The 57,671-nt window shown below is 36.3% G+C and carries 48 protein-coding genes and 3 tRNA genes (2 of these 51 running past the window's edge); 39 read left to right on the top strand and 12 right to left on the bottom strand.

The features are described from left to right. From HMPREF1320_RS07140 to HMPREF1320_RS07055, 18 genes are all read left to right on the top strand, one after another. A protein-coding gene (locus HMPREF1320_RS07140; protein WP_009418135.1) for a phosphoribosyltransferase family protein crosses the window boundary here: on the top strand, positions 1 to 273 show its 3' portion. Its footprint begins 222 nt before the window's first position; the window shows 273 of its 495 coding nt (coding positions 223-495); the start codon falls outside the window, past its left edge; the stop codon is at positions 271 to 273. 38 nt (positions 274 to 311) lie between these two features. Further along, positions 312 to 2,171, top strand: coding sequence for an SLC13 family permease (locus HMPREF1320_RS07135; protein WP_009418052.1), 1,860 nt, complete (start codon positions 312 to 314; stop codon positions 2,169 to 2,171). Positions 2,172 to 2,208: 37 nt separating this feature from the next. After that, entirely contained in the window at positions 2,209 to 2,475 is a 267-nt protein-coding gene (locus HMPREF1320_RS07130; protein WP_009417984.1) for a DUF6722 family protein, read from the top strand. 21 nt (positions 2,476 to 2,496) lie between these two features. Continuing rightward, positions 2,497 to 3,651: a cysteine desulfurase family protein gene (locus tag HMPREF1320_RS07125; protein WP_009417975.1), complete on the top strand. Its 1,155-nt coding sequence runs from the start codon at positions 2,497 to 2,499 to the stop codon at positions 3,649 to 3,651. A gap of 127 nt (positions 3,652 to 3,778) precedes the next feature. After that, entirely contained in the window at positions 3,779 to 5,599 is a 1,821-nt protein-coding gene (locus HMPREF1320_RS07120) for a DUF349 domain-containing protein (RefSeq protein WP_009417942.1), read from the top strand. A gap of 70 nt (positions 5,600 to 5,669) precedes the next feature. Then, positions 5,670 to 6,251, top strand: a complete 582-nt coding sequence (locus HMPREF1320_RS07115) for a non-canonical purine NTP diphosphatase (RefSeq protein ID WP_009418100.1) — start codon at positions 5,670 to 5,672, stop codon at positions 6,249 to 6,251. 5 nt (positions 6,252 to 6,256) lie between these two features. Next, positions 6,257 to 6,937, top strand: coding sequence for an ABC transporter ATP-binding protein (locus HMPREF1320_RS07110; protein ID WP_009410673.1), 681 nt, complete (start codon positions 6,257 to 6,259; stop codon positions 6,935 to 6,937). Further along, positions 6,938 to 7,798 carry a glycosyltransferase gene (locus tag HMPREF1320_RS07105; protein ID WP_009417971.1) on the top strand — a complete coding sequence of 287 codons (861 nt, stop codon included), beginning with the start codon at positions 6,938 to 6,940 and terminating at the stop codon, positions 7,796 to 7,798. A gap of 160 nt (positions 7,799 to 7,958) precedes the next feature. Beyond that, a complete protein-coding gene (locus HMPREF1320_RS11555) occupies positions 7,959 to 8,192 on the top strand; it encodes a hypothetical protein (protein WP_034554332.1) in 234 nt (77 codons plus the stop codon). Positions 8,193 to 8,495: 303 nt separating this feature from the next. Beyond that, the gene (locus HMPREF1320_RS07095) at positions 8,496 to 8,681 is read left to right on the top strand and encodes a hypothetical protein (RefSeq protein WP_009417906.1); all 186 of its coding nucleotides are present in this window, start codon (positions 8,496 to 8,498) and stop codon (positions 8,679 to 8,681) included. After that, entirely contained in the window at positions 8,681 to 9,703 is a 1,023-nt protein-coding gene (locus HMPREF1320_RS07090) for an NAD-dependent epimerase/dehydratase family protein (RefSeq protein ID WP_009418056.1), read from the top strand. The genes HMPREF1320_RS07095 and HMPREF1320_RS07090 overlap by 1 nt, the downstream gene beginning before the upstream one ends. Beyond that, entirely contained in the window at positions 9,700 to 10,380 is a 681-nt protein-coding gene (locus HMPREF1320_RS07085) for a TIGR02117 family protein (protein WP_009417924.1), read from the top strand. Before HMPREF1320_RS07090 ends, HMPREF1320_RS07085 begins: the two co-directional genes overlap by 4 nt. A 9-nt stretch (positions 10,381 to 10,389) precedes the next feature. After that, on the top strand, positions 10,390 to 12,651 hold the full coding sequence (locus tag HMPREF1320_RS07080) for an N-6 DNA methylase (protein ID WP_009418148.1): 2,262 nt from the start codon (positions 10,390 to 10,392) through the stop codon (positions 12,649 to 12,651). After that, positions 12,638 to 13,969 carry a restriction endonuclease subunit S gene (locus HMPREF1320_RS07075; RefSeq protein WP_009418084.1) on the top strand — a complete coding sequence of 444 codons (1,332 nt, stop codon included), beginning with the start codon at positions 12,638 to 12,640 and terminating at the stop codon, positions 13,967 to 13,969. Before HMPREF1320_RS07080 ends, HMPREF1320_RS07075 begins: the two co-directional genes overlap by 14 nt. Before the next feature lie 3 nt (positions 13,970 to 13,972). After that, positions 13,973 to 16,093, top strand: coding sequence for a DUF4357 domain-containing protein (locus HMPREF1320_RS07070; protein ID WP_009418066.1), 2,121 nt, complete (start codon positions 13,973 to 13,975; stop codon positions 16,091 to 16,093). Between the two features lie 2 nt (positions 16,094 to 16,095). After that, entirely contained in the window at positions 16,096 to 17,097 is a 1,002-nt protein-coding gene (gene lpxK, locus HMPREF1320_RS07065; protein WP_009417989.1) for a tetraacyldisaccharide 4'-kinase, read from the top strand. A 30-nt stretch (positions 17,098 to 17,127) separates the two neighbouring features. Next, positions 17,128 to 17,679 (top strand): thioredoxin family protein, encoded by a 552-nt coding sequence (locus tag HMPREF1320_RS07060; protein WP_002673044.1) that lies wholly within the window; start codon positions 17,128 to 17,130, stop codon positions 17,677 to 17,679. Between the two features lie 127 nt (positions 17,680 to 17,806). Next, positions 17,807 to 18,970 carry a sigma-54-dependent transcriptional regulator gene (locus tag HMPREF1320_RS07055; RefSeq protein ID WP_009418040.1) on the top strand — a complete coding sequence of 388 codons (1,164 nt, stop codon included), beginning with the start codon at positions 17,807 to 17,809 and terminating at the stop codon, positions 18,968 to 18,970. A gap of 162 nt (positions 18,971 to 19,132) precedes the next feature. On the opposite strand, the gene queA is transcribed toward HMPREF1320_RS07055, so the two are convergent. The 5 genes from queA to HMPREF1320_RS07030 all read right to left on the bottom strand — a co-directional run bounded on the left by queA (position 19,133) and on the right by HMPREF1320_RS07030 (position 22,999). Next, complete coding sequence (gene queA, locus HMPREF1320_RS07050; RefSeq protein WP_009410665.1) at positions 19,133 to 20,182, bottom strand: tRNA preQ1(34) S-adenosylmethionine ribosyltransferase-isomerase QueA; 1,050 nt, start codon at positions 20,180 to 20,182, stop codon at positions 19,133 to 19,135. Positions 20,183 to 20,387: 205 nt separating this feature from the next. Next, positions 20,388 to 20,460: transfer RNA gene (locus HMPREF1320_RS07045), tRNA-Pro, on the bottom strand. A 106-nt stretch (positions 20,461 to 20,566) separates the two neighbouring features. Next, positions 20,567 to 22,267, bottom strand: coding sequence for a bifunctional alpha/beta hydrolase/class I SAM-dependent methyltransferase (locus tag HMPREF1320_RS07040; RefSeq protein ID WP_009418075.1), 1,701 nt, complete (start codon positions 22,265 to 22,267; stop codon positions 20,567 to 20,569). Between the two features lie 203 nt (positions 22,268 to 22,470). Further along, positions 22,471 to 22,773: a type II toxin-antitoxin system RelE/ParE family toxin gene (locus HMPREF1320_RS07035; RefSeq protein WP_009418113.1), complete on the bottom strand. Its 303-nt coding sequence runs from the start codon at positions 22,771 to 22,773 to the stop codon at positions 22,471 to 22,473. Further along, a complete protein-coding gene (locus HMPREF1320_RS07030) occupies positions 22,751 to 22,999 on the bottom strand; it encodes a hypothetical protein (protein WP_009410662.1) in 249 nt (82 codons plus the stop codon). The genes HMPREF1320_RS07035 and HMPREF1320_RS07030 overlap by 23 nt, the downstream gene beginning before the upstream one ends. A 296-nt stretch (positions 23,000 to 23,295) precedes the next feature. Between HMPREF1320_RS07030 and HMPREF1320_RS07025 the strand changes: the two genes are divergently transcribed. From HMPREF1320_RS07025 to HMPREF1320_RS06960, 14 genes are all read left to right on the top strand, one after another. After that, entirely contained in the window at positions 23,296 to 24,645 is a 1,350-nt protein-coding gene (locus HMPREF1320_RS07025) for a site-specific integrase (protein ID WP_009417996.1), read from the top strand. Between the two features lie 29 nt (positions 24,646 to 24,674). Next, the gene (locus HMPREF1320_RS07020; protein ID WP_009417921.1) at positions 24,675 to 25,391 is read left to right on the top strand and encodes a hypothetical protein; all 717 of its coding nucleotides are present in this window, start codon (positions 24,675 to 24,677) and stop codon (positions 25,389 to 25,391) included. Between the two features lie 144 nt (positions 25,392 to 25,535). After that, entirely contained in the window at positions 25,536 to 25,817 is a 282-nt protein-coding gene (locus HMPREF1320_RS07015) for a helix-turn-helix domain-containing protein (protein WP_034554330.1), read from the top strand. A gap of 38 nt (positions 25,818 to 25,855) precedes the next feature. Continuing rightward, a complete protein-coding gene (locus HMPREF1320_RS07010; RefSeq protein WP_009417932.1) occupies positions 25,856 to 26,815 on the top strand; it encodes a hypothetical protein in 960 nt (319 codons plus the stop codon). Between the two features lie 73 nt (positions 26,816 to 26,888). Continuing rightward, a complete protein-coding gene (locus HMPREF1320_RS07005; protein WP_232207538.1) occupies positions 26,889 to 27,176 on the top strand; it encodes a hypothetical protein in 288 nt (95 codons plus the stop codon). Between the two features lie 11 nt (positions 27,177 to 27,187). Continuing rightward, complete coding sequence (locus HMPREF1320_RS07000) at positions 27,188 to 28,507, top strand: phage terminase large subunit (RefSeq protein WP_009418078.1); 1,320 nt, start codon at positions 27,188 to 27,190, stop codon at positions 28,505 to 28,507. A 403-nt stretch (positions 28,508 to 28,910) separates the two neighbouring features. Beyond that, the gene (locus tag HMPREF1320_RS06995) at positions 28,911 to 30,053 is read left to right on the top strand and encodes an IPT/TIG domain-containing protein (RefSeq protein WP_232207537.1); all 1,143 of its coding nucleotides are present in this window, start codon (positions 28,911 to 28,913) and stop codon (positions 30,051 to 30,053) included. A 20-nt stretch (positions 30,054 to 30,073) separates the two neighbouring features. Then, complete coding sequence (locus HMPREF1320_RS06990) at positions 30,074 to 31,057, top strand: hypothetical protein (RefSeq protein ID WP_009418020.1); 984 nt, start codon at positions 30,074 to 30,076, stop codon at positions 31,055 to 31,057. A 14-nt stretch (positions 31,058 to 31,071) separates the two neighbouring features. Continuing rightward, positions 31,072 to 31,827 (top strand): hypothetical protein, encoded by a 756-nt coding sequence (locus HMPREF1320_RS06985; protein ID WP_009418070.1) that lies wholly within the window; start codon positions 31,072 to 31,074, stop codon positions 31,825 to 31,827. 1 nt (position 31,828) lies between these two features. Next, a complete protein-coding gene (locus tag HMPREF1320_RS06980; protein WP_083835375.1) occupies positions 31,829 to 32,893 on the top strand; it encodes a DUF4236 domain-containing protein in 1,065 nt (354 codons plus the stop codon). A 153-nt stretch (positions 32,894 to 33,046) separates the two neighbouring features. Then, on the top strand, positions 33,047 to 34,303 hold the full coding sequence (locus tag HMPREF1320_RS06975; RefSeq protein ID WP_009417949.1) for a methyltransferase: 1,257 nt from the start codon (positions 33,047 to 33,049) through the stop codon (positions 34,301 to 34,303). Next, on the top strand, positions 34,296 to 35,294 hold the full coding sequence (locus HMPREF1320_RS06970) for a hypothetical protein (protein WP_009417904.1): 999 nt from the start codon (positions 34,296 to 34,298) through the stop codon (positions 35,292 to 35,294). Before HMPREF1320_RS06975 ends, HMPREF1320_RS06970 begins: the two co-directional genes overlap by 8 nt. Beyond that, positions 35,291 to 36,589, top strand: a complete 1,299-nt coding sequence (locus HMPREF1320_RS06965) for a hypothetical protein (RefSeq protein WP_009418090.1) — start codon at positions 35,291 to 35,293, stop codon at positions 36,587 to 36,589. The genes HMPREF1320_RS06970 and HMPREF1320_RS06965 overlap by 4 nt, the downstream gene beginning before the upstream one ends. A gap of 12 nt (positions 36,590 to 36,601) precedes the next feature. Continuing rightward, the gene (locus HMPREF1320_RS06960) at positions 36,602 to 37,693 is read left to right on the top strand and encodes a hypothetical protein (protein WP_232207536.1); all 1,092 of its coding nucleotides are present in this window, start codon (positions 36,602 to 36,604) and stop codon (positions 37,691 to 37,693) included. A 136-nt stretch (positions 37,694 to 37,829) separates the two neighbouring features. Here the strand turns inward: HMPREF1320_RS06960 and HMPREF1320_RS06955 are convergent, their stop codons facing one another. The 4 genes from HMPREF1320_RS06955 to argS form a co-directional block, all read right to left on the bottom strand. Then, entirely contained in the window at positions 37,830 to 38,078 is a 249-nt protein-coding gene (locus tag HMPREF1320_RS06955) for a hypothetical protein (protein ID WP_009417967.1), read from the bottom strand. A gap of 204 nt (positions 38,079 to 38,282) precedes the next feature. Then, a tRNA-Leu gene (locus HMPREF1320_RS06950) sits at positions 38,283 to 38,368 on the bottom strand. A 24-nt stretch (positions 38,369 to 38,392) separates the two neighbouring features. Beyond that, positions 38,393 to 38,465, bottom strand: a tRNA-Gly gene (locus tag HMPREF1320_RS06945). Positions 38,466 to 38,593: 128 nt separating this feature from the next. After that, positions 38,594 to 40,387 (bottom strand): arginine--tRNA ligase, encoded by a 1,794-nt coding sequence (gene argS / locus HMPREF1320_RS06940; RefSeq protein WP_034554328.1) that lies wholly within the window; start codon positions 40,385 to 40,387, stop codon positions 38,594 to 38,596. Between the two features lie 504 nt (positions 40,388 to 40,891). Between argS and gcvH the strand changes: the two genes are divergently transcribed. Genes gcvH through HMPREF1320_RS06925 form a run of 3 tightly spaced genes read left to right on the top strand, consistent with a single transcriptional unit; the run spans position 40,892 to position 42,386 of the window. Next, a complete protein-coding gene (gene gcvH, locus HMPREF1320_RS06935) occupies positions 40,892 to 41,272 on the top strand; it encodes a glycine cleavage system protein GcvH (RefSeq protein WP_009418006.1) in 381 nt (126 codons plus the stop codon). Then, positions 41,265 to 41,612 carry a VanZ family protein gene (locus tag HMPREF1320_RS06930; RefSeq protein WP_002673060.1) on the top strand — a complete coding sequence of 116 codons (348 nt, stop codon included), beginning with the start codon at positions 41,265 to 41,267 and terminating at the stop codon, positions 41,610 to 41,612. The genes gcvH and HMPREF1320_RS06930 overlap by 8 nt, the downstream gene beginning before the upstream one ends. 36 nt (positions 41,613 to 41,648) lie before the next feature. Further along, positions 41,649 to 42,386 carry an energy transducer TonB gene (locus HMPREF1320_RS06925; protein ID WP_009418111.1) on the top strand — a complete coding sequence of 246 codons (738 nt, stop codon included), beginning with the start codon at positions 41,649 to 41,651 and terminating at the stop codon, positions 42,384 to 42,386. 314 nt (positions 42,387 to 42,700) lie between these two features. Here HMPREF1320_RS06925 and HMPREF1320_RS06920 read toward each other — a convergent pair whose 3' ends face one another. The 3 genes from HMPREF1320_RS06920 to HMPREF1320_RS06910 form a co-directional block, all read right to left on the bottom strand. After that, positions 42,701 to 44,188, bottom strand: coding sequence for a GH3 auxin-responsive promoter family protein (locus HMPREF1320_RS06920; protein ID WP_009418048.1), 1,488 nt, complete (start codon positions 44,186 to 44,188; stop codon positions 42,701 to 42,703). Positions 44,189 to 44,364: 176 nt separating this feature from the next. Further along, a complete protein-coding gene (dnaB, locus tag HMPREF1320_RS06915; protein ID WP_009417990.1) occupies positions 44,365 to 45,963 on the bottom strand; it encodes a replicative DNA helicase in 1,599 nt (532 codons plus the stop codon). A gap of 184 nt (positions 45,964 to 46,147) precedes the next feature. Further along, positions 46,148 to 47,104 carry an acetyl-CoA carboxylase carboxyltransferase subunit alpha gene (locus HMPREF1320_RS06910; protein ID WP_002673067.1) on the bottom strand — a complete coding sequence of 319 codons (957 nt, stop codon included), beginning with the start codon at positions 47,102 to 47,104 and terminating at the stop codon, positions 46,148 to 46,150. 1,014 nt (positions 47,105 to 48,118) lie between these two features. On the opposite strand from HMPREF1320_RS06910, the gene aspA reads away from it, so the two are divergent. The 4 genes from aspA to HMPREF1320_RS06890 all read left to right on the top strand — a co-directional run. Then, positions 48,119 to 49,510: an aspartate ammonia-lyase gene (aspA, locus tag HMPREF1320_RS06905; RefSeq protein WP_009410654.1), complete on the top strand. Its 1,392-nt coding sequence runs from the start codon at positions 48,119 to 48,121 to the stop codon at positions 49,508 to 49,510. A gap of 100 nt (positions 49,511 to 49,610) precedes the next feature. Beyond that, positions 49,611 to 50,291, top strand: coding sequence for a DUF4328 domain-containing protein (locus tag HMPREF1320_RS06900; RefSeq protein WP_009418122.1), 681 nt, complete (start codon positions 49,611 to 49,613; stop codon positions 50,289 to 50,291). Then, on the top strand, positions 50,288 to 54,277 hold the full coding sequence (locus HMPREF1320_RS06895) for a glycoside hydrolase family 2 TIM barrel-domain containing protein (protein WP_009417950.1): 3,990 nt from the start codon (positions 50,288 to 50,290) through the stop codon (positions 54,275 to 54,277). The genes HMPREF1320_RS06900 and HMPREF1320_RS06895 overlap by 4 nt, the downstream gene beginning before the upstream one ends. Positions 54,278 to 54,847: 570 nt before the next feature. After that, positions 54,848 to 57,671 carry the 5' portion of a SusC/RagA family TonB-linked outer membrane protein gene (locus HMPREF1320_RS06890; RefSeq protein WP_009418033.1) on the top strand. It continues 239 nt past the right edge of the window, so the window shows 2,824 of its 3,063 coding nt (coding positions 1-2,824); the start codon lies at positions 54,848 to 54,850; its stop codon lies off the right edge, out of view.

The raw sequence follows: 57,671 nt of genomic DNA, 5'->3' as shown, positions 1-57,671 counted from the left end.
ACTGCTACTTCTATTCCTGCGGAACAATACACCAATAAAGCAGTGATAGTGGTAGACGATGTGCTCAATTCAGGACGTACGCTCATCTATGGGGTAAAACACTTCTTGGAAGTCCCTTTAAAGCGACTTACTACCGCTGTATTAGTTAATCGCAATCACAAGGACTATCCTGTAAAAGCCGATTTTAAAGGCATATCACTATCTACTTCACTGCAAGAACACGTTTCGGTAACATTCGACACAAGTAACTATAGTGTTGATTTATCAAATTAATAAGCTAATCTGTTCATTTGCTAATTAACTAATTTGTTATGTATACCACTCTTATCATTCTTTTTATATCGGCTTTGTTTTTTATGAGCGGGAAGGTACGCTCCGATTTGGTAGCTATGTGTGCCTTAGTGCTCTTGGTGCTCTTTGGCATATTAACCCCTGAGCAAGCTTTATCGGGCTTTTCGGACAAGGTAGTAGTGATGATGATAGGGCTCTTTGTGGTAGGAGGTGCTATCTTCCAAACGGGATTAGCAAAGATGATGAGCAGTAAAATCTTACGCTTGGCAGGCGATAGCGAGGTAAAACTCCTTATCTTGGTAATGCTCGTTACCGCTTTTATCGGGGCTTTTGTAAGCAATACAGGTACGGTAGCCTTGATGATGCCCATAGTGGTGAGTATGGCAATGAGTGGTAACATCAACAGTAGTCGCCTGCTGATGCCTATGGCTTTTGCCAGTAGTATGGGCGGTATGATGACGCTCATCGGTACGCCTCCTAACTTGGTAATCGATGGAGAGTTAGTGAAAAACGGCTACGATAAACTCACTTTCTTTTCCTTTACTCCAGTGGGATTGGTGTGTTTGGCAATAGGACTCTTAGTTTTAATTCCCACCAGTAAGTTTTTTCTTTCTAAAAAAGGTGATTCTAAGCAAGAAGGGAACCGAAATGGCAAATCACTTACCGATTTGGTACGTGAATATCAACTCTCTAACAACTTATATCGCGTATTAGTAGAAGAAAACACTTTATTTATAGGTAAAACGCTCAAAGAAATCAACCTTTCGCAACGTTATCACATTTCGGTATTAGAAATCAGGCGCAAACCTACTTCTAACAATCCTTTTTTCAAAACAGGCAACCAAGAGGTAGTAAATGCTGATACCGTAATTTATGAAGGAGATATTCTTTATTTGCGCGGTAGCTTTGAGTCGATTGAACAAATGAACGCCGAAAATCACTTAAACTTTCTCGATACACACCACCCCGAACAACGCTTGCCTAACGAGTTACACTTCCACGATATAGGCATAGCCGAAGTACTGATAATGCCCGCTTCGAAATTGGTAAACACCCGCATCAGTGATAGCAAACTGCGCGAACACTTTGGGCTCAATATCTTAGGTATTCAGCGCAAGGATAACTATATTTTGCAAAACTTGAAAGACGAAAAGATGCACGCTGGTGACATACTATTGGTGCAAGGAACTTGGGAGCACATTGCTAAAATGGACGCTGAACGCAGTCAGTTGGTAGTATTAGGACAACCTCTCGCCGAAGCATCTAAGGTAACCCTCACCCACAAAGCTCCTATCGCTGCGCTGATAATGGTAGGGATGGTAGTAGCAATGATGTTCGATTTTATCCCTATAGCACCCGTTACTGCTGTGCTTATCGCTTCTTTGTTGATGGTTATTTCAGGAGCTTTGCGTAATATCGAAGCTGCTTACAAGACGATTAACTGGGAGAGTATTGTACTTATTGCAGGTATGCTACCTATGGCATTAGCCTTGGAAAAGACAGGAGTATCAGCCTTAGTATCGAATGCATTAGTAGGGAGTTTAGGCGATAAGAGTCCATATATACTCTTGGCAGGCGTGTATTTTACCACTTCGCTTATGACGATGTTCATCAGCAATACCGCTACAGCCGTACTCTTGGCACCCATTGCTATTAAAACCGCTTTATCGTTAGGCTTACAACCCCACGCTTTTATGTTTGCAGTAGCCGTAGGTGCAAGTATGTGTTTTGCTTCTCCTTTCTCCACTCCGCCCAATGCATTAGTAATGTCGGCTGGGCGTTACACTTTTATGGATTACGTGAAAGTAGGCTTACCTCTACAAATCATTATGGGTATTATAATGGTATTCGTGTTGCCATTATTATTCCCATTTCAATAAAAAGTTGTATCTTTGCCGAAATTTTTAAAAGTAAAGAATGAAAAAAAGAATTTCAGATTTTTTGTTAGACGTTTCTAAATACGTATTTGCGGGCTTATTAATCGCTCCACTATTTAACTCAACTTTCGCGTGCAACGATGCTTATTGGTGCGCTTTTACTGTAGCTATTTTAGCTCTTATAGTAGGGCTTTTCCTCTCTAAACAGAAAAAAGGAGCGGTGAATAAAAACAACAATAACAACCGCAACAAAAACTATCGCAAGAACAATAATAGCAGAAATAATACAACTTCTAACAGAGCATAACTATTTCTTCCTCTCAAAACTATGAAAGTCTATTTCGATAATGCGGCTACTACCCCCGTCTATCCAGAGGTAATACAGAAGATGACGGAAGTACTGAGGGATACTTATGGCAACCCCTCTTCTACACACGCTTTTGGGCGTAAAGCCAAGTCGCTTATTGAATATAGTCGCAAGCAAATAGCTAAACAACTGAATGCTTCACCCTCTGAAATTATTTTTACTTCAGGGGGCACTGAAGCTAATAACCTTATCTTGCGCAGTTGTGTGCACGATTTAGGTGTACAAGTTGTCATTTCTTCCCCAATAGAGCATCACGCTGTATTGCATACCTTAGAGGCATTAGCCAAAGAATATCCTATAAAAATAGTTTACGTAAATCTTACTAACAAAGGGGTCGTAGACCTCTCTCATTTAGAGTACTTGCTCCAGCAATATACTGAAAAAAAAGTATTGGTGAGCCTAATGCACGTAAACAACGAAATAGGGAACATTTTACCTTTAAAAGAAGTAACTGTGCTCTGTAAACAATACAATGCTTATTTCCATTCAGATACCGTACAGTCTGTGGGGCATTACCCTATCGATTTAGAGGAAATCCCTGCCGACTTTATCACGGCTTCAGCTCATAAGTTTCACGGACCTAAAGGAATAGGATTTGCTTTTATTAGAAAAGGCATTGCGCTACACAGCAGTATCACAGGGGGCGAACAAGAAAAAGGCTTGCGTGCAGGTACCGAAGCTGTTCATAATATAGTAGGAATGGAAGTTGCTTTTAGTCTATCATACACTAATTTAGATAGAAACACTGAAAAGCTCAAAGACCTGAAGCGTTATTTTATCAAACAACTCAAACATCATTTCCCAGAGGCGATATTTAACGGAATGTCGGATACTTTAGACGAAAGCAGTTACACCATTGTGAACATAGGTTTTCCCTTATTGAAAAACCAAAATAGCACCCTGCTTTTTCAGTTAGACTTAAAAGGCATTGCTTGTTCCAAAGGGAGTGCTTGCCAGAGTGGAAGCGTGCAAACCTCTCACGTACTATCGGCTTTTTTACCTGAGGAAGCTCTACAATATCCCTCGCTCAGATGCTCTTTTTCCATCTTTAACACAGTAAAAGACGTCGATTTTCTTATCGAAAGCCTTAAAGAAATCTCCCATAATAATCACTGATAATAAACTACTTACATTTCTATTACACATTAAGCAGAAAAATATTTACAGAAAAATAGTAGGTAATTCAAAATATTGTTGTAATTTAGTAGCGTTTTTAAACAATAGTTGCATTTAAATCTTAGATATGTCAGAGGAAAAAAACACATTAGCCATAGAGGATAACCGCGAGGACAACCGTTTAGAAGATGCGTCATTAGTAAACTATGAGGCAATGTCTCTTAGTGAATTAACCAAAGAACTAAAAGAACTACTCCAAACTGAGAAAACCCAAGCTATCAAAAAGCAAGTGGACGCTATTCGTTATGAGTTCGACAAAAAATACGACGCTCTTGTAGAAGAGAAAAAAGAAGAGTTCATAGCCGACGGAGGAGAATTGTATAATTTTTCTTACGAAATTCCTGTTTATAGAGAATTCTACACCGCTTTCAACGATTATCGCGAAAAGCGTAATCAATACTATAAAGAGATTGAGAAAACCCATAAAGAAAACCTTGCTAAACGCCGAGAAATCATCGAAGAACTCAAAAGCCTTCTCAATGCCGAAGAACATTTGGGTACTACCTTCAAGCAGTTCCAACAATTGCAAGAGCGTTGGCGCAGAGCAGGAGCCGTCTCTAATGCCGATTATGAGGATTTGTGGAATACTTATCACCACCACGTAGAGAACTTCTATGACTTTATCCACCTCAGCAAAGACTTACGTGACATCGACTTTAAGCGCAATTTAGAAGAAAAACTAAAAATTATTGAGCGTGCCGAAGCACTTGCCCAAGACGACGTAGATGCTCTCATTGCCTCTCGTGAGCTACAAGTGTTACACCGTGTTTGGAAAGAGGAAATAGGTCCTGTAGATAAAGAACACCGCGAAAGCATATGGCAACGTTTTAGTGAACTTACTAAGAAAATACACGACAAACGCCAATATTACCTCAAAAACTTAGATAAGATATACGAAGAAAATGCAGTGAAGAAGCAAGGCATCATTGAGCGGATTAAGAAACTCGGTGAGAAAGAGCCTACTACTCACAGCGCTTGGAAACAGCTTTCTAAGCAAGTAGAAGATTTACGTCAGTCGTTCCTAAATGTAGGAAAAGTACCTTTACAACAAGCTGATGAGGTATGGAAATCTTTCAATATAGCTTTACGTGCTTTTAACAAGAAGAAGAACCAATTTTACAAAACACTTAAAAAAGAGCAACAAGAGAACCTCACTAAGAAATTAGCCTTATTAGAAATAGCAAAAGCTAACCAAAATAGCACTGATTGGGAAACCACTACTGAACTGATGAAGAACATTCAGAGAGAGTGGAAAGAAATAGGAAGCGTTCCTCTTAGAAATACCGAAAAGATTTGGAAGGAATTCAAGAGAGCTTGTGATACGTATTTCAGTAGATTTGCTGAGACTATTCAGCATTCTAAAAATAAAGAGTCTGATGCGCTTGAACAAAAGAAAGCCTTTTTGGATAAGCTGAAAGAATATCAATTAGGCACCGATAGAGATAAAGAGATAACAACCTTACAAAACTTTGTGAATGAATGGAATGCTATAGGAAATACTCATCATTCTAAGAGAACCATCGACATCAAATTCCATAAGATTATTGATGCACTGTACAAGAAACTCAATTTTGATAAGCAAGAAATTGAGCTTATTAAGTATAACAACAAGTTAGAACGACTTATCAACGATGATAACGAGAACTCCCTTAACAATGAGGTGATTTTTGTAAGACGTCGTATTGATGAACTCAAATCGGAGATTCTACAGTTAGAAAACAACTTAGCTTTCTTTGGTAATATCGACGAGAAGAACCCATTAGTACGCGATGTGATTAAGAACATCAACAACCAAAAAGAAGCTCTTAAAACGTGGGAAAATAAACTTCGTGAGCTAAAGCATTTGCAAAAAACACAATTAGCTGAAGCCTCTGAAGAAAAGGAATAATTTTATTGTTTTCATATTTAGAGAAGAGGTTATGCTTGCTAAGTAACCTCTTTTCGAGTTTTATATCTGTATGAAATTAGTATTTGCCACCCATAATCAGCATAAATTAAAGGAAATACAAGCCCTTTTACCTAAAAATATCGAACTGCTAAGTTTGAGCGACATAGGTTGCAATGACGATATAGCCGAGACTGCTACTACTATTGAGGGCAACGCTTTGCTGAAAGCTCAATACATCAAAGAGCATTATCATTGCAACGTTTTTGCTGATGATACAGGCTTAGAAGTACAGGCACTAAACAATGCTCCTGGGGTATATTCGGCACGGTATGCAGGTGAGCACAAAAGCGATGCAGACAATATGTATTTGCTACTAAAGAATATGGAAGGAATCTCACACAGAGAGGCTCAGTTTAAAACGGTTATTGCTTTATGTTTAGATAGCTCTATATATACTTTTGAAGGTATCGCAAAGGGACGTATAGGCACTACCCCTGTAGGCACTAACGGTTTTGGGTATGACCCTATATTTATTCCTGAGGGTTCTGACCAAACTTTTGCCGAGCTGACCCAAGAAGAAAAGAACCGTATCAGTCACCGTGGAAAAGCCTTTGGAAAGCTATTACATTTCTTAAACCAAAATATTCAGTAAGAAAAATGAGTTTATTAGAGATTAAAAATATCAAACGAGATTTTAGATTAGGGTCTGAAATACTGCACGTACTGAAAGGCATCAACCTATCTATAGAAAAGGGAGAATACCTTGCCCTTATGGGACCATCGGGCTCTGGTAAATCTACTTTGATGAACATCTTAGGGTGCTTAGATACGCCTACCTCAGGCGAGTATATTCTGAACGGTAAAGATGTAAGCAAGATGAGCGACTCGGAATTAGCCGACATTCGCAATAAAGAGATAGGCTTCGTATTTCAAACCTTCAACCTAATGCCACGTACTACGGCTTTAGACAATGTAGCTTTGCCTATGGTATACGCAGGCGTTAAGAAAGAAAAACGACACGAGCGCGCTAAAGAAGTACTGAAATTAGTGGGATTAGAAGACCGTATGCTTCACAAACCCAATGAACTATCAGGAGGGCAACGCCAAAGAGTAGCTATAGCGAGAGCTTTGGTAAACCACCCTTCAATTATCTTAGCCGATGAGCCTACTGGGAACCTTGATTCTAAAACTTCTTATGAAATAATGAACCTTTTTGACGAAATCTACCAAAAAGGGAATACCGTTATCTTGGTAACCCACGAAGAAGACATTGCTCGGTATGCCAAACGGATTGTCCGCTTAAAAGACGGACTTATAGAAACTGATAGTGCTAAGTAAATGAATATCGGAATTATTATCCCTGCTTATAACGAAGCTGAAAGCATTGGTGTTACCTTGCAATCTCTGCTAAATCAGACCTATCTTCCCTATCAAATTATAGTAGTAGACGACGGTTCTACCGATACCACTGCTGAGGTAGTGAACCAAATTGCTACCCAATATCCCGTAGTACAATTGGTGCAACGCAGTGAGAAGGGTGAACATCTACCAGGGGCTAAAATAGTGCAGACTTTTAACTATGGGCTTCCTTACCTAAAAGAAGACGTAGAGGTGATTTGCAAATTTGATGCCGACCTCATCTTCCCTAACAACTATCTCGAAACAATGTGCCAGCAATACAGTGAAAATCCACAGTTGGGAATGTTTGGGGGCTTTTGTTATATTGAGAGAAATGGCTCTTGGGTACTTGAGAATCTCACTAATAAAGACCACCTAAGAGGTGCTGTAAAATCTTATCGGAAGGCGTGTTTTGAAGCTATAGGTGGACTTAAAATAGCTATGGGCTGGGACACCGCCGATGAGCTATTGGCGCGCTACCAGAGTTGGACAGTACAAACTGACGATACTCTTCACGTAAAACACCTACGCCCGACAGGTGCTGGCTATAAAAGCAATGCCCGTTACCTGCAAGGAAGCGTTTTCTACCGTCTGCGATACGGTTTCTTCCTCACTTTACTCGCTGCCATAAAATTAGCCATAAGAAAACGCAATAGTAAACTCTTCTTAGATTATTGCAAAGGATTTTATAAAGCTAAACAAGAAAAACAACCTTACTTACTCACTCCTGAAGAAGGTAAATGGGTAAGACAATACCGGTGGAAAGGAATTTTCAGTAAAGTAGTGAAAAGCAAAAAATGAAAAAGCAATAATATCAAAAATGCCAATAATGCCAATAATACTAAATCGATGATGATGCGAGGTCGTAGTACGACAGGCAACCAAACAACGAACAAAATATCCTCTCCCCAGCCCTCTCCCAAGGAGAGGGAGTGTAGTAACGGAAAAGTGAGACGAACAAATGACGAACAATGAACGAACAATGAACGAACAAATGACGGTGCAAATTGCGCGGGCAGATAGAAAAAAGACGAAGAAAACCTCCCCCTTACACATACCCAGCTTTCGCTGGCTTCCTCCAAAGGGGGAACTACAGCGACGTAAAGACGAACAAAAGACGAACAAAAGACGAACAATGAACGAACAAAAGACGAACAAAAGACGAACAATGAACGAACAAATGACGAACAAATGACGGTGCGAGCCGCACGGGCAAATGAACAATGAACGAAGAAAAGACAAAAGATGAACGAACCTAAGTAGAAGGTAAGTTAAAGCTAAGATAGACATAAAAACAAAGTTTTTAATAGATTTCAACATTGCCGAAGTTTTGAAATTTTAGCAAAACCCATACCGCAAAAGTAATAGCATACAAAGGATACCTCTACCCCACTCCTAATTAAATGCTCTTCAGTTATTTTTATGCATCAAATGGCATATTTGGCAAATAATTATTATCTTTGCCCCGACTAAGAAACTAAAAAAACAAGGTTCAAGAATGATAAAACACAAGTATGGCAGAACGCAAACCAGTTTGCCCACTGAAATTATTGAACTACTGAGCGACCAAGTGAGTAAAGAATTGGTATGTTCTATTCTTGACCCCTTCGAGTTCTACGACGAAAAAGATTCGCCTATGGCTCTTAAACTTATTGATGAACACATTCTTTTAGACGAGAAATAATGATTTTAGTAACTGGTGGAACAGGGCAGATTGGCAGTCGTTTACTTTTTCACCTTACCCAAAACAAGGCGCATAAAGTAAGGGCTATCTATCGCAGTACCCATTCGTTAGAAAAAATAGAACAGCTTTTTACAAAAGAATCTCCTAATGGAGCGGAACAATTCCGCTCTATTGAATGGGTAGAAGCCGATGTAAGTAACATTCCTGCGCTCGAACAAGCGTTTGCGAATGTTTCTTTTGTTTTTCATTGTGCGGGCTTCATCTCTTTTCAGCCTAAGGATTTTGCTCAGCTCATCAAAGTGAATGTGGAAGGAACTGCTAATATCGTAAACTTGTGTATTGACTTTAAGGTAAAAAAACTCTGTTATGTGAGCTCTGTAGCTACGCTTTCGGCTTTGCCTCATACGCCTATTGATGAGGAAAACGACTGGAATAGTGAGGACTATAACACCGATTACGCTATCAGTAAGAACGGTGGCGAAATGGAGGTATGGCGTGGCTCGCAAGAAGGATTGCCAGTGGTTATTGTAAATCCTTCAGTGGTGTTGGGTGCTGATTTCTCTGAACAAGGCTCTGGCTTGTGGTTTAAAAAAGTAGCTGATGGACAGAAATATTACCCCACAGGGGGTACAGGCTTTGTGGCGGTAGACGATGTAGTGCGCGCAATGATACAGCTACAGTTCTCTGAGGTTACAGGAGAACGCTTTATACTGAATACTGCTAATCTTAGTTATCAAATGGTTTTTGAGAAAATTGCGAAAGGTTTGGGAGTAAAAGCTCCAACCAAAAAGATTTCGCATAAAACATTACGTCGTTTGGCACGTTTAGACGGTTTTTTGAGTTTCTTTGGTATTAAAAAGCGAGCTCTTACCCTCCAAACTGCCAATGCTCTTGGCTTGATAAGCACTTATAATGGTGATAAAATAAAAGAGTTTATCGATTTTCAGTACAGTGATATCGATGAAGTGATTCAAGAGATTTGTCATAAAATAAAAACTACAACTCTTGGAAGCTCTCTATGATAAAAAAACTTTTTAAATACCTCTTGAAAACTCTACTCTTTGTAGTAGGTTTTGTAGTGCTCTATGGGGCACTGTGTTTGCTGTTGCCATTAATTCCCATTTCTGCAGAAAAAACAACAGACCCCAAAACTATTACCATCTACCTTCTTTCTAACGGAATGCACACTGATTTGGTGCTACCTACTGAAAATGAATATATCAATTGGGCGACCAAAGTTTCCCCTGATGATACCAAAGGAAAAATGCGAGGTGATTGGTTAGCTTTTGGTTGGGGTGACAAAGGTTTTTACCTCAATACCCCTACTTGGGCTGATTTGAAGTTCTCTACAGCGGTGAAAGCTGCTTTTTGGATGAGCGATTCAGCTATGCACACCACCTATTTAGGCGGTAGTGAAGGCTACGAAAAAGTAGCGCAACTAAGTCTTACAGCTGCACAATACAAGCGCTTGATAGGCTATATCGACCAGCAGTTCGACAAAAATGCACAGGGTAAATACATCCCTATTCCCACCAATGCCGTTTACGGCAATACCGATGCTTTCTATGAAGCCAAAGATACTTACAACTTTCTCTACACCTGCAATACTTGGGCTGACTACGGGCTTCGTGCTGCCGGACAAAAATACGCCCTCTGGACAGCCTCCGATTCAGGAATATTTAGGCATTATAAACATTAATTTTTTAAAATGGAAGTTCAAATAAAAGATAATAAAATTTTTGCACCATTAAAGGATAAATGGTTGGTATTGAAACCTGAAGAAAAAGTACGACAAGAATACATTTGCCGTTTGGTTAATTCCTATGGTTTTGATCTAAAACAAATGGAGCAAGATAGTAAAGTTCAAGGAATATATTTGAACTATAGCATTCTTATTTGGAAAAACAAAAATAGTAAAATCAATAATGAGAGTCCTTTAATAGTTATACAATGTAAAGCAGATAGTGTTATCATAAAAAAAGAAGATTATTTTAAAGGGCTCGATTTTTCGAGAGAAATAGGAGCAAAATTTTTTGTTGCAACAAATTTTAAACAAACTAAGATTTATTCAAAAATATACAGAACTGACTCTGAGAATGTAGAAGAAATTTTAGATATTCCTAATAAAGAAGAGGCTCAAAATATTCAAGAGATAGAAAAATTATTAAATAAAAATAATACTTTTCAAAGAGAAAATTTTACTAAAACATTATATAAGTGTCATTCAATTATTCGGAATAATGATAAGCTCTCACCAGAGGCAGCTTTTGATGAAATTAGTAAAATCCTATTCATAAAAACTATTTATGAGAGGGATAATTCTAAAAATCAAATTTTTTCATTAGATATATATAAAAAAGAGAAAATAGATTTTGAGAAATATAGATTTAATGAAAGAAAAGATTTCTATCAATTTTTATTTGAACAGACTAAAAAAGGTTATATAGATGATGACCTTTTTGAACCTACTGAAATCATTAGAATACGAGAGAATAGCTTTGAAGCTATTGTAAAAGAATTGGAAATATACAATCTTTCCACTACTTCCGATGATGTAAAAGGGATCGCCTTTGAAGAGTTTTTAGGAAAAACATTCAGAGGAGAATTGGGACAATTTTTTACTCCGAGAACCATAGTTAATTTTATGGTGGAAGTCTTAGACCCTCAAGAAACAGAAACTATTTGTGACCCTTGTTGTGGTTCAGGTGGTTTCTTAATAAAAGCCTTCGAGTATGTCCGTGCAAAAATAGAAGCTAAAGTCCAACAAGAAAAAGAACTCATCAAACAAGAATATTACACTGAAACCTACGAAAAACTATCAGATGTCGAAAAAGAAAAAATAGACGACAAAGTAAATAAATTCTTCTCTCAGTTAAATGAAGAACTCAATATCAACAATGACAAAAGCCGAATTAGAACATTGAGTTATGATTGTATTTTTGGAACCGATGCCAACCCTAGAATGAGCCGTACCGCCAAAATGAATATGATAATGCACGGTGATGGTCACGGAGGTGTACACCACAATGATGGGTTACTAAACGTAAACGGCATTTTTGAAAACCGATTTGATGTGATTCTTACCAATCCTCCTTTTGGAGCACGTGTAGAGAAATCACTGAAAATTACTGAAGCTGATAAATATACTGATGAAGAACGTATCAAAAAATACCAAAAACGATATGGTGATGAGTATAATAAAGCATTAAAGCAAGTGAATAACAATATAGGGAAACCTCTCGTGAGCCTCTATAAAATGGGGGCAATGAGTACCCTTACTGAAGTGCTTTTTATAGAACGATGCTTGAACCTGCTCAAACCAGGAGGTAGAATGGGGATAGTACTTCCTGAAGGTGTGCTTAACAATAGTAATTTGCAAAAAGTACGAGATTATGTAGAAAGCAAGGCAAAAATATTGCTAATCGTATCTATTCCTCAAGATGTGTTTATAGCAAGCGGCGCTACGGTAAAACCTAGTTTATTGTTTTTTAAAAAATTTACAGAAGAAGAAGCGCTACAATATGCAAGTATTAAAAGCAAAGCAACTATCACAATAGAAGCTAAATATGCTGAGGAAGTAGCAAATATCCAACAGAAATTAGCTAAAAAAGGCAAAGAAGCATTACCTGCAGAAGAGAAAAAACAACTGAGAGCCGAATTGAAAAATATTGAAGCTAAAAAAGAACGAGAAATAAAAGCTATTGTTAAAGAAGAGTTTAACTATACTATTCCTATTGCCGAAGTAGAAAAAGCAGGTATTAGTACCACAGGGGCTCGTATATATAACGAATTAGAGCCCTTGGCTGAAGAATTTAAAAAATATACTTCTGAAAATCATCTGTGGGGAAAACTTACCGAAAGCGTTCAGTACGATGTAAAAGGTGAGTTTGTATATCGCATTCAAATAGCAGATAAAGAAGTTGGTGAACCCGAAATTTTCTATCAAAAAAGCAAGTATGAAAACTTATAAGAAATTAAAATTTGTAGAATTAAGGGAGTTAGGTTTTTGGGATACTAAGAGATATTTAAACATATCTGATAAAAAATTTAAAAACAATATTACTCTCTCAGATGTGTTAATTCCTTATAAAAAGAAAATATCTAAAAGAGAGATGATAGAAAAGAAATATGCTATTATCTCTAAGATTAATTTTGGAGGAGAACTTTTTTTAAGAGATTTAAATGACATAGAAAATTATAAAGGAGATATTTATTTAGTTCCTGATAATAGTATTATTTATTCGAAAATTAATGTAAAGCACGGTTGTATTTTTTATAATGATAAAGGGAATACTCCTTTTGGTGTTAGTTCTGAATATCCTATATTTACATTTGATAATACAATAGTTTCTGGTAAATTTTTGCAGAAATTATTAAGGACTCAAGAATTTAAGAAACTTTTAGATACTAAAGCTACAGGTATTTCAAAAGCAAGAGTAAAACAAGCAGACTTTTTAGCAACAAGAGTTCCTTTACCTCCTTTATCCGAGCAAGAAACCATTGTAAAAAACTATTACGATAAAATAACTCAAGCTACCACTTATGAGCAACAAGCTGAAACCTTAGAAAAAAACATTGAAACCTATCTGTTTGAGAGTTTAGGAATAGAACAAAAAACTGAACAAAAAACAAAAAAGAAAGGATTACAATTTGTGGAGTTTGGAAACTTAGAAAAATGGGGAATAGATTTTATCTTGAGCACTGAAAATATTAAACATTTATTCACAATGTATAAGATTTCTGATTTGTGTAAAATAAGTAGTGGCGGAACACCTTCAAGAGGAAGAAAAGAATATTTTGAAGGAAGTATTCCTTGGATAAAAACAGGAGAGTTAAACGATACTATCATATATGATACTGAGGAAAAAATAACAGAAGAAGCTATTAAAAATAGTAGTGCTAAATTATACAAGAAAGACAGTTTAGTAATAGCTATGTATGGAGCAACAATTGGTAAAACAGCTAAATTAGGTATAGAAGCTACAACAAATCAAGCCTGTGCTGTTTTGTTTGATATAAATACTAATTTAATAGAAATAGATTTTCTATGGGAATATTTGCAATCTCAAACAAAAAGATTGAAAAAAATGGCTTATGGTTCAGCTCAACCTAATTTGAATGCAAAAATCATATCAAATTATAATATTCCCATTCCTCCTAAAGAAACTCAACAAGCTATTATAACCCAAATAGACACTTATAAAAATGAAATAAAAATCTTACGAGAACGAGCAACACTCCTAAAACAACAAGCAGAACAAGAATTTGAACAAACTATATTCAGCTAAATTATGAGAATCAAAGAAATTAAAATAGCCAATAAAGCCTTTAAAAACCTTGATATTTCATTAGAAAACAACACGTCTGGGGTAATGGCTTTTATAGGAAATAATGGCAGTGGGAAAAGTAATTTGTTAGAAGCTATAAGTGCTATTTTTAAGCATTTGTACGACAAGAAAGAAAAGGATATCCCTTTTAATTTTTCATTAACCTATACAATAGGAAGTAGTGAGGATATAGTCAAAATTACCAAAAAGGGCTCTTCTGTTACCACAGAAATAAATAGCCAATCAAAATCTGACCCTTATAACTATCTTCCTAAACAAATTGTAGCTATCTATAGTGGTGAAGAAGATAGACTATGGAAGAAATATTATTTGCCTACCTATCAAGAATACATTGCAAAAATAGGAGTTGAAACCTATAATAATATGCCAAAAATGTTGTATATCAATAAGTTTTATTGGCATATCTCTCTGTTGTGTTTGTTGTTAAATCAGTTCAATAACTCAGAGGATACTTTTTGTAGTGAAATCTTAGGAGTAGAAAATACTAACTCTATTAAGTTTTCTTTTAATAAAGCGAACTATAAAAATTATAAAGATAGTATTGTTAAGCAATTTATCAGTAAAATAGATAAAAAACAAGAGTACACCTTAGAAGAGTTGAGAACGATTATTGAACAAGAAGAATATACTCTTATAGATGTTTACAAATTCTTCTATATTGCTTTTACGCCCGCTGACCAGAAAATGCTTCAAGACATTGTTATAAAATACAACAATGAAAACTTAGAAATAGAAGATTTTAGTGAGGGAGAAAAGAAAATGATACTCATCAAAGCAGCTTTAGAATTTGCTGCACAAGAGGACAGTCTGTTTATCCTTGATGAACCTGATGCTCATATACACCTTAGTAACAAAATACAAATTAGAAATGTATTAGAAGAATATCAACAATACAGACAAATAATCATTACCACACATTCGCCTACCTTAACCGATTGCTTAGACAATGAATCTATCTATATGCTTGATAGAGGAAAACTTATCTCTGTTGAAAAGCAAAAAGTTTTAGAAAGTATCTCTGGAGAATTTTGGAACAAACTTCAGCAAAATACATTTATTTCGTCCAAAAGTCCTATTATACTATTAGTAGAAGGTAAATTAGATAAAATACATATCAACAATGCCTATAAAGCACTGAAAGAAGAGTATCCAAATTTGAATTTTGATATCTTCTGTTTAAATAGTGAAACTAAGATACAACCTTTCTTGTCAGGATTGTACGAAAGTGATTTTGAAACGGATAAGCTCTATATAGGGGTTTATGATAATGATGAAGCAGGACATAAATCATATAAAAGTTTTGAAGAGATCACTCAGAAAAGCTATAAGAAGCTTAAAGAAAACAATAAGGCACACAACACTTATTTTTCTGTAGAATTGCCCAAACCTGAAGGAATTACTTGTGATTGCACAATCGAAACAATGTATAATTATACAAAATGGGAAGAAGCATACCAACAAGCTGTACAGAATACTTCAGGAAAAACTAAAGACAAGTCAATTGATAAATATTGTAAGGATGTATTACAAGAGGCAAAAAATATTTTAGCAGAAAACTCTAATAACTTTGTAAAAGAAGATTTTAAGAATTTCAGAAAGTTATTTGATTTAATCAGAGAGATAGAACAGTATGCAAAAACTTTAAAAGGTAATACAAGCGCTAATGAGAAAAATAAAAATACAGAATCTAATACTCCTAAGTCTGTTCTACAAGCAAATGTGTTACCTCAAAATACTATAGAGGTGGTTTTAAAAACACAGAATGTAGATGCATTAGCTTGGTATAATACTCAATCTGGCGAAATTATATTAAAGAAGGGAAGTAAATTAGCTTTGGAAGCCGTTGATAGCTATAAGAAGCAAGAAAAACAAAGGCTTAAAGAGTTAAAGAAAATTGCAGAAAAAACAGAAAATAATTACATTCTTAAGGAGGATAAAAAATGTAAGTCTGTATCAGGTGCTGCTTGTTTTACATTAGGTAGAACTGCTAATGGTTGGAAAGAATGGGTAATTAAAGAGAATAATAAAATCTTAGATGTTGTACGAAATACTAAAAAGGATTGATAATGAAACTAATATTTAAAATAGTTCTTCTTCCTTTTGCAGTGATCTATGGTCTTATCGTCCGTCTGCGCCATTGGTGCTACAATATTGGTGTTTTTAAAGTACATACCTTTGCAGTGCCTACAATTTGTGTGGGGAATGTCGCTGTGGGGGGAACAGGGAAGAGCCCAATGGTGGAATACCTAATTAGGCAGCTAAAAACAACCCAGCGCGTAGGGGTACTAAGCAGAGGATATAAACGCAAGTCTAAAGGTTTTGTACTAGCTGAAGGAAATAGTACGGTATACGATTTAGGCGATGAGCCTTTTCAGTTCTGGAAGAAGTTTAAAGATGATATTATATTGGCTGTATGTGGCAGCAGGGTGGAAGGAATAGAGCAGATGCTTGCCCTGCCAAAACCTCCTGAAGTAATCATTTTAGACGATGCTTTCCAACATCGTCCCGTAAAAGCAAAAATCAATATAATACTTACAGCTTATGGATACCTATTTACTAACGATTGGTTACTGCCAATGGGGCGTTTGCGCGATGTAGTAAGTCGAGTGCAACAAGCGGATATAGTAGTAGTAACCAAATGTCCTACTACCTTATCTCAAAGTGAACGCTCCCTTATAGAAAAGCAGTTGCAAAAAAAAGCACATTGCCCTATTGTTTTTGCTACTATAGCTTATGATGAACAAGTGTTCAAAGAAGATGAAACGATTTCTTTGTCAAACTTTATCAAAAAACCTTTTACTTTGGTAACAGGTATTGCCAATCCGCAACCTCTATTAGCGTATTTAAAAGAACAAGGAGCAGATTTTCAGCATTTAGCTTTTGCGGACCATCATCATTTTACCGAGAGAGAAATACAGCAATTGCAAGGCAAGCGAATCCTCACCACTGAGAAAGACTACGTGCGCCTGCAACCTCATTTGCAAGACTTGTACTACCTGCCTATCGCAATGCAATTCCTCACCCCCACTGATGAACATACATTTGGCACGGTTTTTGAAAATCTATAAACACGAAATAATTACAAACTTTTATTCAGTATGACAAGAAAACTCATCGCTATTGTAGCTTTTGTTTTGGTAGCTACTGCTACTCTTGAAGCTCAGGAAATTAAATGGATGACTTTTGACCAAGCTATTGCTGCTCAGAAGAAAAAACCTAAAAAAATATTTATTGACGTATACACTAATTGGTGTGGACCTTGCAAAATGTTAGCGAACAACACTTTTAAGAACAAAGACTTAGTAAAGTATGTGAACGATAATTACTACGCTGTAAAGTTCAATGGTGAAGGTAACGAAGTAGCGAACTACAAAGGACAAAAGTTTGAGAACAAAGGCTATGACCCCGCATTGGCTGAACGCCGTAACGCCACACACCCACTTACCGGCTATATGCAAGTACAGGCTTACCCAACGATGGTGTTCTTAGACGAAAATAACGATTTGATAACAGGTATCACCGGGTATATGTCGCCTACTCAATTAGAGCTCTACTTGAAAATGTTTAACAACAATGATTACAAAAAAATCACTACTCAACAAGAGTTTCAAGTATATCAATCGAAGTTCAAACCTACATTTAAAAACTAATAAATACACTTTTTCATAAACACACGTCAAAAACTCTTGGCAGAATGTCAAGAGTTTTTTATTTTTTTACTACCTTTGCGGAGTAATTAGCAGATTATCCAAATTGGCAAATGGAAAGATTGAATTTATGGCAAAAATACTCATCATAGAAGACGAATCGGCAATTCGCCGTGTGCTTACCAAAATATTGGTAGAAGAAAGCAAAGAGTACGAAGTAGAAGAAGCAGCTGATGGTGTAGAAGGCGTTGAGAAACTCAAAAAAGAGGACTACGACTTAGTGCTATGCGACATCAAAATGCCTAAGATGGACGGTATGGAAGTACTCGCTGAGGTCAAGAAACTCAAACCCGAAATCCCCTTTGTGATGATATCAGGTCACGGCGACCTCGAGACAGCAGTAAACGCAATGCGCTTAGGGGCTTATGACTATATCTCAAAACCACCTGATTTAAACCGCTTGCTCAACACCGTGCGCAATGCTCTCGACAAGAAGAAATTAGTGGTAGAGAATAAACACCTCAAAAAGAAGGTGAGCAAGAGCTATGAGATGATAGGAGAAAGTGTACCTTTGCAACAAATCCGTCAGATGATAGAAAAAGTAGCACCTACGGAAGCGCGTGTGCTCATCACGGGCTCTAATGGTACAGGTAAAGAGTTGGTAGCTCACGCTATTCATTACCAAAGCGAGCGCAGTGAAGCTCCGATGGTAGAGGTAAACTGTGCCGCTATTCCTTCTGAACTGATAGAAAGTGAACTCTTCGGACATATCAAAGGGGCGTTTACTTCGGCGGTAAAAGACCGTGCAGGTAAGTTTGAAGCCGCTAACAATGGTACTATTTTCTTGGATGAAATAGGCGATATGAGTCTCTCTGCCCAAGCCAAAGTGTTGCGTGCCTTGCAGGAGAACAAGATTACCCGCGTGGGAAGTGATAAGGACATCAATGTAGATGTACGTGTAATAGCGGCGACCAATAAAGATTTAAAAAAAGAAATAGCCGAAGGTCGTTTCCGTGAGGATTTGTACCACCGTTTAGCAGTAATTCTCATCAGAGTACCGTCACTTAACGAACGCAGAGACGATATCCCACTACTTATTGATTATTTTTCAGCAAAAATAGCCGAGGAACAAGGTATTAGTCCGAAGAAATTTAGCAAAAAAGCAATAGAGCTTCTTCAAAAACAAGATTGGACGGGTAATATTCGCGAACTGCGTAATGTAGTAGAGCGACTCATTATCTTAGGAGGCAAAGAAATCTCAGAAGATGATGTAAAAGCGTTTGCGGGAAAATAGTGCGAGCCACACTGGCACTTTAAATTAGGAAAATAAGTAAGCGTTACAAAATCTTACTGATTAACTATGAACAAAGTAAAATTCCTCTCTATAACTATTCAGAAATGAAAAATGACGGTAAGGAGTTCTCTCTACCGTCATTTTCTTTATATATAACTCTTCTTATAGAATAAGCATCGCATCACCGTAAGAATAGAATTTATATTTCTGCTCTACGGCTTCTTTATAAGCACGCATAATGAGGTCGTGCCCCGCAAAAGCCGAGACCATCATTAACAAGGTAGATTTAGGAGTGTGAAAGTTGGTAATCATTGCATTGGCTATACTAAAATCATATGGAGGAAAAATAAACTTATTTGTCCAACCGTCAAATGGATTTAGGAAACCATCAGATGAAACTGAGCTTTCCAACACGCGCATTACGGTAGTTCCTACCGCACATACACGTTTTTTATTCACCTTAGCTGCATTAATGATTTTTGTTTGACTTTCAGGAATATGTATCTCTTCACTATCCATTTTGTGCTTAGAAAGGTCTTCTACCTCTACAGGATTGAAAGTTCCTAACCCCACGTGTAAAGTTACCTCAGCGAAGGTAATACCTTTTATTTCCAAACGCTTCATCAAGTGCTTAGAAAAGTGCAAACCCGCAGTAGGTGCAGCAACGGCGCCTTCGTATTTAGCATAGATAGTTTGGTAGCGTTCTTCATCTTCAGGTTCTACCGGACGAGAGATGTATTTAGGCAGAGGTGTTTGCCCTAATTCTGTAAGATGTTGGCGAAACTCTTCATAAGTACCATCGTATAGAAAACGAAGGGTGCGACCACGAGAGGTAGTATTGTCTATTACCTCGGCTACCAATTCAGCATTTTTGCCAAAATAGAGTTTATTACCTATCCGTATCTTGCGAGCAGGGTCTACAAGTACGTCCCACAAACGTTGTTCAGCACTGAGTTCACGCAGCAAAAATACTTCTATCTTTGCCTTTGTTTTTTCTTTATTCCCATACAAGCGAGCAGGAAATACTTTAGTATTATTCAGTACAAACACATCTCCATCATCAAAATAGTCGATTACATCTTTAAATAGTCGGTGTTCGATTTCTCCTGTTTTACGATGTATTACCATTAAGCGTGCTTCGTCGCGGTTCTCACTGGGATACTCAGCTAATAGCTCTTTAGGAAGTTCAAAATTAAAGTTTGAAAGTTTCATATATTTTCTATATAATAATCATCAGTTTATAAATGGTATCGTAACTTTTATGCTGAATTTAAAACAATCCATATTGTTCTCCACCATAAATATCCGTAGATATACATTCAAGAAATAGACGCTAAAGAAGGGTAAAATAGAGATATAATAACAAAGGAAGATATACCTTATTCATTTCAAATAGCTATTGTATAAAAAGAAAAAGTCGGGATGACTGGACTCGAACCAGCGACCACACGCACCCCATACGTGTACGCTACCAACTGCGCCACATCCCGATTTTTAATTTCAGAGCGCAAAACTACTACCTTTTACAGAAACTACCAAATAAATAGATTAAAATATTTTACAACAAGGGCTATTTATTTGATATACTGAAAAGTCCTATTTTTCTATCTTCCCTAATGAAACTGTAAAGATTCCAAAATCATCTATCAGCATATCCTGCTTTTGCACTCCATTAAGAGAAAATATCCCGTCTAACTCTCGCTGACTACGGCGACGCATCACCCAATCTTTCTCTTGATGACTTTTTAGTACAAAGGCTATCGTTTTGAGTTGTGGGTGCCACGGCTGTCCTGTATAAATCAAAAAACCGTTTTCTGAAATTGACACAACTCCCTTTACCGCCTCATTAGCTAATTTATTATCACCAAAAAGTTCAAAAATACCAGATATGATAGTGATATTAGGATTATAGTCTAACCTTGTGTAGTTATCGGCTTTAAAACAATTGTAGTTAGTGAATCGTATATCTTGAAAGCCTCTTTCTCTGACGGTTTGCTCCCCTTTTTCTATATTAGCTGGTAAAAACTCATTGATGACAATTTCTACCTCTGGGTGCTTTTCTTTGATGTCAAACAAATAATTACCTACTCCTCCAGCAATATCAAGTATCTTTATTTTCTTCCCTTCGGCTTGCAAAGCTTGTATCGCTTTATCTACTTGCTCCAATAAGTGTGCTTTGCGTATACGTACTCCTCGCCACCCAATGGCATTGAGATAACTTTTGTCCATCAGTTTACCTATACCCCATTTCCCTTGAGGAATATTCTTGTAAACGTAATCCATTGAAGCTCCTGAATCAAATCCATATTCCAGTCCTATCGCCATTCCGCCACTGAGGTGTCCTAACTTACTCAGTGCCCATTTCTGAAATCGGTAATAGTACTTTTCTCTATTGGGTATGAGCTCGTATTGCATTATTTCGTACTCTTTTTGAGTAAAAGTATCGGGTTTCAAAGAAGGTGATACAAGAGGTGTTTCAAAAGCTCTACTGATAAACTGTTCAAGTAATTTATATACCTCTTCTCTGCCTTGCTCAAACAAAATGCCGTGGTGGAACCCTTCTAAGGTAACAAATTCTTTTATTTCAGAAGATAAGTTTACATAGAATTGCTTCTGCTGCTTGTTAATGACCACAAAGTCTTTTTCAGCTGAAAGCAGTAGTGTGGGAATAGTAATAGCAGCAGCATCTTCGACCAATCGCTTACCTGCATTAGCTAAATCTATAAGCAGTTTGCCGTTGATAGACCGCGTGATAAACCTATCGGTATCATAGGCGCGTTGCTGTTTAGGGTCACGAGTGAGCATTTTAGACTTAACATAGCTCTTTACAACAAGATTAGGTTTCACTTTTAGTGCTAATTCTATAGCTTGCTTGGCTAAGGGAACTATTAAATTGATTTTAAAAGCAGGTGCTAAAAGTGCCATTCCAGCAATACGTGGAGCAAAATCGTGTACCCAAGCCGATACAATCACCCCTCCTATGCTGTTGGCTACTACAAAAATATCCTCTTCTTGCACGTCGTATTCTTGTTGCAAAAACTTAGCAAAAGCATCTAAATCTCGTACTGAATCCATAAAATCAGGCGATACTGAAGCTTTAGTATGCCCGTGTCCTCTCATATCAAAAGCAAAAATATTATAGGACGCAAACAGCGGGTGCGTAGCAAATTCCTGTAAACGCTCACCGTACTCGTGACCGCGATGTATTACAATAAGTGTTTTTTGTTGAGGCTTGTAATTCCATTCGTAGAAGTATAACTCTGCCCCTTGATAGCCTTTGAAAAAACCTGTATTCATCATCTTGTTATTTTATTGTGCAGGCAAAGGTACGCTTTTTAATGATAAAAACAATAAAAGTGAAGGATAATTACTTCATTAAATTAATATTTAAGAAGTATGTAATAACAAAAAAATCACTACCTCTCTTCGTAAGTAGTGATTGAAGATTGCACTCATAACTAAGACTACCTAAACAAAAATTAGATAGTCTTTCTTATTTCTTATTCAGGGTATTTGCTAACATCTTGGTATGTATTAAACACCCCTTTAATGATAATTTCTTTTTCTATATCATCTACTACATAGAATACAATGTAAGGGTATTTCTTCATAGAAACACCTCTTAAATTATCTTTGTATATTCGCTGAAAAGGGAAGTGCTTTATAAAATCCAAGATTTTTACAAACTCATTGATAAAGTTCTCAGCTACTCTATCATTAGCAACTTCTTGGTAATAGTTGATTGCACTCTCAAGCTCAGACTCAGCTCGTGGTGTATTACTAATTCTGTAAAGTAAGCCCATATTTAGATGCAAGTCTATTAACCATTACATACGAATCTTCACATTGGTCAAAAGGAGTGTTATCAGCTTCCAACTCTTCCAAGTATTTCATTAATCTTGGCGTCATTTCAATAGGCTGAGGAATATCCTCTTCTTGAATGATAGAGACATTTAAAGACTTTATAAAATCTTTTATTGAATTTAATTTATCTACATCAGAGGTAGCAAAGGTTACAGCTGTTTCCATAGTCAAAATATTTTTAAGGGTTACATAAAAGCAAAAAATCACTACCTCTCTTCGTAAGTAGTGATTGAAGATTGTACTCGGAGCGGGACTGTAAACTATTGCTTCTCTTAAAAATGTATCTCTCTTAAAATCAAATACAATTATTTGTAAATCAATTTTTTAAATTAAAAATTGGAGCTCTTTGAAAGTGTAATGAGAGGGTATAAGATGGTATATAATATAAAAAATGTTGGGAAAATGTTGGGAAAGAATATTTTTTATTCATACTTTTGCAGTGTTGTTTTAAAAATACGATTATGCCAACAGTTACATTCTTAATAAAAGGTGATAGTAATCCTACTTCTATTTATGTACGTTTGAGTACAGGAAGGGGAAAAGACTTCGTGAAAAAAACAGGATTAAACATTAATCCCAATCAATGGAGTAGTAAAAAGAAAGAACCTAAACAAACGACTCCTGACAACAAAAACCTCAGCGTTCAATTAAACAAATTAAGAGTGTTTATTGAGAACAGCCTAAACTCTGTAGATGAAAAAGGAGAGGTTATTAATTCTGATTGGTTACAGACAAAAATAGATTTGCATTTTAAACGAATAACAGATACAGAAACAAGGCAAAGTGATTTAATACAAGACCTGATTGATTATATCATAGAAAGTGCTCCTACAAGAAAAAATGGTAAGGGCAAATTAGGGCTTTCTGTTAGTCGTGTGAAAGCATATCATACTTTGAAAAATATTTTTAAAGCCTATGAGAAAAAAAAGAGAAAACACTACAAAGCAAAAGATATAGACTCTCCTTTTGAAAAAGACTTTCTTAGTTGGCTAATGAAAGAAAGGGGATATAAAGATAGTTATGCTCTTAAAATTATAGATAACCTCAAAGCAGTATGTAATGAGGCACAAACATTGGGAATAGAAACTCATCCTCAGTTGGCAAAGATAGGTAAAGGAACACCTGATAAGGAAACGCCTATATATCTTAATCTTTTTGATTTACAAAAGATTCGTACTTGCGTGATTGAAAATAAAAGCTTAGACAATGCTCGCAAATGGTTACTATTAGGATGTTTGACAGGACAAAGAGGAGGCGACTTATTAAATATTACAGAGGATAATTTTACTCATATTGAAGGTTTAGAGTATGTACAAATAAAGCAAAAAAAAACAGGTAAAATAGTAGAGATTCCTATAACAGGAATTTTAGAGGAGATAAATGAAATAAGAACTAATGGACTACCTTATAAAATATCTGTACAGAAGTTAGACAAATACATAAAAGAGGTTTGTAAATTAGCAGGAATTACAGAGCCAATTGAACATTCAAAAGTTTGTATGATAGATGCTAAAGGTAATATTATAGAACCTAATAATAAAGGAGAGTATCCTTGTAAGGGTGTAAAACGTACAGTTAAAGGGGTGTTTGAAAAATGGCAATTAGTAGGCACTCATACATGTAGACGGTCATTTGCTACAAATTTGTATGGCAAATTAGAAACCGTCTTCATTATGAAAATGACAGGACATACAAAAGAAAGTACATTTCTTGCTTACATAGGTAAAACAGAGAAGGATTATCTAACACAAATAGCGAATAAACTACAGGAATTAGAGCAAGTGAATAAACCTATGCTTGCAAATTATTGAAAAAATAACATTTAAATAGAATCTGACTTATGGAATATATAAAAGACTTAACTGCATACGAAATATGTGATTTGATTAGAGAAAGTAATTTAGGAGAACCTGATATGCTCAAAATATTAAAAGAGTATACAGAGGGTTATGATTTGGAACTATTAGAGGCTCTGTATAATGAAGTAGAAATTTATATAGGTATAGAGAAAGACAAAATGAATGGGGAAATTTCAAAAAAGGAAATAGATGATAAAATAAAAGAATATGAAAAACTTGAAAAAGAACCACCTCTCTTAGATATGAGCTCTATCTCCAAAATAGACCCTAAAGCTAAAGCAATTCCAATACTTGATTTAGAACAACTTTTCTTCCCTTTTGAATTTTTTAGTGTTTACCAATTTCAAAAAATGATTATTTCAAAAATAAAAGAAAAGAGGCAGAAAAATAATCAAGAAGAAATACAAGGAGTTATCCTCGATTTTTCAGAAGATAAATTAGAAGTAAAAACAAACTTAGTTATATTACAAAAATTGGGGATATTTGATTATTTGATAAAGGAACATCAATTAAGTATCAATAAAATAGCTTCATTGCTAAGTAGTATTTTGGGAGTTCCTACAACAACATTACAGTCCTATATAAACCCTATGTTAAGTCCCAATACTGAGAGCAAAAATGCTCCAATAGAAAAGCATATAAATAAAGCTATGCAAATATTGAGACAATTAGACATTAAAATAAAAGAAGGTAAATAACTCTTGTTAAACTTCTGTAAATAAAGGTTTTAAGTAAAAAGCTTAAAGCCTTTTTTTATTTCTTTAACCTGATTTGCACTTTTTAGGTATTACCTAAAAAATACCTAATCTTCCTTTGCACCATAAAATTTAAAAAGATATTTTATGAATGCAATTCAAATTACACAGTTTACACCTAATGAACTAAAGAGCCTATTAATGGAAGGAGTACAACAGGTTGTCAATCAGATAAGAGAGGAGTTTCAACCTAAAACCCCAACAGAGTACCTTACACGAAAACAGGTAGCAAAAATGTTAGATATTAATCTAACAACTCTGAACAATTGGACAAATAAAGGAGTACTAATTTCCTATGGTATTCAAGGGCGAGTGTATTACAAGCGAGATGAAGTAGAGAGAGCTTTTATCGAACTTAAACAAAAATAGTCCTATATAATAAGTCTAACTTTTATACAATATTTGTTATGTTAGGTTTTACTATAGATACTATTGGGATTTTTGCTAATGCTGAATCGATAGTTAACTTTAATTCCCAAAACTTAGTGCTTACTATTATAAGAAATGGTAAGTTTAAGTTTTGGGGAGAAGGTTACTATAAGAACTTTTATATAAAATATCATAGGGATTATGGTATGTATCTCTCAGGAAGTATCTCCAATTACTATAAGGGGTATACTTCTATACTTCAGTATGATGATTTGTGTAAAGCTATTGAAAAGTTAGGTAATTCATTGGCTATCAATCTTCATTCAGCAAGATTATACAGAGTAGATTTAGCTTTGAATATAGAAACTAACAATCCTGTAAGTCAATATAGTAATACTCTTTTTACAGATTTACCTCATTTTAAAAGATTTGAGCAAGATGATGGTGTACGTTTTGAAACTAAGAATAAAGTTATCGCCATCTATAATAAAACTAAAGAAATTAAAGAGAAAAGAAACTTTGTAATTAATCAGGAGATATTAAGAATAGAGCTTAGAGTTCTAAAAAACTTATCGAATGTGTTTAAAATAAAGGAGATAAAAGTAGAGCATTTGTATCAACCTTCAGTATATTTGCTTTTAGTAGATACATTTTTCAAAAACTATCAAAAAATCAAAAAGCAACATATTATTTCGGCTGAGGTAAATGCTAAATATATAACACCAACAGTATTCAAAAGTCTTCTGATGAATAAAGGCATAGAACTTCATTTCCAGACAGAAGGAGATGCTTATACAAAAATTGAGGAATGGAGCAGAGAAGGAAAATTTAAGAATCCTATGGATAAAAGCAGGTGTAAGAAAATCATTACAGATGCTTTTAAAAATCCTAAAAATACTGAAATTCATCCTTTAGTAAAAGAGATTAATAGCAAGGTTGAAAGTAATTGCAAGCATACTATAGAAGAACTGAGAAAGAAGGAGGTTAAGAATGAATAAGTCAAGTAAACATATTGTAAATCAGAGAATTAATGAGGTTGTTAATATGTTGATTTTAGGGTATAATAGAGATTTGATACTTCAAAATACTTCAAATGTTTGGAAAGTATCAGATAGACAAATAGATACCTACATCAGCAAGGCAAGAACTCTCATAGAGCAATCAGTAAAGAAGCAAGTAGCTTATGATTATGCAAAGGCAGTTAGAAGATATGAAGAGCTATACAGATTGAGCATAGAGAAGAAGGACTACAAAACCGCCTTGTCAGTAAATAAAGAATTAACTACCCTACAAGGGCTATTTAAAATAGAAGTAGAACATTCAGGTAATATAGAGTTCATTTGTAATATACCTGATTAAAATTAATCGTTATGAGAATAGACTTTTCACTTTATTATCAGCCTAAACCTAAGCAACTAATTGCTCATAAATGCAGAGCAAAGTATATGCTCTTTGGAGGGGCTTTAGGTGGTGGAAAAAGCTATTTCCTTTGTGCAGAGGCTATCAAAAATGCAATGAAATTTAAAGGTAACCGATTAGTACTTGTGAGAAAGGAACTCTCTGTTCTCCGTAGGACTACATTGGTTACTTTCTTTTCTATCTGTCCAAAGGAAATTATTAAGAGCTTTAATCAAACGAGTTTAGAAGTAACCTTCATCAATGATTCAAAGCTGTTGTTTCTTGATGCCAATATAGCCAAAGACCCAATGCTTCAAAAGATAAAAGGTTTAGAGATAGGTTGGTTTGGCATTGATGAAGCTAATGAAGTATCTGTTGAGGTGTATAATATGCTCAAAACTCGTTTGCGCTGGGTATTACCAAACAAGCAGAAACCTCGTTATGAAGGGCGATTGACCAGCAATCCTGAACCTTGTTGGCTTATTTCTACCTTCATTCAGTCTACCAATCCTGATGAGGTATATATCCAAAGTTTAACTACAGATAACTATGATGAAAACAGTGAGTATGTTATCACTTTAAAGGAAGCCTTTAAAGATAATCCTAATTTTTTAAGAAAGTATCTTTATGCTGATTGGAGTGCTTTAGATATGATTAATCAGCTTATTTCAAGTGAAGTAATCATAAGTAGTGCTGAACGAATAGAAAATGGTTTAGAAGTTACTTCTATGGGGATTGATGTGGCAAGGTATGGAGATGATAAAACCGTCTTTACAATCCTTAAAAACGGTAATATTGAGCTAATAGAGAGCTATGAACAGACTTCTATAACAGAGATAGTAACACGAACCATACAGCTTATTCACGACTACAGTATAGACCCTAATTATGTAGGAATAGATAGCGTGGGAGTGGGTGCTGGCGTAGTTGATAATTTAAAGTCAGCAGGCTATGATGTGATTGAATTACAAGGCGGTTCAAAGCCTGAAGAAAGCCAATATGAAGAAGCCTTTTTACCTTTTAATTTGCGTTCACAAATGTACTATGAATTGCGAAGAGATATGATGAACGGACAAATAGGTAACCTCACTGATGAAACTCTAAAGTTAGAATTACAGTCTATTCAGTATGAAATCTATTCAGATAAGAAAGTGAAGGTTATCAGCAAAGAAGCTATTAAAAAGCTCTTAGGTAGAAGCCCTGACTATGCAGATAGTTTAGTATATGCAAATTGGGTAAAGACTTATAGAGGAGGAATTAAATGGTATATGGCTATTAGTGGGGGTCTTTAGTTTTCTTTAATTATTAGATGAGCGAACCTTCAGCGAAGGATAAGCGAAGGATTAAAAAAATACAGCTGTTAAAAATTTTGTAATATCACAAAATAATACTACTTTTGTCCCATCATTTTAAAAGAAAAGTATATAGAACAGAAAAATTATTTTTTAACATAAAGACATATTAGCGTTTAGCTTTTATTTTGTGCTTCTTAAAATCGCCAATTTTATAGTACCCTACAAAATAATAAGTAAAAACGCTCACGCTTCGGCGTGGGCTGTACTTATTAGGGTACGGGTGTTTGGCGATACCTGAGAACAAATAAGATTAAGTTATACAGTCCCACGCTTTTTTTATTTTATATTACTAACCGCTTTTAGGGGCTGAAAAGCATTCAAAAACTATCTTTTTTAGCTTATGAAAGCATTAAAAATCTTCTTGACTTTGTTTTGTATGGGAGTCATTGTGAGCTGTTCTAAAGATGAACCTGCACCAGCTCCAGCAAAAGAACAACCTACACCTCAACAAACTAATTTTCCTACAGTTAAAAACTTCTCTGCACAAGAGGTTATTGTAGGAGATATTATTACCATTGAAGGAGAGAATTTTATTCCTTCACAAACCTACACAATTACTTTTAATGGAGTAAAAGGAACTATCAAAGAAGTAACCTCCAATCATTTAAAAGTAGAAATTCCTGAAGAAGCTACATCAGGAGAAGTTATCCTATCTTCCAATGAAACTTCTAAGAGTATAGGTCGCCTAGCTATTCTTCCTAAACCAAGTGTTTTGTATGCTTATGTAGCCTATAGTAAAATTGTAAAATTAGACCTTCAAACAGGTAAAGAATTAGAAACCATTGCTGAAATAGGTAAGGAATACTTGGGAAGAGGCATTTACTACTTAAAGAGTACTAATGAAATTATAGGCATACAATCAGGAAATTCAGGACATTATTTATTCAAACTTAATGTAACTACAAAAGAGATTATAAAACTACCTTGTAACCATTATGAGAAGCTCATAATAGCTAATAATGAACCGTATGCTTATGATTTGCGCAACCATAAAATCGTAAAATTAGACCTTCAAACAGGTAAAGAGATAGAAACTATTGCTGAGGTAGGGAATGATTATTTAAGTCATATTCGCTTCTCTAAAAGTACCAATGAGATTATAGGAGAACAATCAAAATATAACGAAAAAATGTTTAAGAATGACTACTCTTTTTTCAGACTTAATTTGACAACAAAACAGATTGTAAAAGCACCCTTTAATGGATATGAAAGACTTGTAATAGCTAATGATGAGTTGTATGCTTATGATTTGCGTAATCGTAAAATTGTAAGGTTAGACCTATCAACAGGTAAAGAATTAGAAACTATCGTAGAAACAGGACAGGACTATTTAAGCTATATACAATACTCTAAAAGCACGAACGAGATTATTGGACTACAATCAGGCACAGAAAAAAGTCTATTCAAACTCAACTTGAAAACCAAGCAAATAACAAGAACTCCTACTAAAAACTATGAGAACCTTATAATAGCAAATTATTAATCTTAAAAACAATTGATTTTATGAAAGTAGCAAAATATATTTTAGCAGTAATTACATTACTTTTAAGTGTATATGCCTTTATAGATAAAAGAATTTTATTTGGCATTATGTTGTTGATTATTGGAGCATTAATTTTACCTCCTATCTCTGATAAGTTAAAAGAGAAATTCAGCTTTTGGAAGAATAGAATAGTAAGATATGTATCTCTTATTGTTCTATTAATTATAGGAGTAATCAATTTACCTCCTGCAAGAGATACAACAATCACCAACTACATTCAAAAAGAAATTAACGATAAGGCTCTTAATGAGCTAAAGAAATTGGAAACCGTAGGTAATGATTTAGGAAGCAGTTCTGCAATGGCAAACCCTAAAGAATTTCTCAATAAAAAGGGAAAGAATACAATCGTTTTTGACCCTAAGTTTGATTTTAGTAAGGCTGCCAACTACCTAAAAGAAGATAATGAAAATGGAGCTATTAAAAACTTAGTGATAGAGTTTGACTTTGATTCCAACAATACTATCACTTCAAAAAGAACTATTATCACCTATTCAAAAAAAGGGGAAGTTACCTACCCTAACAACGAAATCCCTGCAGTAAGTACTCTTATAGACTATCAGGCTATGGAGACTTATAAAAAGATACTAGCACAAGAAAAAGAACGTTTAGCAGAGGAAAAACGATTGGCTAAACAGAAAGAAGAGCAAGAAAAACAATTAGAGAAACAAAGAAAGGAGCGAGAAGAGAGGATAGAAAAATTTAAAGATAATTGCTTTAGTGCTTGGGACGGTTACCATAGAGATTTGGTAAAATATGTAAAAGGGCTAATGAATGACCCTAAAAGTTTTGAACACGTAAATACAACATACGTAATGACTAATGATGGTTATGCAATTATCAATATGGTCTATAGAGGTAGGAATGCTTTGGGAGGTATTGTAACAGAAAGTATAAAAGCCAAAATTGACCCACTTGATTGTTCAATCATTCAAATTATAGAATAGTTTAAAATACAAATATGAAAGTAGCAAAATATATTTTAGGAATATTATTCATAATAACAGGTTTAGGTGTTATTACTCAAAAAAGCATTATAACAGGAATTGCTTTTGTAATTCTTGGGGTTGTTCTTTTACCCAAAGTTTCTGATAAACTCAAGGAAAAAGTGAGTTTTTGGCAAAACAAAATAGTTAGGTATGTTTCTTATATTGTACTATTTACAATAGCAGGAGCTACTGTCCCTAAATCTCCTGAAACTTCTTCTTCAAAAGAAGAAAACAAACCTAAAATTGTCATCAAGACAGAAGAAAATACAACAGAGCAAGAACCAGCAACTGCTCAAAAAGAAGAACCTTTAATAAAATATGAAATTCAAGAGGACTTGACTACTGTTATTCGTTATGACAAAGCTCCTTCTTACTTCGTTTTGATAGACAAAGTCAATCTGAAAAATGATAGTTTTGTAACTGAAATAGAAAGAGTTATAAATAAGATTGTTTCAGAAAAAGGAGGAAAAATTACTATTGATTTTTTTGACAATAAAAAAGCATTAGACCTTTATTACAAGAGTCATTATGTAACAAATACATTAGGAAGGAGTTTAAATACATCAGAAAATGGCTTATTAGTTCCACATCATATAGTATTATTTTCAGGAGAGGATAATGTAGATATACACTATAACACGTTGTACATCTTTCCAAATGCTTCAAAAGATACTCCTAACATAGGGAAGTATGTTAAAATAAAAGAGTTCAATCCTAATGTAAAATAATATGGGGGTTCGTTTTCGTAGAAGTCAATCATTCGGAGCTTTCAGACTCAATTTTAGTACATCAGGAGTTGGGATGAGTGTTGGAGCTGGTGGTTTCAGATTGGGACTAAGTAGCAATGGACAGCTATATAACACTGTCAATATTCCTAATACAGGGCTTACTTATCACTCTAACCTATTAAGAGGCAGAAACACACCGCAACCGTCAAACTCCTATCAACAAGGAATAAACTTATTAGGCTTTTCTATTGATGAAAACAAGTATGGTAATAGCGATGGTTGTTTGACCTTTCTCCTTTGGTTTATAGCTATTTGTTTGATTCCTTTTGTAATAGGAGTGATAATGATTTTCTTTTTAGTCAGAAGGTCTCGTTCTCCTAAGAAGGTTGTGAAAGCTCATCTTGAAACGGCTATTTCTAATTTTTATAAGGGAGATTTTGAAAAAGCTGTTGCTACATTAGATACCGCTCTCTATAAAGTACCTTTAAGTCCCTATGAATCTGATATAGTAGATTTGAAAGGAGTTTGTTTGTATTATTTAGGGCGGTATGCAGAGTCAAGCGATTGCTTTGGTAAGGCTTTGAGCTTAAATCCAAGTTCTGAAAGGCTAAAGCTCCTTTATGTAGAAACGCTTATTCTGAAGGATGATAAGAGTGATTGTCCTAAAATTATTGAGCTATACGAAGATTTGCTTTCTCGCAAATATGATGAAAGACAAGTACTATTGACAGGGAACTGTTACTACCTTTGTGAGAACTATGATAAGGCAATTTCGTACTTTCAGAAGATACCTAAAAACAGTGATTTATTCCTAAAAGCATTGCAAGGAATAGCAAATAGTTTTATAGGTAAGAATCAAATAGATTTAGCTATAGAAACCCTTAAAAAAGCACCTTTGCGCACTTCTAATCCAGATGATGATTTGATAGACATTATGTTTCTATTAGGCAATCTCTATGAAGAAAAAGGAGAGAAGGAGCAGGCAAAACAACTCTATCAAAAAGTCTATACACATAGCATAGAGTATGAGGATGTAGCACAACGGTTACAGGAGTTAGATACTTAAAAACAAAAGGCAAGCTGAAAGGCTTGCTTTTTTGTTGAATAAGAGATGTTTAAATGTCTAATAACAAATATTTTTTCCTTTTATAAGAATTATTATTTTTTTTTGTACTATCTTTGCATTAAATTCTTATAGATTCGAAGAGCTAAGTCAATAATGAGTATCACAGAATTACATAAAGATATAGGTACTTCAAAAGATAACAAACAAAGTCCTATTCATAATTGGTATAGATTTACAGCAGGTTTTTCATATAAATTAGTAGATAAAATAATAGAGGAAGAAAATTTATCTAAAGGAGATAGTATATATGAGAGTTTTGCAGGGTGTGGAACTACTCTTGTTTCTGCTCAGAAAAAAGGGATTTCAGCCTATGGTAATGAAGGACAAGAACTTTTGTTTGATGTGATACAAGCTAAACTAAATTGGGATATTAATAAGAATTTAATAGAATCAGTATTAGCTGATATAAAACAAAATATTTTCAATAAAGGGAATCACACAAAAATATATCATAAATTATTAGAGTCCTTATACACTAAAGAAAATCTTTTTGAATTATATTTTATACGAGATTATATACAAAGCTTGGATGAGAAAACAAAGTTATTTTTAAAATTAGCATTGACTCAAACACTACATAAAGTAAGTGTACATCCAATAGCCGTACCTTATATATCCAGAAGTAAATTTTTGAAAAATGAATTGTCTGGATTACAAATGTTTGAAAAAACAGTTAGAAAAATGTTAGATGATTTAGATAGTTATCAGAATATACCTAAAACTACTAATATTTTTCATCACGATTCTCGGAAAACAAATTATAATATAGATAGCAATAGCTGCTCAATATGTATAACATCTCCTCCTTATTTAAATAACTTAGATTATGGAGAAGTCTCAAAAGTCTGTTCTCATTTTTACGGGATAACCGATAATTGGAATGATATAACAGAAAAAGTCAGAAAAAACTTAGTAACAGGAGCAACAACCCACTATAAAGAGGCTGACTTTCAACTTGAAGAATGGAAAAAGAATCAGTTTTATATAGAGAATAAAAATGTTATTGATAATCTAATGCCTGATATTCTTAAAATAAAAGAGATTAGTAAAAATAAAAAAGGTAAAAAGAGTTTTGATATTTTAGCTTTACTATATTTTGAAGATATGTATAACGTCTTGTTAGAAATGAGACGAGTTTTAAAACAAAGAAGTAAAGCATATCTTGTATTGGGAGACTCTGCTCCTTATGGCATATTTATTGATACAACTAAATTATTAGGAGAAATTGCTCTAAATAGTGGCTTCAATAAATATAATATTGTAAAAATCAGAGAAAGAGGTACAAAATGGACTTCTCTAAAAAATAGGCATAGTTTGAAACTATCAGAAAACATCTTAATACTTGAATAGAAATAGCAACATATTACAATACCCTACTGTACAACTTCCTATCTTGTCTGATGAGGAAGCAGGAAAACAATTTTCTAAATGGTCTTATGTGAATATCTATTCTTTAAAGGATTTAAAAGACATTTATTTGATAAGCCGTCTGGTTAAAGAAAAAACGGTAAAAAATATAACAGAAAAAAGGAATGAACTGATGCATAAAAATGAGGTATGGGGAGAAAGAAAAATATTAGAGTATCTCAATGCTTTAGTTAAATTTGATATATTAGATTCAGATTATAATTCATATACTTCTTTTTTTACTAATGGTCAATTAAATGAAGAATTGACTGAGGAAAATGTAAAGGTGCTAAGAAACATTTTTTTTAAATATTTCAGATTTAAAGAGCTTTCTTCTTGGTTCATAAGTCCAGACCCTTCATTTCATAAAATATTTAGCTCTTTAACTGAAGAAGATTATATTCATAATTCCAATCTTTTGTTTTATTATAGCGAAAGAAATAGGTTTACCGATACATTTTTATATGATAAATATGAAAAGAAGTTTATTATTGAAAATGATGTGTTAATGCGATTTTGGGATGTTTTCTTGAAATGGGGAACAACCTTAAAAATTTTAGAGAAGTTTAATTTATCTGCATTGGAAAATGATGTGTTTGCAGATATTTCTAACAAGAGTTTATCAGTAGCGTACTTTATTAAACCTTTTAAAGAATTTGATTTGATAAAATTTCTTCAGAAAGAATTTAATACAAAATATATTTGGATGCCTGAAGTGATTTTTAGAATAGCAAGAATATATAGATACGCTATCCCCGACATCAAGGAATTTGTTATTTCAATGATAAGAGAAAAAGATGAATTGACCTATGAAAGGACTTCTGAAATTTTCCTAATAAAAGGTAAAAATACACAAAAGGCAATAGATATGGCTACCTATCTATTTCCAAAAATGAATGATAGTTATATTTCAACTTTAATATTACGACAATGAATTTAGAAGATAGAGTAAAACGTTTAATGGAGGAAAAAGATAAAAGATATAATAAATTTCTTTTAAGCTTTAATCCTTTTCCTAAATCAGGGACTGCTAATACAAATGAATCAAGTGAATTGACAAAAGTTTTGACTCCTATTGATGTTGAAGTCGAAAAGGAAATAGATAATTATGTTTATGATTCTTTGTATTCGAGCAATGAGGAAGACCATAAATTAGTATGTACTATAACAGGTGATTATGGTACAGGGAAGACACAGCTGTTGTTATACGCTAAGTACTTAATCCAATTTTTACCAAGAAAAGCTTATGTGATATACATAAACAACCCTGAGAATAAATTATCAAAATTGATAGGTTCTATTATTGAACAAATAGGACAAGAACAATTCAAAAAGTATTTATGGGATTTTATATTAACAGAGATAAAATCTGATAAAAATGAATATAGGGAAATGTTGGAAAATTTCGTTTCTGTAAGTAGGAACAAGACTGTTTTTTCAGCTTCAGAAATAAAAAAAGGACTATTTTCTCCAGATAATGAAGTAAGTCATAAAGCTCTTTTAGATTCTTTCTTAGAAAAATTATTTACTAAAGAAGAAAGAAAGGAGTTTAATTTGTTATTGAGAGGTATTATCATAAAGATTCTTTTGCGAAGCTTTGGAGAGGATGAGGTTATAACTAACTATTTTTATGATTTAATTTCGGAAGATGTTGGTATTAGTAAAACGTGGGATGTAATAACTTCTGGAGGAGCTAATTTAGATAATAAAGTTGTAAAACTTCTCAATGCTATTATTACCATAATTCAAGCTCAAGGTTTTGAAAGATTCTACATTTTGGTAGATGAATTTGAGGATATAACTTCAGGTCGTTTAACAAAAAAAGAAATAGACAATTATTCTCATAGCCTGAGAACTTTAATAGATAAAGAAAGGCGTTGGTGTTTGCTAATAGCAATGACCACTGGAGCTCTCAGACAATTAACAGCTATTTCTCCTCCTTTAGTGGATAGACTAAAAGATAGAGAAATTCATATCAAAAGATTAACTAAAGAGCAAGCTAAACAAATTATTATAAACTACTTAAACCTTGCACGTGAGGAGGAAAATGATAAAAAAGGAACTTTTTTCCCTTTTACTGAAGGGGCAATAGATTTGATTAACGATAAATCTGAAGGATTGCAAAGATTAGTTTTGAGAAAAAGCTACTATATATTAGAGAGGGCTGTAGAAGAAACATCAATATCAATAATAGATGAGAATTTTGTAAAAAAAACTTTTGAACTCTAAATAGTTATGGAAATGAATCCTCCTATAGATGACAATTTTAGAATAAAAATAGCATTAGATACTCAAATATTAGCCTATTGGATTGATAGAACGTATCCTAATCTTTCTTTATTTATTGAGGAGCTTTCTAAAAGCCCCTTTGTTGATATTGTTTGTTCTCGCTTTGCTATATATGAATTTGTTGGCATTAGAAAAGTAGAGCACTATCTTCGTTGCTTAGTTTATAAAACTACTAAAAATGGTGCAATACCTAACTTTAGTTCGGCATTAAAATATAAAAATGAATTTGATAACCCAGAAATTCGTTACTTAGAGGTCTCTTCTGAAATTAAGGAAAAGATAGAGGAAGAATTAAAACAGATAGACAATTTACTAGATGTAGATTACCACACTCTTACTTTTCCTAATAGGTTGTGGGAACCCCATCAGGATTTGGTACTATCTACACGAATGTCAAAAGAAGATAGTCTTCTATTGATGTCAAGCATATTTAATGATGAATTTAAGGAAGAAGATTACTTGGTTTTACTAACAAATGATGGACAATTTTATCGCTCTATTCAAGATGAAAGTGGTGAAATCTTTCAAAAGCATAACCTAACTAAACCTAAAGTTTATTCTTTAAAAGAAATGAACATAGAAGGAACTACAATCAATTTAGTTAGTGATAAAAAGGAAGAAGAAATTATAAAAGATTTTACTACAAAATTTATTTTAGAACGCATAAAAGAGAAAAACCAAAAATTGTATATAGGTAAAGTGAAGCCGTGTCCTAAAACATATAAAGGGAAATTATTGTGTTTTGGTTTAGAAGCAGACACTTTAGGAAACAATCTTTATCTAAGTGTCTTATCTAAAAACTTGGAATATCTGTATAATATAAAGGTAAAAGGTGGGCTAACTAATTTTCGTTATGGTAAAGGGAATGAAATAGAAGATTATCCATACAGCCCTATTGAAAATAAAAATGACAAAGGAGAAGATATTTCACGAAATATATCAGTGGAAATAAAGGAAAATGGAGATTATTTAAGTGAAGAAGATTATTCAAAAATCTCACAAACAGGAGATTTAGTTTTTATCCACCCAGACACATTCAATTAAACAAATAAAAAAAGAGGCTATCGTTTTGGATAGCCTTTTGCATTTTATTAGCGTGTTAATTTGTCTAATATAGAAGCAAGTAAGAGTGAGTATTCCCTCAATAGTAACTATCTTTATTTCTTATTGTGAGGAATGACTAATTTTGTAAGGTAAGTCCATATTTAGATGCAAGTCTATTAACCACTACATACGAATCTTCATACTCTTCAAAAGGAGTGTTACGTGTTTCTATTTCATCAAGAAAAGCCATTAATCTTGGCGTCATTTCAATAGGCTGAGGTATGTCTTCTTCTTGAATAATGGGTACATTTAAAGACTTTATAAAATCTTTTATTGAATTTAGTTTATCTATATCAGAGGTAGCAAATGTTACAGCTGTTTCCATAGTCAAATATTTTTAAGAGTTAATATAGAAGCAAAAAAATCACTACTTAAAAAAGTAATGATTTCTAAAATTTCTTACTCTACTCTTGAAGGAAAATATCCTTTAGAGAATGTACTTTTTTTAAATTGTTGGGAAAATGTTGGGAAAAATCACGCATTAAAAAATATAAGCCCTTGATAAACAAGGGCTTATGACTTAGAGCTGTACTCGGAGCGGGACTTGAACCCGCACAGGCATTACTGCCCACTGGATTTTAAGTCCAGCGTGTCTACCGATTCCACCATCCGAGCCTTCTATGATAAACATAAAAAAAGAGCGAAAAACGGGGTTCGAACCCGCGACCTCAACCTTGGCAAGGTTGCGCTCTACCAACTGAGCTATTTTCGCTTATTTCTTTTTCAATAAATTCGCAACTGGCTTTTCCTTTATTTGCGGTTGCAAAGGTACAACAATTATTCATTCCTGCAAATTTTTTGAATACTTTTTTTATAACTTTTTTATACTACTATTATAACCTACATTCTTTCAGGAACTTGTATACCCAGCATTTTAAACGACTCTGCTATAATTTCTCCTATTTTCTTGCTCAACATTACCCTGAAATCACGCTTGCTCTCCTCTTCCTCTCCCAAAATCGATACATTTTGGTAAAACGAATTAAAGTCTTTTACCAAATCATACACATAATTGGCAATAATAGCAGGACTATAACTATCAGCAGCATCTTGTACAACCGATGGAAATAGGGTGATGCTCTTTAACAAAGCCTTCTCTTTTTCGTGTAAACCATTAACTTTCTCTATCGCTGCTTCATTCTTACCTCCCATTTCAGCATACTTGCGCATAATCGACTGGATACGAGCGTAAGTGTATTGTATAAACGGACCTGTATTCCCTTGAAAATCAATAGACTCTTTAGGGTCAAACAAAATGCGCTTCTTGGGGTCTACTTTTAATATATAGTATTTTAAGGCTCCCAAACCTATGGTGTGATACAAGGCTTCTTTCTGCGTTTCGGTATAACCGTCGAGTTTGCCCAATTCCTGTGAAATCTCTTTGGCGGTTTGCTCCATTTCAGCAATAAGGTCATCGGCATCTACTACGGTGCCCTCGCGACTTTTCATCTTGCCACTGGGCAAATCTACCATACCATAGCTCAGGTGATACAAGTGTGATGCCCAATCGTAGCCCAACTTTTTGAGGATAAGAAAAAGCACTTTGAAGTGATAATCTTGCTCGTTACCTACCGTGTAAACCATTCCTTTTACATCAGGATAGTCCTTCACACGCTGAGTAGCAGTCCCCATATCTTGCGTTATATAAACCGACGTCCCATCAGCACGAAGCACCAACTTCTCATCTAAGCCATCAGCGGTAAGGTCACACCAAACCGAACCATCTTCTTTCTTGAAGAACACACCTTGCTCCAAACCGCGTTCCACAATGTCTTTCCCTAACAAATAGGTACTGCTCTCGTAGTAATACGAATCAAAATCAACGCCTAAATTCTTATAAGTAACGGCAAAACCATCGTATACCCAGCCATTCATCTGTTTCCAAAGTTTTATTACTTCGGGGTTGCCCGCTTCCCATTGGCGAAGCATCTCTTGGGCTGCTACAAATATAGGAGCTTGTTTTTCCGCTTCTTCTTTGGTCTTCCCTTGTTCTACTAATTGCTGTATTTCAGCTTTGTACGCCTTATCAAACGCCACATAGTAGTTGCCTACTAATTTATCACCCTTCAACCCTGTATTTTCAGGAGTCTCACCATTGCCAAAACGTTGCCACGCCACCATCGATTTGCAAATGTGTATCCCCCTATCGTTGATGATTTGGGTTTTATACACCTTATGTCCCGCTGCTTTTAAGATTTCAGCTACCGAATACCCTAAGAGGTTGTTGCGGATATGCCCTAAGTGCAACGGTTTATTAGTATTAGGCGATGAGTATTCCACCAGAATAGCCTCTTTGCTATTAGGCGTTGCCAAACCAAACTGAGGATTATTCTTCACTTCTTTTAAAAAGTCGATGTAGTAACTATCAGCAATTACAAGATTTAAAAAACCTTTAATCACATTGAAGTCAGTTACCAAATCACCTACTTTCTCTTTTAAGTACCCTCCTATTTGTTCTCCTATCTGCACAGGATTACCTTTGATATGACGCAATAGCGGAAACACCACAAGAGTAACATCGCCCACAAACTCTTTTTTAGTCTGTTGCAATTCAACGCTTTCTAAGCTCACACCATACAGTTCCTGTACAGCTTGTAATATATGTTGTTTAAGAGTATCGTTTAAGTTCAACATTTGCAAATTCTTTGTTTTGAGAGGGCAAAGGTACAAATAATTTAATATATAAAAACATTTTGCTTTCAGTTTTATTCCTAGCACTCTCCTTCTTATCCTCAGCTTTTCCTCACCTTATCTCCCTCCTCCTTTTAGTCTTCTATCACTATTGACCCACTGTAGACCCACTGTAGACCCACTATAGACCCACTATAGACCCACTGTAGACCCACTATAGACCCACTGTAGACCCACTGTAGACCCACTCATTGTTCGATTATCCTATAAGCTTTGTATAATCCTCTCCCAAATTAACCATTAACCATTAACCATTAACCATTAACCATTAACCATTAATCATTCGCCATTAATCATTAACCACTCGTTTAGCTCACACCTAATCTACTAATTTACCGACCATTATCCCACAACTCAAATAAAATGTTAAAATTTTTCTAATAAAAATTTGGTAGTTACAAAAAAAGAAAGTACCTTTGGCTCGCTTTTTAAGACATTTATTGGGCAATGAACTTTCCATCCGATTTAAAATACACTAAAGAACACATATGGGTGCGCATCGAAGGTGATATAGCCACAGCAGGCATTACCGATTTTGCACAACACCAATTGGGCGACATTGTGTATGTGGAAGTAGAAACCATAGGCGATACCCTTAATGAAGATGAAGTATTTGGCAGTATCGAAGCCGTAAAAACAGTATCCGATTTATTTATGCCCCTCACGGGCGAAGTAATCGCCTTTAATGAACCGCTAAACCAAAAACCTGAGAAAGTAAATACCGACCCATATGGCAAAGGGTGGATAATACAACTGAAAATAAGCGATATTACCCAGTTAGATAATCTACTCTCAGCCGAAGCGTATAAAACCCTAATAAATGCTTAAAAAACACAAATACACTTTGTTATGGGGGATATGGACGATAGCTATTATCACTCTAAGTCTTATCTCATCTAGCGAAATGCCCAAAGCACCTCGCATTCCCTATTTAGACAAAGTCGCTCATTTCAGCTTCTATTTCGGTTACACAGCGCTGTTTATATTAGCATTTAGAAGTAAATTATGGGCAGTAATCACCGCTTTGCTTTTAGGCGCAACAATGGAAATACTACAAGGCTTACTCACCACTACTCGCTCTGCCGACTATATTGATATGCTCTTCAATACATTTGGCACAGTTGTTGCTCTACTGTTTATGAGAAAGTATGAAAAGCTTTTCAGATAAAAAGTATATTTAATAACCTTTTAAAAGAAAATCATTATGCAACCTAAAAAAAATCCGAAAGCCGATTTGGCAAAAAGTAGCGGATTGTTCTTTGCCATAGGATTCGCTCTTGTATCAGCCCTTACCTTATGGGGGTTCGAAGCAAAAGTGTATGACAAAAGCGTTCAAGACAACCGTACGTCAGATGTGGATAAGGCTCTTGACGAAAATCAAGAGAACTTCACAATGGAGACTCCTCCTGAAACTCCACCACCTCCACCACCTCCAGCTCCTACAGCGGTAGAAGAAGTAAAAGTAGTGGAAAACGATACTAAAATCGAAGAACAAGTAATCGGTACTACTGAAACTACTAAAAATGAGCAAATAGCTAAAGTAGAAGAAATTAAACAAACTGTAGTAGAAGAAGCTCCTGATGTAGATGTGCCTTTTACTATTATCGAAGATAAACCTATGTTCGAAGCTTGTAAAAACGTTCCTAAAGATCAACAAATGAAATGTTTTCAAGAAAACTTGAACAAACACGTAGTAAAGAACTTTAGTTATCCACAAGCTGCTGCCGAAATGGGTATTCAAGGAAAAGTATTTGTAAACTTCCGCATCAATACCGATGGTACTATTACCGTTTTAGGAGTGCGTGGTCCCGATAAAGTTTTGGAAGAAGATGCTAAGAAACTTATTATGAAACTTCCTAGACTTATCCCTGGTAAACAACGCGGTAAACCTACACCGGTTACCTTTGCTTACCCTATCAACTACAAATTACAAAATAACTAAAAAACAAAAGCCAATAGTACTTTACTATTGGCTTTTTTATTTAACGTCAGTTCGATAATATAATACTGATTTACAGCTTTTATACTGTAATCTGTGCGAGACTTTCAGGCTACTTGTTGCCTATTTGTTTGATTTGTATAGATTTGTATAGATTTCTGTAGCGTAAGCTACACTTTTCTTACGTCGAACTCACATCATTTAATAATTCTACATTATTGTTAAGCAAAAATGATTTGCAAATATTTGTAGAGTCAAAGTCCTCAAGAACTGAATATGCGAGATAATTTACGCTTCTTAAGTAATCAGTCTTAATCTTAACTTTTAACTAATCGCTCCACAACACTTCTATCATTCGCCAATCGCTGTATTTTGTTCTGTCCGCCGAGCTTTCCTTGCGACTTCATATAAGAGGCAAAACCGTCTTCGGGGACTTCGGTTATTTTGAGCGGTTGGAGTACTTTCCCTTGTATGAGGTCGTAGTAGTACATATTCTGTTTTTGTAACGCCTCATCTATCACTTGGGCAAAGCGTTTCATATCAGTAGGTTTTTGCTCAAATTCTACAAACCACTCGTGATAAGGCAATTCACCCCCTACCGGATTTACCTGAGGAGCGACCGTAAATTCTGTGATACGCGCTCCTGTAGCCTCTAACCCCTCGCGCATTGCCTCTTCCACTTCTTTACCAATCACGTGTTCGCCAAAAGCTGAAATAAAATGCTTAATGCGCCCCGTAACTACTATGCGGTAAGGCGCAAGCGAAGTAAACTGCACCGTGTCGCCTATATTGTAGCCCCAAAGTCCGGCATTGGTAGAAATAATGAGTGCATAGTTTACCCCCAATTGTACGTCCTGCAAAGCCACTCGTTTTGGGGCATCGCTGAAGAAAGTATCGGCTTCTACGAACTCGTAGAAAATACCCGAATTAAGCAGTAAGAGCATTCCTTTCTCTGTTTGACTATCTTGATAGGCAAAGAATCCCTCGCTGGCGGGATAGAGTTCTATGCTATCCACTTTGCGCCCGATGAGGTGCTCAAATTGTTGGCGATAAGGCTCGTAGTTCACCCCTCCATAAATAAACAGATTAAAGTTAGGAAACAGTTTTCCTATCTTGATACCTGAGCGCGTGTACAACCGTTCGAAGTACATCAGCACCCACGAAGGTATCCCACTAATCAAAGTCATATTTTTAGAGAAAGTTTCGGTAACAATTGCTTCTACTTTGGTTTCCCAATCTTCTATACAATTAGTTTTGTACGAAGGCATACGATTGCGCTGCAAATAAGCAGGTACATAGTGTGCTACTATGCCCGAAAGTCGCCCTGTTTTAATGCCGTGTTTTTCGCCTAAAATAGGACTCCCTTGCAAGAAAATCATCTTTCCTTCTACAAAATCGGCTTTTTTAGTCTCGTGTATATAACATAAAATCGCATCACGTGCTGCCTGAATATGGAAGGGCATCGAGGCTTTGGTAATAGGGATATACTTCGCCCCGCTGGTAGTCCCTGAAGTCTTAGCAAAATAGAGCGGTTTGCCTTTCCATAACACATCTTTTTCGCCTTCCACTACCCTATCGATATAAGGGCGCAGGGCTTCATAATCGCGTATAGGTACGCGGGCAACAAAATCTTCATACGTTTTGATTTCCTCAAAATGATGGTCACGCCCAAAAGCCGTATTTTTAGCTTGTGTTATTAGCGACTGGAATACTTTTTGTTGTGTGTCTATTGGAGCTTTAGCCCAGCGGTCTATCTTTTTTTTAACGATAGAGGCAAATATTTTGGATATATATGATTTAATCATAATGAAGTCTGTTTGACTCCGCAAAGATACTACTTTTTTTAATTTGCAATACGATAAGTATTAATTTTATAACAAAGCCATTCCTCTCTCGGCATCGTTTTACGCTATTGAGAAGAATGGCAAAAAAAGATTCTTGGATATCCACACACTTCGTGAGCTTTTTTAAACTTCTAATTTTAAAATTCTACCCCATTATACCCATCATCATCTTTAGTTGTGATGAGGGGAGTGGATTTGAATGCTTGTGTAGGGGTTGCCATTGGCAAGGCTTCTAAGGCTAGGTTTTCATTCAATTTTGAAGAAATTTCTTGATACCCTCCTATGGGTTGTAAATAGCCTCCACTGTCATATTCCTCTAAGTTAGCAAACCTTCCCAAATGTCCTTCAAACTTCAATCGGATACTATCCAAACCTCCATTGCGGTGTTTAGCCACAATAAATTCAGCTTGTCCAGCGGTAGGTGTTCCTGATTCGTCGTCCCATTCTGTAATTTTATAGTATTCAGGACGGTAGATAAACGATACAATATCGGCATCTTGTTCAATCGCTCCTGATTCGCGTAAGTCGGATAACTGTGGACGCTTTTGCTGTCCAGGACGTGATTCCACATTACGCGAAAGCTGTGAAAGCGCTATTACGGGTATGTTCAACTCCTTAGCGAGAGCTTTTAAGTTACGAGAAATTGTAGAAATCTCTTGCTCGCGGTTACCCACTCCTTTGCTACCTCCTGCCGTCATCAACTGTAAGTAATCAATGATAATTAGCTGAATGCTGTGCTGTGTAGAGAGTCGGCGCGCTTTAGCTCGAAGGTCAAAAATTGATATAGAAGGCGTATCATCTATAAAAAGTGGAGCCTTTTCTAGGTCTTTCACCTTGGCATTTAACACATCCCATTCGCCATCACTAAGTTTTCCAGTACGCAATTTCTCTGACGACAGACCTGTTTCCGAGGAAATCAAACGCGTAATAAGCTGTACCGACGACATTTCCAACGAGAAAAACGCTACTGGTATCCCCTGCCCTACTGCTATATTTCTCGCCATAGAAAGCGTGAGGGCTGTTTTCCCCATACCTGGGCGCGCTGCCACAATAATAAGGTCACTCGCTTGCCAACCTGAGGTGAGTTGGTCGAGTTTAGTAAAGCCCGAAGGAACTCCACTAAAACCGTCTTTTTTATTAGATAGGTCTTGTATTTTCTTGCGTGCTTTTATCACCAAATCTCCTGCTGCTTCACTAGAACGTTTTAGGTTACCTTGTGTTACTTCATAGAGTTTCTGCTCAGCACTGTCCAACGAATCAAACACATCACGAGTATCGTCGTAGGCGTCTTCTATAATTTCCGAAGAAATTTCAATGAGCTTGCGCTTGATGAACTTCTGTAAAATAATACGTGCGTGAAATTCCACGTTAGCAGATGATGATACTCGTTGGGTGAGATTAATAAGGTAAAACTCTCCTCCCACCGCCTCCAAATTGCCATTTTTGCGAAGTTGTTCTGCCACCGTAAGCAGGTCGATAGCTTCCGATTCGTTGAAAAGTTCAAAGATGGCTTGATAGATAAGTTGATGTTGTTTTTTATAAAAAACTTCTGGGTTGAGTATGTCTATCACATCATCAACGCCTTTCTTGTCAATGAGCATAGCTCCCAAGATAGCTTCTTCAAGATTGAGGTCTTGTGGAGGAAGCTTCCCTCGCTCTAAACTCACTTGTGTTCGCGAGAATGGTTGTATTGCAGGAACAATTTCTGGTACGGATATATTTTCTGTTTCGTTCATACGGCAAAGATACGAAATAGTTTAATTTCGGGAAGATGATTTTACCCACAAACACTGTTAATAGTCTGTTGATAACTTCTAAAAAGTTTTCTTTACTCTTCTATTTAGCAACCGTTTACTATCTTCATTTTATAAAAAAGGCGCTTAAATAGCACCTTTATAAGTTGTTGATATTATCATTTTCTTACTTCTCACTGAACACTCCCATCGCGAGGTACTTGTTCATTCGTTTTTCAACCAATTTATCGGTGGGAAGCTTCTTCAAATCCTTATAAGTGTCCAATATCACTTTGCGAACAGTAGCAAACATCATTTCGCGATCGCGATGTGCCCCCCCGAGTGGTTCTTTAATAATCTCATCTATCAGTTTTAACTTCTTCATATCAGGAGCGGTAAGCTTTAGTGCTTCAGCAGCTTCTTTTTTGTACTCCCAGCTACGCCATAATATAGAGGAACAAGACTCTGGCGATATTACCGAATACCAAGTATTTTCAAGCATATACACTTTATCTCCTACACCGATACCTAGCGCTCCTCCCGAAGCTCCTTCGCCTATGATAAACACTATTACAGGCACTTTCAAACGTGACATCTCCAATATATTGCGAGCAATAGCTTCTCCTTGTCCGCGTTCTTCAGCTTCAATACCAGGGAAAGCTCCTGGCGTGTCTACAAAACTCACTATAGGAATGTTAAACTTTTCAGCTTGTTTCATCAATCGCAAGGCTTTGCGATACCCTTCGGGGTTTGCCATACCAAAATTGCGATATTGTCGCATCTTAGTATTTACTCCTTTTTGCTGACCAATAAACAAAAAACTCTGGTCATCTATCTTTCCAAAACCTCCTATCATCGCCTTATCGTCTTTCACTGTACGGTCGCCGTGAAGTTCCAAAAAAGTGTTTCCTGCAAGTGAGTTGATATAGTCAAGAGTATAAGGTCTCTCTAAGTGACGAGAAATTTGCACTCGTTGCCACGCCGTAAGATTACCATAAACTTCCTTCTTTACTTGGTTGAGTTTCTTTTCTATCTTCTTGCAAGCATCAGTCATATCCACATCACTTTCATTACCGATGACCTGACACTTTTCCATCTGTTCTTCAAGCTCTTTAATAGGTTGTTCAAAATCTAAATATTCCATAAACTAAGCGTTATTTGATTTTTTAGAATGCAAAGATATAAAATAATTTTGAATTACGAACTAATATTTTTTGTTTATAAACTTAACTCCCTTTTTTTGTCCGGCAATTCTTCCAAGCAATTAAATGATTATCAACGTTTGTTCAATATAACTCCAACCCATTTGCTAATTTTATCTCCCGTCTCTTCTATCCCATCCATCTTACCTCGTCCCTCTCGTCCTCATTTGCCAATTTCCAAATCTGCTAATTCTCTAATTTCCCAATCCGCCTATCCACTTTCCGTCATAACCCTATTGCCTATGCCCTAAGACCCCACACCTCCCCATTTTACTAATTTTCTAATTTGCTAATTCTCTAATTTTTCTTCCCTTTTTCCGTCACCACATTCCCCCTCTCCTTGGGAGAGGGACGGGGTGAGGATTCCTCTTTCTTTCGTCTCGAAACCCCGTTTTTAACATTTTTAGCACTGTTGTATTATATTATTAACCAACTAGTTACACACCCTTTCTATACCAATCGTCCAAGATTCGTATAAGCTTCCTATAAGCTCTCTATAGGCTACCCCCACCCTTCTCACAGCCTTTTTACACCAATTTTTCTCTCAACCCTCTTCCGATTTCCTTCATTTTCTTCCGATACCTCCTTAGTATCTCTGTTTCCTCTCCAACCCTTCCCGAAAACTCAGAGTTTTCGGAGTTTTTTCGACAATTCTCAAATGTCTGACTCGTCCGGTCTGTCCTACAAGTTCGACCTGCCAAATAACTATTTTCATCTCTTTCATTTACTAATTTGCTAATTTCTAAATTTACTAATCTACCAATTTTTGTTTAATTTCTAAGGCATAACCTCACCTCTTTAAATCGAAGTTACGTTGTCTTAAAAAATATTTTCCTTTTTTCTTTCCTATTAAAAAAAACTTCCGTACTTTTACCGAAATTTTTTAAACCAATACATTTTCGTTGCATAACGTAAGTATCATATATAAAGTTACTAAAAATATAAAATTTAAAATTATGACAAAATTTAGAACAGAATCCGACCTTATCGGCGACTTGCAAGTGCCCGCCGATGCTTACTATGGCGTACAAACACAACGCGCCATCGAAAACTTCCGCATTACAGGAACTAAAATGGGTGATTACCCTGAGTTTGTAAAAGCTATTGGTTATGTAAAACTCGCCGCAGCTCAAACAAACCACGCTTTGGGATTACTCCCCGACGAACTGCTCAAACCTATTTCTGAGGCTTGCAAAGAAGTAATCGAAGGGAAGTTTAACCATCAGTTCCTCGTAGATATGATTCAAGGAGGGGCTGGTACTTCGGTGAATATGAACGCTAATGAAGTAATAGCCAATCGCGCCTTGGAAATTATGGGGTATCCTCGCGGTGATTACCAACACTGCTCTCCTAACGACCACGTGAATCAATCACAATCTACAAACGACGCTTACCCTACTACTGTAAAGTTAGCTGTTATCAAGATGAATGAAACGCTCATCAAGCGCCTATCATTGCTCATTGAGGCTTTTCGTAAGAAAGGTAAAGAGTTCGCCGATGTAATAAAAATGGGGCGTACCCAGTTGCAAGATGCCGTACCTATGACGCTTGGTCAAGAATTCGAAGCTTTTGCAGCCAACCTCGAAGAAGAAATCGCCCGCTTGCAAAGCAACGCCAAGCTCTTCTTGGAAATCAATATGGGAGGTACCGCCATTGGTACAGGACTCAACGCTCCTAAGGGATATGCGAAACTATGTGCCGAAAACTTAGCTAAACTCACAGGCGAAGCCTTCGTTACTGCTTCTAACTTGGTAGAAGCTACTCCTGATACCGGTTCATATGTAATTTATTCCTCTGCGTTAAAACGTATGGCTGTAAAACTCTCTAAGATTTGTAACGACTTGCGTTTGCTCTCTTCAGGACCTCGTGCAGGACTCAACGAAATCAACCTACCTAAAATGCAACCTGGTTCGTCTATTATGCCCGGCAAAGTAAACCCTGTTATCCCCGAAGTAGTGAACCAAGTGTGCTTCAAAGTGATTGGTAATGACCTTACCGTTACCTTCGCCGCTGAGGCAGGTCAGTTGCAACTCAACGTAATGGAACCCGTGCTCTGCCAGTGCATTATCGAGTCTATCGTATTCTTAGAACGCGCTATCGACACCTTGCGCACCAAGTGTATCGAAGGTATTACCGCCAATCGCGAAGTATGCCTCAATATGGTAAAACACAGTATCGGTATCGTTACAGCGCTCAACCCACATATAGGGTATAAGAACAGCACCAAGATAGCCAAAGAAGCCCTTGAAACAGGTAAGTCAGTGTACAATTTAGTATTAGAACACGGCTTGCTTTCTAAGGATAAGCTCGATGAGATTTTAGACCCCAAAAATATGTTGGGCGTTTAATAATTTATAAATTTAGAGATTTCAATATTCAACAAGAAAAGGCGTAACCTTTTTTAATATCAACTTCCAGTTACGCCTTTTCTTCAAAAAACCAACAAAAATGTTAAGAGATAATACTACCCGTGCTAAGAATGCCATAATAATGTTGTGGATATCCTTTGCTTTTTTATTCATATTTCTGATTTCAGATATTTTTGAACTATATGTTATTAGAGAGTTCCTTGTAGGTGAAATAGACGACGAATTGTTTGCAAGAGCTGAACTGAGTGATGTTTTCTCAGGTATAGTAGGTATTTTGTGGCTTGTGATATTCATTATAATGAGTATTCTTTTTTTGATGTGGTTCAGGCGCGCTTATTACAACTTGCACCAACTGAAAAATAACCTCTCATATACCGATGGTTGGGCAGTAGGGAGTTGGTTCATTCCTTTTGCTAACTGGGTACTCCCATATCGCATAATGAAAGAAATATACGATAGTACTCGCAATCTTTTCATACAAAGGGGAGACATACAACCCAAACTACCTACTAATTTTGTAACCATTTGGTGGACGTTTTCAATTATTTCTTCTGTAGTAAATTACTTTGTTTTTAGAGCCTCTATGCTTGATGACCCTACTATCGAGATGTCATATACAACCTCAATTATAAATGTGATTGGTACCCTTTTGTTAATCATTTCCCTTTTTTTATGCATCAAAGTCGTAAAAGATTACGCCAAGGTAGAGCCCTTATTATCCAATCTTCAAAAAGACGAAACTAATACTAATAATTTATGAAACACTATTTTAGAACAGTAAGTACCCTACTAAGTTTACTACTCTCTCCTTATTTATTAGCCCAACACAAACCTTTGGGAGGTTTTGCTTATGGCACTCTCTCAGCCCCTACGGGTAAAGAATGGGAGTCAGTAGAGGAACTCTCGCTTAACAAAGAGTACCCTCGTGCTTATTTCTTCTCGTTTAAAGACGAAAAGACGGCTACCCAAGTATTGCCTGAACATTCTCCCTATTGGAAATCTCTCAATGGACAATGGCTATTTCACTGGTGCAAAACCCCCGAAGAGCGTCCCAAAGATTTCTATAAACCCGATTTCGACGCTTCTGCTTGGGAGACGATTCCTGTGCCTTCTAACTGGAATATTCAAGGTATCCAAAAAAACGGTACGCTCAAATATGGAGTGCCTATCTATGTAAACCAACCCGTGATTTTCTATCACGAGCGCAAGGTAGACGATTGGCGTAAAGGGGTTATGCGCACTCCTCCTAAAACGTGGACAACCTATGAGTACCGCAATGAGGTAGGTTCTTATATCCGCGATTTTGAAGTACCTACCAATTGGGACGGTCGTGAAATCTTCATCGATTTCGATGGAGTAGACTCTTTCTTCTACCTTTGGATTAATGGGCAGTATGTAGGCTTTTCTAAAAACTCACGCAATGTAGCTTCTTTTGATATTACCAAATATCTACACAAAGGCAAGAATAAAGTAGCCGTAGAAGTATACCGCAATTCCGATGGTTCTTTTCTCGAATCACAAGATATGTTCCGCCTACCTGGTATATTCAGAACAGTAGCCTTGCGCAGTACTCCTAAGGTGCAAATCTTTAACCTCAACATTCTTACAGATACCCAAAACCTCACCGATTGGCAGTTAAAAGTCAATGCCGAAGTGCGCAACCTCAGCCCAAAAGCAGTAAAAGATTATCAAGTGCGCTATAACGTATACGAAGTCTCATTGTATAAAGACGACGTTACCTCCACTGCTACCAAAGGAAGCATTCCTCTAAAAACAGTAGCCCCTAACGCTATCGATAAAGTGAGTGGCACAATAGCCGTAAAGAATCCTAAACTATGGTCGGCTGAGGAGCCTCATCGTTATGTGCTCGTAGCTCAACTTTTGGATAAAAAAGGTAAGGTGGTAGAAACAGTATCGTCTTACTTTGGTTTTGGAAAAGTAGAAATCAAAGATACTAAGGCTGAAGACGATGCTTTCGGAAAGGCAGGAAGGTATTATTATCTTAATAGTAAAACTATCAAATTTAAAGGCGTAAACCGCCACGAAAGTCACCCTGCACAAGGGCACGTACTCACACATCAACAAATGGAAGAAGAGGTGATGATGATGAAGCGAGCCAATATCAACCACGTGCGCAACTCTCACTATCCACCCGACCCTTATTGGTTTTACCTCTGCGATAAGTATGGTATTTATTTAGAAAACGAAGCTAATATAGAGTCTCACGAGTATTACTACGGCAAAGAATCACTTTCTCACCCTAAAGAATGGGAAAAGGCTCACACAGCCCGCGTAACCGAAATGGTAGAGGCTACCTATAATTCGCCTGCCATTGTGATATGGTCACTTGGTAATGAAGCAGGTCCTGGTCAGAACTTTGTAACGGCTTATAATCACCTCAAAACACTCGATACTTCTCGCCCTGTACAATACGAGCGCAATAACGACATCGTAGATATGGGCTCTAATCAATACCCTTCCGTAGCGTGGGTACAGGGTGCTGCTACAGGTAAGTACGACATCAAATATCCGTTTCACATCTCCGAATACGCGCATTCTATGGGTAATGCGGTAGGAAATCTCGCCGACTATTGGGAGGCTATCGAAAGCTCCAACTTTATCTGCGGAGGTGCTATCTGGGATTGGGTAGACCAAGCGATGTACAACTATACCAAAGACGGCATTCGCTACCAAGCCTATGGAGGTGATTTTGGCGATTTCCCTAACGATGGTCAGTTTGTGATGAACGGTATTATCTTTGCCGATAGAACAGTAAAACCACAGTACTACGAAGTGCAGAAAGTGTATCAGAATATAGGCGTGAAAAAACTCAATAGTTTTACTTTTGAAATCTTCAATAAAGGCTATTTTACCGATCTTTCAAACTATGAGGGTATATGGAAACTCTATAAGAACGGTGTGCTTGTAGAAGAGCGTCCTTTTGAAGTGCCTTCTGTGATGCCACAGCAAAAATCAAGTGTGACCATTACCCCTGTAACCTTAGATAGCAATGAAGAATATTACAGTATTGTAGAATTTCGCCTTAAAGCAGATACTCCTTGGGCTAAAAAAGGATTTGTGCAAGCTCGCGAACAATTCTTAATGCAACCTGCTACCCAAAAACCTTCTCTTTCCTCTGTAGCCAAAGGAGAAAAACTCACTCTTAGCAAAGACAAAAAGACCATTACCGGAAAAGACTTTTCAGTAACTTTTGATTTCGATAAAGGTACGATAGGCACACTCCGCTATGGTGAGCATACTATTATTGCCAACAGCGACCTAAGTCTCAACGCTTTCCGCGCCTTCACCAATAACGACAACTGGATATACGAACAATGGTTTGAAAAAGGATTGCATAACCTGCATCATAAAGCCATTGCTTCCTCAATGAAACCTAATAAAGAAGGTGGTTATACATTCTATTTCACGGTGGAATCACAAGCGCCTAATGCAGCTAAAATAATAGGGGGTGCCAGCTCAGGAAGGAATAAGATAGAGGAACTTACCCACCAGAAGTTTGGTGCAAACGACTTTAAGTTCACTACCAACCAAATTTTCACCGTCTATCCCGACGGCTCTATCGAACTACAAGCTAGCGTGGTGTCTAACGATGCCTCTTTGGTATTGCCACAATTGGGCTATTTACTCAAACTGCCTAAGCAATACGAGAACTTCACCTATTATGGTCGCGGTAAACAAGATAATTATTCCGACCGCAAATCGGGGGCTTTTGTAGGTCTCTACAGCGGTAAAGTAGCCGATGAATTTGTGCCTTTCCCTAAACCACAAGATATGGGGCAACACCAAGAAACCCGCTGGGCAGCTCTTACCAATGCTCAGGGTGCCGGCGCAGTATTTGTAGGGGCTGAACCGCTATCGGTAGCAACTTTGCCTTATAAAGCTATCGATATGACTCTGGCAGGACACCCCTACCAATTACCAGAATCTGACGGCGTGTATTTGCAACTGAACATAGGCAACACAGGTTTGGGCGGACATAGTTGCGGTCCTCGTCCGTTGTTGCGTGACCGTTTGTTAGCAACCCCTCATAATTTCGGTTTCATCATTCGTCCAGCCAAAGAAGATTTGCAAACCATAACCAATGTAAGTGCAAGCGGTGAGCAACCTCTTTCTATCACTCGTAACAAGGTAGGGAAAGTATCTATCAGTACAGCCAATGCCCTTGCAACTATCTATTACAGCATCAATAATAGCAAAGCACAGAAATACACCCTTCCTTTCTATTTGCCTAACGGAGGTACTGTAAAAGCGTGGTTTGCAGGTGATGAAACTCAAAAGTACACCCTTACTTTCGGTAAAGCCGAAAGCACGGCAATGGAAGTAATTTTCGCCAGCAGTGAAGAAGCAGGCGTAGGTGACGCCAAACATTTAGTAGATGGCGACCCCAATACCATTTGGCACTCCGCCTATTCAGTTACTGTAGCCAAACACCCACATTGGGTAGATTTCGATATGGGCAAGGTTGTTAATGTAAAAGGCTTTAGCTTTACCCAGCGCACTGATAGCTGGAGCGGAAAGGTAAAAGATTTCCAAATACAACTGAGCAACGACGGTAAGAACTGGGGCGACCCCGTGAAAGTAGGAGCTTTTAAAGATGTGAGTAGCGCCCAACAAGTGTTGCTCGACAAAGTTGTAAAAGCACGCTATGTGCGTTTCACCGCTCTAAGTGATTTCTATGGTGAAGATTTCGCCACAGGTGCCGAGTTTATGGTGATATTAGAATAGAAATTTAATTTGTTGTCATTGTAAGTTAAATTAAATTTAATTGAGGGGAGGCTGGCTCTTAAAGAGCCAGCCTCTTCTGTTATTCGTTATTCACCATTCGTCAATTCTTCCTTTTTCTTTCGCCTCGAAACCCTGTTTTTGTCTTCTTTTGCGTTGTTGTATTATAGTATGAATCAACTACTTATACACCCTTTCTATACCAATCTTCCAAGATTCGTATAAGCTTCCTATAAGCTCTCTATAAGCTAACCCCACCCTCCTTATAGCCTTTTTTCATCAAAAACCCTCTCTCTCCTCTTCCGAACTCCTCCGTTTCCTTCCGCTCTCTCTAACCTATTCGATTTGTCCGACAAGTCTCACCTATCAATAAACAATTTTTATCACTACTCATTTACTAATTTTCTAATTCTCTCATTTTCTCATTTCTGATATTATTATTAATTTCTTATTTTTCCTTATATATTTTACATCGTAATAAAAAATAATTAAAAAGTTGCAAAAATATTTGTTTTATATTCCTTTTATTAATATATTTGCACCATTAAATAACCAATAGAAAGTTTTGGAAGTATGAAAAGAAAAATCTTCTTATTACTCATAGCTCTATGGAGTACTACCTCTCTGCTATGGGCACAAAACAAACAAATTTCCGGTACTGTTACCGATGAGAAAGGTACTCCTCTTCCCGGAGTGAGTGTGCAAATCAAATCAACTACCCGTGGGGTAGCTACTGATTTTGATGGTAAATATAGCATTGAAGCCTCTCCAGGCAACGTGCTATTGTTCAGTTCTATGGGCTATGCCTCCCAAGAAAAAACCGTTGGCAAGGGGGGGGCTAATAGCTTGATTATCAATGTAAAACTAAAAGAAGACACCCAAGAATTAGGTGAAGTAGTAGTAGTGGGCTATGGTACCCAAAAGAAAGAAAACCTTACGGGAGCTGTAGCAGCAGTTTCGGCTGAAACACTTACCAAACGCCCAGTAGCTAATACCGCTACAATGCTGCAAGGGCAAGTACCTGGGTTACGCATTGTGCAAGGTTCAGGGCAACCTGGTGCCGAGTCGGCTTCAATACGTGTGCGTGGACAAGGTACTTATAGCTCCGCTGGCTCCGACCCCTTGGTACTTATCGATGGAGTTCCTGGTTCTTTGGCAAACATCAATCCTAATGACATCGAAAACATTTCAGTGCTCAAAGATGCAGCTTCAGCTTCTATCTACGGGGCAAGAGCTGCTAATGGGGTAATTTTAGTCACTACTAAATTAGGCAATGACGGGCATTTCAAAATCTCTTATCAAAACAACTTTGCTATTCATACCCCTACACGTATGCTCAAATTGGTTACCAATTCAGCTGAATATATGCGCTTGTTCAACGAAGCTAAAACCAATTCGGGTATTACTGATGGGCATTACACTCCCGAAATGATAGCTGCCTATGAGAATGCTACCGATCGCATTCAATATCCAAACTTCGATTGGATAGACTATATGTTCAACCCTGCTTTTGTGCAAAACCACAATCTTACGCTCAGTGGGGGTGCTAAAGGAACTCTCTACAATATTGCTCTAGGTTATGTAGACCAGCCAGGGGTGCTACGAGGCTTTAAGTATGACCGACTTAACTTCCGTAGCAATATAAAATCCGAAATTAAACCGTGGGCTACTGTAGGTGTAAACGTAGCTTTGGATAGAGGTAAAACTGAACGTCCTCGCCAAGGTCACGTAGATACTTTCCTTTCTACTATAGCACAGGCTCCTACTTATAGACCTTTTACTCCTGATGGCAAATATGTTTCTAAGGCTTACGACTTCGAACAAGCCAACAAGAATATGCCTGCCATTATCGATAGTGGAGCACTTCGCAACACTACCGAATACAACTTATCGGGTCAGTTGTGGGACGATATTACTTTGACAAAAGGCTTGAATTGGTATTCCAAATTAGCCGTTACCTATTCCGATGAATCCTATAAAGACTGGCGCCCTGTGGTACCTGTTTACAATTATCACACAGGGGCTGTAACAGGCGACCTCGATGTAGGAGGTAAAGGTTTAATTTCTAACAACGCTAAAAACTTTTATACCAACTTCTTTACCTATCTAAAATACACTAAAACTTTTGCAGAAAAACATACCATAGGCTTACAAGCAGGGTATAGCCAAGAGTACAATAATTATCAGACCTTACAAGGTCATAGACGTGACTATATAGCTAATAACTTACACGAACTTGATGCGGGTACTACCGCCATTCAAACCAATAATGGTAATACGATAGAATGGGCTTTACAATCTTTTTTCGGAAGATTTAATTACAATTATAAAGAACGTTATTTGCTTGAAGCTAATGTACGCTATGATGGTACTTCACGTATTGCTAAAGCTAACCGTTGGGGTTGGTTCCCTTCTTTCTCAGCAGGCTGGCGCATTTCTGAAGAAAGCTCTATCAAAGACACTCCTGCTATGCAATGGCTTACCAATTTAAAAATACGCGGTTCTTACGGTCTATTGGGCAACCAAAATATAGGCAACTACCCTTATCAATCATTGCTCAACTACACAGGAGCTTATCCGTTTGATAACTCTACCCTTTCTCCAGGAGTAGCACAAACAAGTTATGCAAATAACGATATCAAATGGGAGTCTACTTCCGTTACCGATATAGGAGTTGATATCACTCTATTTAAGCGTATTTCTATTGTGTATGACTGGTATAAAAAGCACACTTTTGATATACTCCGTAGCGCACAAGTAACAGGAGCATTAGGATTAAATGCTCCTACTATTAATAGTGGCGAAATGGATAATTATGGACACGAACTGTCAGTGCAATATAATCATTCTATCAATAAAGGTCGTTTAGAAGGGTTGAGCTATGGAGCTGGTTTCTATGTTGATATTTCACGTAACAAGTTAGTAAATTTTGGAGCGCGTGAAATTGACGGTTATAACCTTCGCGAAGATGGTTTGCCTTATAACTCCTTCTATATGCTCGAGATGATAGGCATTTTCCAAAACCAAGCCGAAATTGATAACTCTCCCAAGCAATTCAACGACCCCGTACGTCCTGGTGATTTTAAATACCGCGATGTAAATGGCGATGGCAAAATTGATAACGATGACCGTACTGTAGTAGATGGTCGTTTCCCTAAATACGAATATTCATTCAATGCACATTTAGAGTATAAAGGTATCGATTTCTCTATCCTCTTTCAAGGGGTAGAAGGTCGCAAAATCTATACTACGGGGTGGGGCTTAGACCCATTTCGTCAAGGTACAGCTCCTACTTTAGACTATGTGAACAACCGTTGGCGTGGCGAAGGTACTTCTAACAGCTATCCACGTATGTACTTTAATCAAGTAGGCGACGAACATAACCGCCGCTTTAACA

Origin of the sequence: Capnocytophaga sp. oral taxon 335 str. F0486 (assembly GCF_000277665.1) — a bacterium.
GTDB lineage: Bacteria > Bacteroidota > Bacteroidia > Flavobacteriales > Flavobacteriaceae > Capnocytophaga > Capnocytophaga ochracea.
The sequence above is the reverse complement of the archived record's forward strand: the minus strand, read 5'-3'. Positions and strand labels throughout refer to the sequence as shown.

Coding starts and splice junctions, on each gene's coding strand:
- HMPREF1320_RS07135 (WP_009418052.1), top strand. CDS start 312: ATGTATACCACTCTTATCATTCTTTTTATATCGGCTTTGTTTTTTATG.
- HMPREF1320_RS07130 (WP_009417984.1), top strand. CDS start 2,209: ATGAAAAAAAGAATTTCAGATTTTTTGTTAGACGTTTCTAAATACGTA.
- HMPREF1320_RS07125 (WP_009417975.1), top strand. CDS start 2,497: ATGAAAGTCTATTTCGATAATGCGGCTACTACCCCCGTCTATCCAGAG.
- HMPREF1320_RS07120 (WP_009417942.1), top strand. CDS start 3,779: ATGTCAGAGGAAAAAAACACATTAGCCATAGAGGATAACCGCGAGGAC.
- HMPREF1320_RS07115 (WP_009418100.1), top strand. CDS start 5,670: ATGAAATTAGTATTTGCCACCCATAATCAGCATAAATTAAAGGAAATA.
- HMPREF1320_RS07110 (WP_009410673.1), top strand. CDS start 6,257: ATGAGTTTATTAGAGATTAAAAATATCAAACGAGATTTTAGATTAGGG.
- HMPREF1320_RS07105 (WP_009417971.1), top strand. CDS start 6,938: ATGAATATCGGAATTATTATCCCTGCTTATAACGAAGCTGAAAGCATT.
- HMPREF1320_RS11555 (WP_034554332.1), top strand. CDS start 7,959: ATGACGAACAATGAACGAACAATGAACGAACAAATGACGGTGCAAATT.
- HMPREF1320_RS07095 (WP_009417906.1), top strand. CDS start 8,496: ATGATAAAACACAAGTATGGCAGAACGCAAACCAGTTTGCCCACTGAA.
- HMPREF1320_RS07090 (WP_009418056.1), top strand. CDS start 8,681: ATGATTTTAGTAACTGGTGGAACAGGGCAGATTGGCAGTCGTTTACTT.
- HMPREF1320_RS07085 (WP_009417924.1), top strand. CDS start 9,700: ATGATAAAAAAACTTTTTAAATACCTCTTGAAAACTCTACTCTTTGTA.
- HMPREF1320_RS07080 (WP_009418148.1), top strand. CDS start 10,390: ATGGAAGTTCAAATAAAAGATAATAAAATTTTTGCACCATTAAAGGAT.
- HMPREF1320_RS07075 (WP_009418084.1), top strand. CDS start 12,638: ATGAAAACTTATAAGAAATTAAAATTTGTAGAATTAAGGGAGTTAGGT.
- HMPREF1320_RS07070 (WP_009418066.1), top strand. CDS start 13,973: ATGAGAATCAAAGAAATTAAAATAGCCAATAAAGCCTTTAAAAACCTT.
- lpxK (WP_009417989.1), top strand. CDS start 16,096: ATGAAACTAATATTTAAAATAGTTCTTCTTCCTTTTGCAGTGATCTAT.
- HMPREF1320_RS07060 (WP_002673044.1), top strand. CDS start 17,128: ATGACAAGAAAACTCATCGCTATTGTAGCTTTTGTTTTGGTAGCTACT.
- HMPREF1320_RS07055 (WP_009418040.1), top strand. CDS start 17,807: ATGGCAAAAATACTCATCATAGAAGACGAATCGGCAATTCGCCGTGTG.
- queA (WP_009410665.1), bottom strand. CDS start 20,182: ATGAAACTTTCAAACTTTAATTTTGAACTTCCTAAAGAGCTATTAGCT.
- HMPREF1320_RS07040 (WP_009418075.1), bottom strand. CDS start 22,267: ATGAATACAGGTTTTTTCAAAGGCTATCAAGGGGCAGAGTTATACTTC.
- HMPREF1320_RS07035 (WP_009418113.1), bottom strand. CDS start 22,773: ATGGGCTTACTTTACAGAATTAGTAATACACCACGAGCTGAGTCTGAG.
- HMPREF1320_RS07030 (WP_009410662.1), bottom strand. CDS start 22,999: ATGGAAACAGCTGTAACCTTTGCTACCTCTGATGTAGATAAATTAAAT.
- HMPREF1320_RS07025 (WP_009417996.1), top strand. CDS start 23,296: ATGCCAACAGTTACATTCTTAATAAAAGGTGATAGTAATCCTACTTCT.
- HMPREF1320_RS07020 (WP_009417921.1), top strand. CDS start 24,675: ATGGAATATATAAAAGACTTAACTGCATACGAAATATGTGATTTGATT.
- HMPREF1320_RS07015 (WP_034554330.1), top strand. CDS start 25,536: ATGAATGCAATTCAAATTACACAGTTTACACCTAATGAACTAAAGAGC.
- HMPREF1320_RS07010 (WP_009417932.1), top strand. CDS start 25,856: ATGTTAGGTTTTACTATAGATACTATTGGGATTTTTGCTAATGCTGAA.
- HMPREF1320_RS07000 (WP_009418078.1), top strand. CDS start 27,188: ATGAGAATAGACTTTTCACTTTATTATCAGCCTAAACCTAAGCAACTA.
- HMPREF1320_RS06995 (WP_232207537.1), top strand. CDS start 28,911: ATGAAAGCATTAAAAATCTTCTTGACTTTGTTTTGTATGGGAGTCATT.
- HMPREF1320_RS06990 (WP_009418020.1), top strand. CDS start 30,074: ATGAAAGTAGCAAAATATATTTTAGCAGTAATTACATTACTTTTAAGT.
- HMPREF1320_RS06985 (WP_009418070.1), top strand. CDS start 31,072: ATGAAAGTAGCAAAATATATTTTAGGAATATTATTCATAATAACAGGT.
- HMPREF1320_RS06980 (WP_083835375.1), top strand. CDS start 31,829: ATGGGGGTTCGTTTTCGTAGAAGTCAATCATTCGGAGCTTTCAGACTC.
- HMPREF1320_RS06975 (WP_009417949.1), top strand. CDS start 33,047: ATGAGTATCACAGAATTACATAAAGATATAGGTACTTCAAAAGATAAC.
- HMPREF1320_RS06965 (WP_009418090.1), top strand. CDS start 35,291: ATGAATTTAGAAGATAGAGTAAAACGTTTAATGGAGGAAAAAGATAAA.
- HMPREF1320_RS06960 (WP_232207536.1), top strand. CDS start 36,602: ATGAATCCTCCTATAGATGACAATTTTAGAATAAAAATAGCATTAGAT.
- HMPREF1320_RS06955 (WP_009417967.1), bottom strand. CDS start 38,078: ATGGAAACAGCTGTAACATTTGCTACCTCTGATATAGATAAACTAAAT.
- argS (WP_034554328.1), bottom strand. CDS start 40,387: ATGTTGAACTTAAACGATACTCTTAAACAACATATATTACAAGCTGTA.
- gcvH (WP_009418006.1), top strand. CDS start 40,892: ATGAACTTTCCATCCGATTTAAAATACACTAAAGAACACATATGGGTG.
- HMPREF1320_RS06930 (WP_002673060.1), top strand. CDS start 41,265: ATGCTTAAAAAACACAAATACACTTTGTTATGGGGGATATGGACGATA.
- HMPREF1320_RS06925 (WP_009418111.1), top strand. CDS start 41,649: ATGCAACCTAAAAAAAATCCGAAAGCCGATTTGGCAAAAAGTAGCGGA.
- HMPREF1320_RS06920 (WP_009418048.1), bottom strand. CDS start 44,188: ATGATTAAATCATATATATCCAAAATATTTGCCTCTATCGTTAAAAAA.
- dnaB (WP_009417990.1), bottom strand. CDS start 45,963: ATGAACGAAACAGAAAATATATCCGTACCAGAAATTGTTCCTGCAATA.
- HMPREF1320_RS06910 (WP_002673067.1), bottom strand. CDS start 47,104: ATGGAATATTTAGATTTTGAACAACCTATTAAAGAGCTTGAAGAACAG.
- aspA (WP_009410654.1), top strand. CDS start 48,119: ATGACAAAATTTAGAACAGAATCCGACCTTATCGGCGACTTGCAAGTG.
- HMPREF1320_RS06900 (WP_009418122.1), top strand. CDS start 49,611: ATGTTAAGAGATAATACTACCCGTGCTAAGAATGCCATAATAATGTTG.
- HMPREF1320_RS06895 (WP_009417950.1), top strand. CDS start 50,288: ATGAAACACTATTTTAGAACAGTAAGTACCCTACTAAGTTTACTACTC.